Source organism: Streptococcus sp. HMSC065H07, from assembly GCF_001837325.1.
GTDB lineage: Bacteria > Bacillota > Bacilli > Lactobacillales > Streptococcaceae > Streptococcus > Streptococcus salivarius_H.
Genome location: NZ_KV832019.1, coordinates 69,340 through 127,010 on the forward strand (window position 1 = coordinate 69,340; position 57,671 = coordinate 127,010).

Genomic DNA, 57,671 nt, shown 5'->3' on the forward strand with positions numbered 1-57,671 from the left:
CGACGAAGACAGCTCTTTTAGGAAGGATTTTTCTTTCTTAGGAGCACTTTTTCTCCTTTTGATCTTAATCGGTGTTGGAGATTTTTTCAATAAGCGAAGGGCCGGCGTTTGTAATTGTCTTCTAGCATAGCCAATCGCGAGAAGCATAAAAAAGGTCGTTGGCAGGATCACCAAAGCAAGCAAGAGCTGCCAGTGAAAATGAATGGTAATTTCTGGAAGAATTCCCTTTTCATTTCGAAAGTCATAAAAATGACCCATCATAAGAAAAGAAGCGAAATATCCAAGAAGTGCTCCAACTCCAAAACTAAGTCCAAAAGCCCAAAATCGTTTCGCCAACTGGCCATTGCTATAGCCCAAAGCCTTTAAAATCCCTAATTGTTCCTTGTGGTCATCGACAAATTGTTTGATATAAAAACACATGAGAAGGATCGACGTCAAGGACAAGACAACCCCACTGACCATGGCCACCATCCAAGATAGCGAAACCTGGGCATCATAGTAGGTCTGAATCATCGGATTGATTTTAGAAATCTCCAACTGCTCGATATCAAGATAAAAATTCAAGAAAAGATTAGCCACAAAGACCGCACAAGCCCCAATGATACTGACGACAACTAATTTTCGAATATCTTTTACTGAAAACATGGCTTACCATCCAATCTCATAGGCAGTCTGAGGCTGATCATTGGTCACAACTTGGGTAATCTTGCCACTATTGACACGAATGATGGTTCTGGCCATATCCGCAATATTTTGGTTGTGCGTCACCATGATTAAGGTAAAGCCCAACTTTTCCTTTAATTTCCAGATATAGTCGAGAATCTTGCGCCCTGTTTCTTCATCCAGGGCCCCAGTCGGCTCATCTAAGAAAAGAATCTCTGGCTTTTTGGCTAAGGCCCGAGCAATGGAGACTCTCTGCTGTTCTCCACCAGACAATTCACTTGGATACTTGTCCAGCTTATCGCCAAGACCCAAATCCTCGATGATCTTCAAAAAATCATGATTGCTTGCCAGATCAGCTCCCATCTTAACATTCTGTCTGACCGTGAGATTCGGTAATAAATAATACTGCTGAAAAATAAAGGCAATCTTCTCACGTCTGAAAGCTGTCAATTGAGCATCCGTGAGTTGAGACAAATCCTGCCCTTGAATGAGGATATGCCCCTCGTCTACCTTTTCTAATCCTGATAATACGTTTAAGAGAGTGGACTTTCCTGATCCAGAAGGGCCTAGGATAACCACATCATCCTGGTCTTGAATCTGCAAATCAATCCCTTTTAAAACCTTTGTTTGGCCATAACTTTTGTGAACATTTTCTAGTTGAATCATTTCTTTCCTACCATTTCTTTGATGAGAGATTGACAAACTTCTGTCAATAAACCAATCACTTCTTCCATGCTGAACAGATAAATACCAGAAGCAACCATCGAGGCCATCCCGTGTGAGTAGATAAATAAATGCTGGTACAAGCGACTAGCCTCCTCTAACGTCAACGGATAGTCTGCGACAATCGAATCCAGAACCAATTGGTAACTATAATCCTTCATGGGAAGAAAATCTTGAAAACGACGAATCGGATCTTTGCTAGGATTTTGGAAAAGCAACTGAAAGAGTTGGGGCTCTTTTGAGGCGAACAGGATATAAGCAACCCCGACAGATCGAAAAGGCTTCTCATCTTCTAAAGCCTTTCGTATATATTCCACCACTACCATTTCCGCAGCAACAATAACCTCTGCTTGTAACTCAGCCATATTTGCAAATTGCCCAAAAATGACCCTTGGCGTGGCTCCCAGTTTCTCCGCTAATGCTCGAGCCGTCAAACTAGCCATGCCCTCTTCTCTCACCAATTGTAAAGCTGTCCCAATCATAGCTTCTTTACTAAATTTAACCTTTGGTGGCATAAGACTCCTTTCGCGCAATGATTGTTGCGCAACAGTTGTTTCCTAAAATAGTACCATAATAAAGAAAGACTTGTCAAGAAAAATCTATAAAGCATAAAACAAAAAAACCAGCCCACTAATACAAGTGAGAGCTGGTCTACTAACAACTATTCTAAGGCAAATCATTACCTGCAGCCAAGTAGATTTGGTACCATTCCTTGCGCGTTAGGGTAACGGTTACTGCTTTCCCCGCTTCAAGGACATGCTGGGGTTTGGTCGTTCCGATGACGGCCTGCATCTTACCTGGATAACGGAGGACCCAAGCTAGGGCAATGGCTGTCGGAGTGACTTGGTATTTCTTCGCCAAGTCATTGAGGACCTGATTGAGGGCTACAAACTCTTCCTTGCCGACAAAGTTCCCTTTGAAATAGCCATGCTGAAGGACAGACCAGGCTTGAATCACCGTATCGGTTAAGCGACAATACTCAAAGACACTGCCATCTCGCACGGCTGCTTTTGGCCCTTCCATGTTGACATGAAAACCAGCTTCAAAGCTCGGTGTAAAGGCGGCACTCAACTGCAACTGGTTGACCTTGAGGGGTTGTTTGACAGCTGTTTTGAGCAATTCCATCATCATAGGATTTTGATTGGACACCCCAAAATGACGGACCTTGCCAGCTTGCTCCAAGTAATCAAAAGCTGCTGCCACTTCTTCAGGCTCCATGAGGGCATCCGGTCGGTGAAGGAGGAGACTATCTAAGCGCTCGATCTGGAGGCGCTCGAGGATGCCATCGACAGAGTCCAAAATATAGTCCTTAGAAAAATCAAAATAAGTAAAACCATCTTTGCGAATCCCACACTTAGACTGGATCCACATCTGATTCCGAAGATCCGGACGGCGCTTGAGAACCTTCCCAAGCAAGACCTCACACTGGCCATCACCATAGATATCTGCCAGATCAAAGGTGTTGATCCCAATCGACAAGGCTGCCTCCACCAAGGCCTCCACCTCATCTTCACTCATCTGACTAATCCGCATCATCCCAAGGACAATGGTTGATAAACGCTCATTTTCAGCAAAATCAATATACTTCATCTCTGCCTCCTTTTCTGTATCTCTATTGTAGTGAAAAGGGTTTCAAATCGCAAATTTTAGCTTTCTTTTACAATTTATCTACGAACTGGTCTTAAAATCGAAAAATAACAAGATTTCTCAACCCTGCTAATTTTTTGTCTTATCATTATGATTTTGTTCAGTCAGTATGTAGCCTACTGGCAAGCTGACTGACTAAATTAAAGTGACTATTTGTCGCCAAAAACTTTGAAGCGACCTTCTGTTTGGATGTCTTTATCTCCTGCTGGTGCAACGATTTGACCAAATGGTGCTTGAGCACGGAGTTTCCAGTTAGCTGGAATGTCATATTTTTCAGCCAATTGAGCATCGACAAGTGGGTTGTAGTGTTGTACGTTCATGCCGATATTCTTCTCAGCCAAAGCCAACCACGTCGCATAAAGGGCGATTCCATGACCTTGCTCTGACCAAATTGGGAAGTTTTCAGCGTAAAGTGGGAATTGCTCTTGAAGGCCTTTCACTACATCTTGATCTTCGTAGAAGAGGATTGTTCCCTTAGCTTGAGCAAAACCTGCCAAACGTTCTTTTGTTGCCTCAAAAGCTTCTGCTGGCGTTACTTTTTCAAGCTCTGAATAAGCGATTTCATTCCAGAAAGCATCTGATTCTTCATCCAGCAAAATCACCACACGTGATGTTTGTGAGTTAAAGGCTGTCGGTGTGTTAAGAACAGCCCCTTGAATGGTTTCAATCAATTCTTGGTTAGAGAGCTCAAGGTCTTTTCCCAAAGCATAAATTGAACGACGTTTTGTTTGTAAGTCTGTAAAGTAGGTCATAGTTATTCCCTCTTTCTTTGTGATGAATGTTAATTGTTAAAATTGTTAAGCTTATTTGTAATAACTTTGATTACAATAACCATTACAGACCTTTCAAATGTAATGTCAATAGTTACGACTCGAAAATCACTAATTATTAATATTTTTTTCTTACCCGTGTCAAAATACCATCATTATCCTCGAAGATTAACGCATTAGAAGATAACCATTTGACCTCTGCTCCACGATTCTTAGCACGTTCTGCTATGGTAATCAAATCTTCTTTGTCTTCTACTTCAAGGACGTAGTAGGCAAGACCAATCATCCCTTTGTCACGTTTGGCTAAGTTTTTGCCACCTCATTCATTGACAGCCAAGTGGTGATGGTAATCACCTGAAGCAATCCAACTAGCACTTGAAATGGTAAACTTATCTGCCAGCTCCAAAACATCCTGATAGAAAGCCGTTGCTAGCTGACTATCTTTGACCGATAAATGAATATGCCCCATACGAGTATCCTTAGCTATCACAAAAGGCTCAACTTTGCGTCCCATCTCGTAAATTTCTTGAGCTGATAGTTCTTCTGTTACACCAACGATGCGACCATCCTCACGAATATCCCATTCAGCAACAGGCTTGTCTCTATAGAGCTCAATACCATTGCCTTCAAGGTCTTCCAAATAAAGGGCTTCACTATAACCGTGGTCAGCTGCACCGACAAATGGATAATCTAGCTCAGCAATATGTTTGAAAACATCTGCCAAATTTTCGCGAGATGGCAACAAAATTGCCATATGGTAGAGACCATAACTGGACTTGACCGCTTCCTCACGATTGGTTTCAATCAAGTGAACTAGCGGCTTGTTACCAGCACCCAAAACAACTTCTGTTGCAGTTTGAGATAGGATTTCAAGTCCTATAACCTGTGTATAAAAGGCTGTCTGACGTGCCAAGTCATTCACATTGAGTACCGCTTCTGCGAGGTAAATCTTACTATTGTAGTCGTATGTCATATGATTTTCTCCTGTATTGTAATCATTCCTATGACATCATTATACTTAGTTTTATTGCAATGTTAATTATTACAACCTAGAGTTAAAAAGAAACCGAAAAACTTTCGATTTCTTATAGTTTAAAATCTAAAAATCAAGCTCCAGCTTCTTTCCAGTTGGCCTTAGCATCCTTTAAAATACCAGCCAAAGTTTTCTTTTCGAGTTCTTTTTCCATTGCCATTTGAACGTCTTCTAGGCTCTGATCCAAAATCCCATGGATATTACGTCCTACTGGACACGCTGGATTAGGATTGTCATGAAAACTAAAGAGTTTGCCACTTGGACCGATGCTATCCACCGCACGATAAACCTGCAAAAGGTTAATCTCCTCTGGTGCCTTGGCTAATGTGGCTCCTCCACTTCCCCTTTGAACTGAAATCAAGTCTGCTTTCTTCAGTTGCGACAAGGTTTTGCGGATAATAACTGGATTAACCCCCACACTACCTGCCATTAAATCACTGGTTAGCTTAGTTTCATTTCCCTTATTTTGTGCTATAAGGGTCAAAATATGAACAGCAATGGTAAAGCGACTTGGTATTTGCATATCAGAACCTCTCATTCATCTTTTTCTTTTCAATCAATTATAACAAAACCAACGTTGTAAAACAAGGAGTTACAACAACTTAAAGAGTTAGTCTTACACAAAAAATAGAGCCATCGTAGACTCTATTCTTTTGTATTTGATAATAACTAACTAGACTAATAATACATAGTATTCTAGCCTATTGAGGTTCTAGATTGGTCTTTTGCTTCTTACGAACACCTTGTCCTTCGATATGTTGTTTGATTAGTTCCACTACTTCATCATTGGTTGGTAAATCCGAGTGTTGGGCATCTTCACCTGTAACAGTGATTTCAGTATAACTTTTTGCCTGATTCTGATAGATATATTTCCCAGCGGACACACTAGCATCGGGAACCAATTCGTCCGAATCATAGGTGATGGTTCCCGCTACCGAATAGACATGTAGAGTAGCCGGAATATTCTCCTTAGCAGCTATAAAGTCTGCTAGCATGACCGATTTATTTTTAATATTGGTTTCAGTGAAATTATAGGGCGTTCCGATAGTCATCAAAGAATTTATCTTGACATCGTAGTCGCTAAGATAATTTTCAATAAAAGCTGTATAAATCAAGCCACCATTTGAATGCCCCAACCCTTTAAAATTATTGAAATTGTATTTATTCTGCAAGGCTTCAAATGCCTGATTCATCATCTTGGTTTGTTTCTTGATATTGTTATAGCCATCTTTGTTATTCTCAAATCCAATAACAATGACTGGCTCGTTATCCTTATCCTTGATTTTACCCTCAAAGGTGATACGCCCATTGTTCCAAACCTTAACCTTGAGGAGGCTATGCTTAACACCAGGACGGTCTTGATTGAGCTTACGCACCAGGCCATCAAATCTATTTTCTGTAGCGGAGCTCCCTGGAATCATGATAATAGGAGACAATTTTGAATTATAGAAAGTCTCGATTTCCTTGACATTTTTCCTGGTCCAACTATAAGACGGAACTGCCAAACCAATGAGAAAGACAGCGACAAGGATAAAGACCAACTTCGTTTTTTTACTGAACTTCATTGCTCTCTCCTTCCTCTTTTAAACCGTGTTGCACCTTATTAGACAGATGAACAAAGGGAATAAAGATAGCAACATCAACCGCAAAACAGAGCAGGCTAACAGCAAGTGCCCGCAGACTACCACCAGTTCCAATAAAGGCGTAAAGAAGACTTGGTGTACCATCTGGAACTGGATAAACCGCAGCTGGCATAAGATGGATAGCCAAGGCCACCGCAGCAATGCCCATATTGATCATAGGTGCCAGTAGGAAAGGAAGCAGATAAACTAAATTAAGCAAGACTGGTATCCCCACCATAAATGGAGCCCCATTGTTAAAGAGACTAGGAAAGACACTTAGAAGACTCACCTTCTTATCCTTATAACTGGTTGATGCTAAAAGCAGAGCAACCAAGAGGGCTAGCCCTGAGCCAATGCCAGCAACCAAGCCATAACTATGATAAAGATTTGTTAGTGTGTAAAGGTGAGGAAGCCCAGTCGTCGTATGATGGGAAACAGCATAGGTCAAATTTTCCAAGGCAAAACTATCCTCGGCAATTGAATTTAGGGCAAAAGCCTGACTATTTCCAATCCAAGCAGAAAAAGTGTTCAAAAGTCCCATCATAAAGGTTGAGAACAGGTGATTATCAGTTACAGTAAAGGTAGAGGTAACCTGCCTAATCGTCAGAAAAACATTATCTTGCTCTCCAATCACAAAGAGAATGTTAAGTCCAATAGCTAAAATGAGTGACAAAAAAATGGGACGGACGGTCTTTGGTTGATAAATATAGTCTTTGTCCACAATCTGATCATCACTAGCTCTTGAAAAGCGAAAAATCTGGCCAACCAGATAGCCCACAAAGATAGCCAACATAATGTTGATTGAAGCCGGTAAATTGATGCGAGTCAAAACACCATCGTTTAGCGGTGACAGCAACAGCTCCTGCGATCCTATAATTAAGCTAACCAAAAGGGATGTCACACCAGCTGTACCAGTACTTCTACCATAGTGACCAGCTGTGTATTTTCCTGCAAAGTAGGTTGATAAGGGCCCGGCTAAGCCACCAAGAAAGTTGGAAAGATTAATGAGCACCTGCCCAGTTATCTTAAAGGCTGGTAACCAGTCAGAAACTGAAAACAATTGGTTAATATAACCAAGCTCCGAAAAGACAGATAGTGAAATCACCCGAATAATTCCTGAAAATAAGAAAAAAGGAAAGAGCGAAACCAAGGTTTTCTGCGTAATTTGGACGAAGCCTCGCTCACGAAACCAGAGAAACCTCTGGACCAAATAGTTTATCATAAAAGACTCCTAGTAAAAGGCAAAAATAAACTTTACATTCAATGTTATCTTTCATTATAGCACAAAGAGAGAGGCCTTACCTTAATCGTGGGTTAAAGCACACACTCTCAGAATTTAGTCACCATCATTTTCATGATTTCTTGAAAAATTTAAGAAATATTTGAGAATTTCTTGATGTTTATTTAATGACTTTATACTACAATAAAGATGAAAAGAAAGCGGTATCAAATAAGCGAAAGGAGGCTTATCATGAAAAAGGTACTTGAGGTCAGACATCTGACTAAACGTTACGGCCAACACCTAGCACTCGACAATGTAAACCTGACCTTAGAAAAGGGTGAGGTCTATGGCCTTATCGGAAGAAACGGGGCAGGTAAGACAACACTGATTAAAGTCATCACTAAACTCATCCGCCCTAGCCAAGGCAGTGTTTCCCTCTTCCACTCTACCTCCAAATCAGAGTGGACTCACGCACTGAAACGTGTTGGCTCTGTGATTGAAACACCAGTTGCCCTGAATCATCTCAATGCACGTCAAAACCTACGTTACTACTGCAAGATTCATCACGTTCCAAATCCTGACAAGGTCATTGATGAAATCCTTGATACAGTTGGACTTGGACACACTGGCAAGAAAAAATTTCGTAGTTTCTCACTGGGTATGAAGCAACGTCTAGGTATCGCTATTGCACTGATTGCAAAACCAGACCTACTTATTTTAGATGAACCGATTAATGGTCTCGACCCAGTTGCTATCAAAGAATTCCGCCAAATGATTAAAAAATTGAGCGAAGAGCAAGGTATGACAGTTCTCATCTCTAGCCATATCTTGTCTGAACTCTATCAAGTTTCAACCCGCTTTGGCATTATTGATCACGGTCACATCATCCGTGAAATCACTAAGGACGAATTCGAACATCTCAGCGAAGACTATATCGTTCTTAAAACTAACCAATTAGCCCTGGCTAGTCGCATTCTCCAAGACCAACTCCATCAACACTTCAAAGTGGTTAACAGCGACAATGAAATTCATATTTTTGACAAATCCCATGTTATAAAGGCAATTGTCAAAGAGCTGGTTAAACAAGAAGTTGACATCGATGAAATTTACTACAAACGTCAAGACTTAGAAAACTACTTCACACAACTAGTAGATTCAGAAAGGAGGTAGAGCCATGTTACACACTATTCACGCCGATTTCTATCGACTCTTCCGTTCTAAAGGATTTTGGATTTCTGAAATTATCCTAGCCCTAAACATTATTTCTGGTGTCCTATTGGGAGGCACAGGGCATGTAGGCGTAGAAACTGGGGCAAAACAAGCCGTTAAAAGCGCCTCTTCGTGGACTGGTGTCGGATCACTGATTAATTACTCTAGTAGTATCTCCATGACAGTCCTATTCACTTTAATTGTGGTCTCTATCATTTTGGGTGTTGATTTAGCACAAAAATTGTACAAGAATAATCTCACCTCTGGCATTTCACGGAGCGGGTTCTTCTTCGCCAAGGCAACCGTCATTGTAGCTATCACTTTAGGACAACTCCTCCTGTCTTACGGCCTTGCCTTTGTTCTAGGTACTCTTTGCCACGGTCTTGGAACTGTACCTGATCACTTTGTTAGAAACTTTGCCTTAACTTTCCTTCTCCAATTCTTGTGTAATCTAGCTTGGGTAAGTCTGACCACGGTTACCCTCTACCTCACACATTCTATCGTGACAACCTTTGTGACTTACACCCTTGGTTTAGTAGCTTTAACCGTACCAGCAGCAATCTTCCCTAAAGTAGAAATTTTGAAATACTTGTCACTCAACTTTAATTACGGCATGACTGCAGATAAAACTATCATTCAAAATACTGCAATCGTGGCAGTAGGATTTATCCTAGCATTTACAGCTTTGGGCTTGATTACCTTTGAAAAACAAGATTTATGATAACAAAAATAACATCGCGCGCGTGCACGATGTTATTTTGATTTCTTGTTATTATTCGTTAATTGTCACAAATGCTTTATTTGAATTTCCAAATCCAGCATCAACTTTTAATTTCAAATTAGTATCAGAGATTGTATCTGGATTCAAATCAAAAACAACATTACCAGTTACTTCATTTTCTGGATTAACACTAGTAAAGAAAAGATTTGCATCATCATTTGCATAGATTCCTGCTGTTGAATCAGTTTCATACTCTGTTTTATCTTTGACTAGCTTAAAGTCAGAATCAGAAACTGTAATAGCCTTAGTACCGTTATTTTTTACAGTTACGTTTAGAATAAGATATGAACCTTTTGCATTCATACCAAATTCGCCACCTACATTTTGTACGACTTCTTTAGAATGAATTGTGTATTCTACATCTGCAATTTTAAAAGTTTCTGACATCTTATAAGTAGGAATGTCCTTACTTTTTTTATTTTTCTTATTTTTAAATCCAAAAATAACATTGCTATATTGATAATCGTTATCGGTTTTTGCAGAAGCACTTGTTTGGTTCATTAGAGAAATAATAACTGCACCGACTAAAAATCCAGATAGAACGATAAATTCTAAAAATTTTACTTTTTTCATTAATAATTACCTCCGTATATTAATTATATCAGATAAATTAAAGATTTTATAGTAAAAATTAAATTATCTTTACATTGTAATTCTCTAATCGTTATTATTTTCTAAAAGTTACAAAAAAAGATTATAAAAACATAAAGTTTATGCTTTCATAACCTCACTGTTAAATAAAACCATTCATTCTCATAGGACAAATGCAACTCACCCGCTAAGACTTGGACTAAGTGTTCGGTAATATAAAGTCCAAGTCCAGAGGAATCCTCGGTGTCTGACAGGTTTTCAGAATAAAAGCGGGTCGTTAGTTGGTCCAGATACTGTATCGGCTGTTGGACCATATTACTAACTGACAAATAAATGCCATCGTCCTTTTTCTGCAATGTCAGTTGAGCTTGAGTCTTACCATGTTTTAGAACGTTACTGATAATATTCTGAAATAGACGTTCAAAAATATCAGCATCCATTTCGCATTGGATATCAGGGGTTACTTGAATATCTAGTGTAATCCCTGTCTCCTGAAACATGTCATAGTAAGGCAGGATAGACTTAACCACAAGTTGAGAAAAGTCCACATCTTGAAATTGTGGTTGGATGGCCCCCTCTGTTAATCGTCGATATTCCAACAAGGCTTCCAAACGCTTTGAAACAGTCAGTAGATTTTTAGAAATCTTCTCCATAGCCATGTCATCTTCACTACTACTTCGAAGACTTTGCTGAGCATAGCCGCTCGCTACTGTCAGTGGTGTTCGTATATCATGGGCAATATTACTGATAGCCATATCCATGGTTTTCTTTTCTTGGAGAGCGACAAGGTTAGTCTTTTCAATTTGGGCAAAAAGAGACTCAATCCGATTCGTTAGGATAACCAATGATTTTGGCTGGTTTTTCAGAGTAATTCGTCGATGGCTTTCTTCAACTAGCTTTTCTTCAATCTGCTTTGAGAGAGATTTTACAGCCAAATAGTAACGAACTAGACAGGTAGTCGCTCCCAGAAGAAGTCCTATCAATACAATAAGCAGTCCTTCCATCAGTCTTCTCCTTTAAGTCGCACACCTAAGCCCCAAATCGTTTCGATATACTCCGTACCCGCATCCACTTGGGCTAGTTTCTTCCGTAGATTACTCAACTGTGCATTCAATGTATTATCACCTGATAGATAAGGGGCTTCCCAAACCGTCTCATAGAGGTCTTCTTTAGTAAAAATTTTCTTTGGATTTTGTAGGAGTGTATGGAAGATTTGAAACTCTTTCTTACCCAAACGAATGACTTTTCCCTTGCAAGAGACTTCAAAACTGTCTGGGTTTATCGTGATGTTTTTGACTTGATAGATGTTATCAGTCCTACTACTCCCATGATTGTGTTCACGTAGTTGAACGGAGACACGCGCATAGACTTCTTCAAGATCAAAGGGCTTAACGATATAATCATTTGCACCATCAAGTAAGTACTGGCTAATCAAGTGCTTATCACCCAAGGCAGTCAACATAATGACAGGTATAGAGCTTCTTTGCCTAATAAACTTAAGCACCTCTTCGCCACCCTTACCTGGTAACATGATATCTAGGAGAACCAAATCAATCTCTTGATTTTGAAACAAAAGCTCTCCTTCGGTCCCAGAGTAGGCTTGGATAATTTCATGTTCATCAGAAAACAAGTTAAAAAGAATATTCTGGATATCCTCATTGTCTTCAATCTGTAAAATACGTGCCATGTCTTAATCCTCCAACGATACTGCCAATTGTATACGCTCACTTTTTCTTTCATCTTAACAAAAAGCCAAATTAATGACAAGGTGCATTACGACTTATTGATAGCAAAAAAGATAAAACAAAAACCATAAGTCTCCACTTCCGAGACCCATGGTCGATTATTTATTATGCAAAAGTTGCCACATCAGAGGCATCCAAACGAACAGACTCAAAGCCGTCTTCATTGGCTTTCCCGAGAGCAATAATTAAGATAGGTACATGACGGTCTTCATCAAGTCCAAATGCTTTGGCAAGGCCGTCTTTTTTATAGCCACCGATGGCGTTGGTATCATAGCCGTAAGAACGTGCAACCAACATCAACTGCATAGCAGCAAGGCTGGCATCGATGTGGACAATTTCATTCATCATTTCGCGAGGAGCATTTTCATACATTGGCACAATGCTTGACAGTTGTTTTTCTTTGACTTCTTCAGGCATTTTTCCTTGAGCAACAGCCTTACCGTAGATATCTTCAGCTCTTTCTTGGCTCTTCAAATCGGCAAAAATAAGAACCATGGCTGATGATGTTTTATTTTGCAAACCATTGTAGCTGACGAAAGGTGTCAATTTTTCCTTGCCCTCTTCGCTATCAACGACGACAAAACGCCAAGGTTGCATGTTAACTGATGATGGTGCTGTGACAGTTTTATCTAGGATTTCCAACAGTTCTTCTCGCGGAATCTTAACAGATGGATCAAAATTACGAATGGAACGACGGTTATAAACGATATCTGAAAAATCATTGCTTACTACAGGCATCTTATGTCTCCTTTTTTTGATTAAATGAAAATAATATAATCAAAATTATAACACAAGACAATTGTTATCAAAAATATTTGCTACAGACGACTAAAGATTAGTTTCCTTGAGCCCTAGCCGTTTCACTTCAGATGAATAGTAAACCATGATGGTAATAAGACTGAGTGTGATTACCCAAATTGACTTAAGGTGCACAAAATGCATCAGAACGGCTGAGACGATAGCACCAACGACAAAGCTCCCTACGATAAAGCTATAATTGACAGCCTGACGACGATATTCTCTCTGATCACCACTTCCCTGAATGGCATAATAGAGGGCCGTTAACATCCTTCGATAATTTCCTGAGGTCATAAATATCACGAAGGGATAATTCTCAATCTGACTGCCAGTAAAAGTCTTCATCATGATACCTGCAGAAAAAGCGATAATAGGGAGCTCAATCAAGGCATTTGAAGGTAGAAAAGGCAGGATAGCTGTCATCACACAAAGTGGAAGAAGACCATAAACACGCCAATAGGCACTCTTACGATGGTCTTTAAACCATATGCCAAAAAGAAAGCCTAAAGAAAAGAATAAGATTGAAAAGCAACGCAACAAGTTATAGTACATACTACTGTTTCGCCAGTCAGCGACCAACAAAAGGATATTCCCAGTCTGCGTAGCAACCAAGCTATGGTAGTACATATGACAAAAGACATCCAAGGCCCCTCCTGAAAAACTCAACAAATTAGCCATCAGACGTGTATTTTGAGGAAGAAGGTTCCGCGATTCCATAGCATAACTTCCCTTCTAATAGTAATTGATATGATAGCCTTATTATAGCAAATTCGGGCACACACAGTATAAAAAACAACCCTAACGAGTTGCTTCTATCCTATTAAAAATTAACGGAACCTAGGATATTCTATGTCTTGATACTAATAGATATCACGTCTATGACCGACTTCGAGAGCAAGTATGATTAGTTCATTGTCCTGAATATTGACAATAACACGATAGGCACCAATACGATAACGCCATTGTCCAGTGCGATTGGCAACTAAGGCCTTACCCTTGGCTCTTGGATTATCTGTGACACGATTGAGATAAGACTTAATTTGTTTTCTGACGAAAGGATCCAACTTTTTAAAATTTTTGGCAAATTTAGGGGTGGGTACTATCTTATAGGTCATCCCAATTTAGCACCTCCCCACCGTTTTCAAGATAGTCTTCATATTCTGCCAAAGCCAAATCGGCTACTCTAGCGTCGTATTCATCCTCAATAGCGTTTAAAGTCTTGGTACGAATTAATTCTGACAAGGATACGCCTTCGAATTTCGCAATTGCCTGCATGAACTTCTTATCTGCTTCTGAAACCTTCAATGTAATTGTTGTCATATCCTTAACCTCGTTCTCTTTTGTAACACCATTGTATTACCACTCCTCCTTTTTGTCAATTTTGATAATAGGTTCATACTTTTATTCGTAAAACAATAGAAAAAGCAACCCTAACGAGTTGCTTGCAGTCCTATTAAAAAATAACTGTGTCAGGGTTATCCTGAGTCTTGATGCCTTGAATCTTATCCAAGACTGCCATATCTTCTTCTGACAAATCAAAGTCAAAGATATCTAAGTTGGCTTCGATATTTTTTGGTGTCACTGACTTAGGTAGTGGCAAGAAACCTTTTTGAAGACTCCAACGTAGGGCAACTTGAGCAACAGATTTTCCGTTACGTTCAGCCACTGCTTCTACGTCTTCATTTCCAAAAATGCTACCAGTACCTAGTGGACTGTAGGCTTCAAGAAGAATGTCACGCTCTTGGCAATAGGCAACCAAATCTTCTTGGGCACAACCTGGAGCCAAAAGAATTTGATTGACATGTGGCACAATTTCAGCCGTTTCAAGGAGAGCATCAAGATGATGCTGCATAAAGTTAGACACACCGATAGCACGCACCTTACCATCTTTGTAGGCCTCTTCCATTGCCTTCCAAGCACCTGCATTTCCAACCTTCCAAGCATCATTCTCACGAAGAGCCTTTGGATTAGGCCAGTGGATGAGCAAAAGATCCAAATAATCCACACCTAGTCTTTCAAGAGACTCGTCGATAGAGGCCTTAGCCAAATCGTAATCGTGCTTGTCATTCCAGAGTTTAGTCGTTAGGAAAATATCCTCACGCGCCACATCACTATCTGCAATCGCCTTACCTACAGAAACCTCGTTACCGTAGATTTGCGCCGTATCAATATGTGTGTAACCCGCCTTAAGTGCGAAACTAACGCTGTTATAAGCTTCTTCCCCTTCTGGAATCTGCCAAGTCCCAAAACCAATTTTAGGAATCGTAACGCCATTTGAAAGTGTATATGTTTCCATCCTGTTCTCCTTTTCAAGTTGTAACAGAATTATCTTAAAGGATATAAGATAAAATTGCAAAGATTTGCTATGGCTTGTTTGATGAATAGTTCCTTACTTCTTTTTCCGCTTCTTTTTAAAGACAACACCATTTTCTTTAAGGATTTCCATGCTCACCTTTCCAACTCCTCTAATCGCTGCTACTTCCTCTTCCGTTTTCTTTTTAAAATCTTTAAATTCTATTAAGCTATGTTGACGAAGTATACGCTCCACACTTATTGAAAGTCCTTGGAGGGCTTTGCTTGGTTCTATACTTTTTTCCAATTCTCTAATTAGTTTGTGCAATTCTGGATTTTTCTTTTTCGCAACATGTCTTTGTGGACGTTTTGCACGATATTTTTCGATTAACCAAGTAAAATAATATTCTGACTGGGACAGATCAACGACTTGATTAAAAACCATTAAAAGACTTTGCATACTATTGGCTTCAAATAAGATAGGGTTGACTTTAAGCGTTTCGGCAACTAGACGCTCTTCATCACCTTGTTCAATCATTTTTAAATAATTTTCGAACTCTGGATTTTTTGCATAGAGAAGATCAAAATAGAAATCCGCATCCTCAATATGTCCCGTCATTAGAGAGACCGTCATCATTGGTACTATCATCAAATCTTCTTCGTGATATTCCATTTGCTCACATTCGAAAAAGTTTTTAGCCTTATCATAGTCCTCCAGATTACAATAGGTAGCCATCAATTCGTAACGGACTCCCATGTGATCTTGAACATCTATCTCTAGAATCTCTTCAAATTCCTTAATAGCAAATCGCTTCATACTGTTGCTTAAATAAAATTTAGCAAGATTATACTTCAAAGACAAATAAGGACGCTCGTCAAGATTAGCCCAGCCCATTTTTGGACCTTGATCCCACTTGGACCTTTGCTCTTTTTCTAAAGCAATTAGGCCTTTTAGATGTTCAAGTGGACTTTGAAAAGTTAAGAGCATCTGCTTAGTATCAAGATTTTCAGGATCTAGTTTTAAAGCTTCTGTCAAAAATTCCTGACTTCTCGAAGGATCGTCCTCATAATAATGATAAGCCTCTTCAATAAGTTTCCAGGCTCTCTCCTGCTTTGAATCAGGGGAAGTAATCTCATCAAAAAGCCCTTGGTTGTATTGTCTTGCAAAATCTTCAAGAGCCATGTCCACACTGAGATACTCTGTAATATGTTCTTCTAAGAATGCTTCTGATTTTTTTGTGAAGTCTTCAAAAGATGATGTCATCAATCTTCTCCAATCTATGTTTATTTCTCTAACTACTATTGTATACGTTTTCATAGAACATTACTATATTCTAAGTGAAATCAACAACCTCTTAAATTTTTATTGACAAAAATAGTCGCCAATCACAATACAGATAAGAATCCATAGAGTCTTATTTTGGGACATCTAAACTCAAAGTTGTACACTTATATTAGATAGAGTGCCATTGGACGATTAACATCAAGGCATAATCTTCAAGTTTCATTTAAAGCTACAAAAAATCATTAACTCCTTGGGAGTGGTTTAGTCCCTTCTCTATATCAATAACTTTAACTCACTTTTTCATAATTTTACTTGACCACTCCCATTTTTAAGGGAATTGAAAACTGAGTTATATTTTAAAAGGAAACAGAGGTCTGTTTCCTTTTTTCTTACTTCAAACCATGACAAAAGGAAACCCTTTCGAGTTTCCTTTATCAAATATATCGTTGGAGTCAAAGTCCAATAATACTTTAGTTGAGTGGTTCAATCATGAAGCTCAATTGATAGCTATCTGCTGAGCTAACCAAGAATTCGTCATGAACTGGAGCACCCCATGAGTCGTCACCACCGACACCCATTTGAGCAGCAAGAACTTTAATCCATGTAGCATCAGACTGTTGCAACTCATATTGATGACGAGCATTTTCAATTTGTTCAGTACTGTTACGCAAAGCACTGAATTCGAATGCCTTATTAAGTGCGGTGAATTTAAGACCATTATGGTTATCATCAGATACTGTAAATTCACGAGTACCATAGTGATTACCAGATTCTTGTGGCATTAGATATGGAGCAAATGTCTTTTCAACAGATGTTTCATATCGACCAAGATAGGCACCAGGAAGTTTATCAAGGTAGCTTTCTTCTGCACCGTATCCATAGTAGCTTAGGTTTGTAAATTGTGAACCGATAGCAAATTCTAGACCAAATTCAGGGAAGTTTGGCAAACCTGCTTTACCATCATAGTTTGCAGTAACAAAGATTCGACCCTTGTAATCAACTTGATAAGTTACCTTAACTTCGACATCAGAAAAACCAGGCAATTCATGAACATAAGTCACTTTAACAGAGTCATCTTCAATTTGAATTTGAGTATCTGTAACCTTACTATAGTTTCCAGCAACTTTCCAGCCTGCCATTTCGAATGGATATCCAGCACCACGATCGTTGTCAGTGTAAGCACGAGTAAAGTTAAGTTTAGGACCTTTCTCAATGAATTCAACACCATTATACTTAGCAGATACTAGCGTATTTTGTGCACGTGAAAGCAAGATAGAGAAGTTTTGTCCGTGGATTCCGATGTTGAAGTCGCCTTCAACAACATTCAAAGGTGCTTTAACTGGTGTTTCAGTGCTAATCTTTTCAGCAACATATTGACCACGAACAATTTCATGTCCTTTTGGAGCCCATTCAGTTGCTTCATTCTGAACACAAGCAACTTCGTAAATTCGTTCAGCATTTGAAGATCCAACAGCGAATTCTACTGGGAATGTTGCTTCTTCACCTGGTTTAACATCAAAGTGATATTCACTTTCGCTAACTTTTCTACCATCTTCGTAAACTCTAGCTAGGAAAGTATAAGCAGAAAGATCTTCAAAGACATTATCATTCTTGATAGTTACTGATTTTTCATCAACAGCAATCTTAATATTAGAGTAAAGATGTTTAACTGTTTGAAGTTTTGGAGTTAGGGTACGATCTGCGAAGACAATACCGTTTCCACAAAATTCGTAGTCAGAAGGTCTATCATGCCAGTCACCACCATATGATAGGAATTCGCTACCATTTGGAAGTGGTTTGTAAATAGCTTGGTCAATGAAGTCCCAAATAAATCCACCTTGGTATTCTGGATATTTCTCTAAATCAGTGTAGAGTTTCAATCCACCACCAGAGTTACCCATTGTGTGCATGTATTCACATGAAATATAAGGTTTTTGAGGATTGTTAGTGAGGTATTCTTCAATATCAGCTGGTTTCGCATACATACGACTTTCGATGTCTGTAATGTAATCAAATTCACGACACCATGTAACACCTTCATAGTGAACTGGACGAGTATTGTCAACACTACGGAAGTAATCAGCCATGTCAGCAATATCTTTACCAGCATATGATTCATTACCACAAGACCAAATGATAACACTAGCATGGTTCTTATCACGTTGGAACATGTTATTGGCACGATCCAAACAAGCAGGCAACCATTCTGGTTCACTAGCTGGGATATTCCATGAAGGTTCGCTTAGACCAAGTTTTTGCCATGTACCGTGTGTTTCAAGGTTGGCTTCATCGATAACATAAAGTCCATATTCATCACACAATTCATACCAACGTGTTTGGTTAGGATAGTGAGAAGTACGAACAGCATTGATGTTATGTTGTTTCATCACTTTGATATCCCAAAGCATATCTTCTTCAGTGATACAACGTCCTGTTCTAGCGTTAAATTCGTGTCTGTTAACCCCTTTAAAGACAATTCTCTTACCATTCAAAAGCATGAGTTTATCTTTAATTTCGAAGTGTCTAAATCCAACCTTAACTGGAACGACTTCAACAACTTGGCCATCATCCAAAACATGAAGGGTTAAATTGTAAAGTTTAGGACTTTCAGCACTCCAAGGTTTGATTTGCAAATCTTCAAGACTTACAGATAGTTCACCGTCAGCATTAACAGATGCATCACCTTCTGTAACGATGCCTTCATGATCTGAAAGAACATATTTAATCTTCTTATCTTCGTAATCACCAACAGTCTTCAAATCAATATCCAATTGACCTGCTTTTGTTTGGTAATCATAATCTCCCTTAACAAAGAGATCTTGAACGTGAACTTTTGGAATAGCATACAAGTAAACATCTCTGAAAATACCGTAAAGTCTCCAGAAGTCTTGGTCTTCCAACCAGCTTGCTGTAGAGTAACGATAAACAGCTACCGCCAACTTGTTATCACCTTCAACAAGGTAATCACTGATTTCAAATTCACTAGGTGTAAATGAATCTTCACTGTATCCTACGAAGTTACCATTGACCCATACAAAGATGGAAGTGGCAACCCCTTGGAATGAGATAAATACTTTTTTATTTTTTAATGCATCATTCAAGGTAAAATGTTTAACGTATGATGCAACAGCATTTGATTCTTGAGGAACTTGAGGTGGACGAAGGAATTCTTTACCATCCCAAGGATATTGGGTATTCACATATTGTGGAGAACCAAAACCTTGAAGCTCTAAATGACCTGGTACATTGATGAAATTCAAATCCGTTTCATCAAATTCTGTTTTATAAAAGTCTTTTAAAACCTGATTTGTATTCTGAGCATAGTGAATTTTCCATTTTCCATTAAGAGATTGTCTTAACTTCATCTCCCCTTCAGAAAATTCTGTAAGAGATTCAAAAAACTTATGATCTGAGTGAGCGTCAACAGTATTAACGCTAACAATCTTTGGATCGTTTAAGTAAGTTTGAATTTTTTCAGTCGTGTTCATAGATTATTCTCCTTTTTTGAAGGTAATAACTTCAGACAAAGCTTCTACCTTTTCTCCAACTTCTTGTTCAAGATGGAAAGCACTGAATTTTTCTGAATTAGTTACAGTGACAAGTACTGTGTCATCAAGACCATTTTTCTCAATAATTGGTGACCAGAACTCAAGAAGTTTTTGTCCAACTTCAACACGATCACCTTGTTCTACGTAACTAATGAACCCTTCACCTTTAAGTTTAACTGTTCCGATACCAACGTGGATAAGAACAATGACACCATCTTCACTTTCAATACCAACTGCATGGCGAGTAGGAAGAACTTGACGAATGGTACCACTAATTGGTGCAAAGACAGCTCCATCAGTAGGTTTAATGGCGAAACCTTTACCCATGCTACCTGAAGCAAAGTGTTCATCATTAACACTTGAGAGGTCAACCAAATGACCAGTTGTAGGGTTTACAAGAGATACGACGTTAGCTTTAACTTCATTTTCAGAAGTTGCTACGCTAAAGCGATGTTCCAATTCTTCAACAATTTCAGCGTGACGTGCTTCAGTCAAAGTGATTTTACGAGCAATAATGAAGGCTCCGATGAGCATTGCTGCTGCTGGGAAACCAAACATGCTAAGCTTAAAGATAGACTGTTGATGTGTTGTAATTGTTGATGCTGAGGCACCTGTTGTCATACCGGCAGCTACGGCAATTGTAGAAACAAGCCAGTTTGACATCGCACCACCAAGTTTATCAACAAGTGGACGAACTGACAAAGTAAGTGATTCATCACGGTGTCCCAATTTCCATTGACCATATTCTACTGAGTCAGAGATAATCATGAGGATAACAAGGAACACAAGAGGTTGTGGAATAAAGAAGAGTTCAGCAGCAGTCAAGATCATTGGAAGTGATGTTCCTGCAATACTAAAGATTCCGATACCACCGAGCATTACTGCAATACATCCATAGAACAAACGTTTACGGTTGAATTTACCAGCTAGGCTAGGGAAGAGTGAAACTGAAACCAAACCAACAACTGTATTCAATCCGTAAAGGATTGAGTATTTCCCTGGATCACCAAGGATAAATGTGAAGTAAAAAAGTTGAAGAGCATTAAGTGTATTAATACCAAGACCATAGAACCAATATCCGAGAGACAACCACATCAATTGGTCGTTTTTACCAAGAACTTTAAAGACTTGTTTAAGGCTAGTTTTTTCTTTGTTATCACGAAGTTTTGACTCAACTTCACGTGTACCAATACCAACAGCAATTGATGTAATCACACCAATGAGAGCAACGATAAATGCAAACCAGAACCATCCAGATTTATCTCCAGAACCACTACTGTTCGTCATAGAGAAGAACAAAACGATTGGCATGATGGCAACACCTACAATATTGGCACCAATCGTAGAACCAATACGGGCAAAAGTTGCCATTTTTTCACGTTCATGACTGTCAAGAGACAAGGCAGGAATCATTGACCAGAAACCGATATCTTTAATTGAGTAGAAGACATCCATTACAAGGTAGATAATTCCGAAAAGTACAAGGTACAAGAAAGGATTTGTTTTATTCAAACCACCTAAATCGGTGAAGAGAAGCAACAAGGCGATAGAACTGATGATACCACCACCAACTACCCATGGTTTGAATTTACCATACTTAGTATGAGTGTTATCAATCATGTTACCGATCAATGGATCGATAAATACTTCCAAGATACGCAAAATAGCGATGATGTTAGTAATTAATAGTACGTAGTGACTATTTTGCTTTGGATCACCTGTGTTAAACAAGTGAGTTGTCACAAACATGATAAAGTATGTTGACAACGTTGCATAGAAGACGTCGTTACCAAAAGCACCAGCTGAATAGGATAGACGAGACTTCATTTGACCTTTAGATTTTCCCATTACGAAAACCTCCTGTTAGTTGTTTTTTTGAATACGCTTACATTATATAAGCATTAGTTTAAATCGTCAATAGTTTTAGTGGTTTTTTACTAAACTTTTACTAAAACATGATTATTTTGATGAATTAAAATATTGGAAACCGATTTCATAACTTACACTATGACCCTCCTCCAAGATGATATCTCCAAAATCTGTATGATTAACGGCATCTGGGAGTGTTTGAGCTTCCATAGCTATAGCTTCTCGTCCTTTTGCAATTGTTCCTCGATCTCTCGCAAAGTAAATATTATCCTCTATAATATCCATAGTATAAATAACTAAACCATTTCTGTTAGAGAAGATTTCAATACCATCTCCGCTTTCTTTATCATGCAAAATAGCTACTTCTCTCACATGATCACAAGTTTCCCCTCCAACTACAAAGGCATCATCAAAACCATTATTTGCTTCAATTCGAGGTAGCAAGTCAGTTGTCTTTCTGAAATCATAATTCGTTCCATCTACATTAATTTTTTGTCCTGTTGGAATTAACTCAGAATCCAACTCTAAACGATAGTCTGAATAGATTTGTAACTCATGACTTGATAAATCCTGTTTGTCGCTAAGATTAAAGTAAACATGGTTTGTCGGATTAAAGACTGTTGACTCTGTAACATCGAAGGCTTCAAAGAGTATTGTTAAGCGGTTATTATTGTTAAGTCTATAACTAATAGAGACTGTAACATCACCAGGAAAGCCATCTACACTTGAATAAAGTCTTCTAATAAATTTTGTCTCAACATATTCATCATTCAGGTTTGTGACATAGTTCCAATTTTGAACCTGCATTCCTTTTGGACCGCCATGTAAACAGTTTTCTCCCTCATTCTTAGGAAGGCTATAAAGAACCATATTATGAGTATACGAAGCTTTCCCAATTCTTCCAGCAACCCTACCAATGGACTGGCAGGCACATAAATTATTCTTATAGTAATCCTCGTAATCACTGAAACCAAGTACTATATTTTTAAGAGCACCAGTTTCTGTTGGAACCAAAAACTCCTGAAGTGTAGCACCTGTTGTGAGTGTGGAAATGACAACACCATTATTATTTTCCATTGAAATTTTACTGACATCGCCTGAATCAACTTTTCCAATAATTTCGCAGTTTATTTTCATACTATTTCCTCAAAAAACAAAGAGTACAATAATTATATATACTCTTTGACCCTTTTTTTATTATTTTAATTATCCTCGATCATCGTACCCTTTTGGATGGCTAGAATGCCATGCCCAAGCACTTGCGATGATTTTTTCGATGTTATCAAATTGTGGTTTCCATCCAAGAACTGTACGTGCTTTTTCAGATGAAGCAATCAATGTATCAGGATCACCAGGACGACGATCAGCTTTCTCAGCTGGGATTTCTTTACCAGTTACCTTACGAGCGGCTTCAAGAATTTGAAGGTTTGAGAATCCCGTTGATGAACCTAAGTTAAAGGCTGTAGATTCATTACCTTTACGAAGATATTCAACAGCAAGGAGGTGAGCATCAGCCAAGTCAAATGGGTGAACATAGTCACGAACATTTGTACCATCAGGAGTGTTGTAGTCATCACCAAAAATCATGATTTTTTCACGAACACCTTGAGCTACTTGAAGGATAATTGGGAGAAGGTGAGTTTCTGGACCATGGTCTTCACCGATAGATCCATCAGGTTTTGCACCAGCAACGTTGAAGTAACGAAGTGGCACATATTTAATACCATAAGCTTTATCAGACCACTTCATGATAGTTTCCATCATCAACTTACTTTCACCATATGGGTTGATAGGATTTTGTGGTGTTGTTTCAAGAATTGGAATTTCTTCTGGGATACCGTAAGTTGCTGCTGTTGATGAGAAGACAATGTATTTAACACCGCATTCGTTCATAACTTCAAGCAATTTAACCATTCCAGCTGTATTGTTATCAAAATATTTGAGTGGTTTTTCCATTGATTCACCAACCAATGAATAGGCCGCAAAGTGAATGACGGCATCAACATCAGGGTTTTCTTTGAAGACCTTTCTCATAAAATCTTGATCAGAAAGATCGCCTTGATAGAAAATAGCATCTGGATGTACGGCAGCACGGTGACCGGTTACCAAACTATCTACTACTACTACTTTTTCTTGACCTTTTTCAACTAAGCGATCAACCATGTGAGAACCGATATAACCAGCTCCACCTAATACTAAAATTGCCATTTCTTATCTCCTTTCTTCAGAAAAAACAATTAATCAGCTAAATTTACAAAATCTACAAATGCTTTAAACTGATCCAAGCCTTCACTATTAGTCTTATAAACACCTGCATCTTCTAGTACACGAGCAAAGATATCTGCAACAGATTGTCGAACAACTTCTGTCACTTCCTCAGCTGTAACATTCGGATTTTGAGCTTTGAGTTCATCTGCCCATTCTTGGTGAATTGGAGCAACTTGGTTACCTTGACCTAATAGATAATCTTCAACATCTTTAAGTTCTGTTTTCAAACGAGGAGGAAGAATGGCCAATCCCATAACTTCAATCAAACCAATGTTTTCTTTTTTAATATGTTGAACATCTTTATGTGGGTGGTAGATACCGTCTGGATGTTCTTCAGAAGTTTGATTGTCACGAAGAACCAAATCCAATTCAAATTTGCCGTCTTTTCTACGAGCAATTGGGGTAATGGTGTGGTGAGGTTGTCCATCAGACTCAGCCAAGACACCAGCTTTTTCGTCTGAATAACCACGCCAACAATTTAAAATTTTGGTTGCAAGAGCAATAAGTCTTTCCTTGTCTTCACTTCTAAGACGAAGAACAGACATAGGCCAATTAACGATACCAGTCTCAACATCAGAGTATCCATCAAAGCTAACTTTTTCTTTAATGCCTGCTACTTCCATTGGGAAGGTGTGGCGACCACCTTGATAGTGTTCGTGTGTAAGAATTGAACCACCTACAATTGGAAGATCGGCATTTGAACCTGCAAAGTAACCAGGAAATGCTTCAACAATTGATAGGAGACGACCAAATGTCAATGGACTGATGTGCATTGGTTCGTGCTTACCATAAAAGAAGATAGAATGTTCATTAAAGTAAGCATATGGTGAATATTGGAAGCCCCAATCATTTCCTTCCATTTGGAAACGAATAACACGGTGATTACTACGAGCTGGGTGATTGATGCGACCAAGATAACCTTCATTTTCCATACAAAGTTGGCATTTTGGATAATCAGAAGCTACCGCATTTTTAGCTGCAGCGATGGCTTTTGGATCTTTTTCAGGTTTTGAAAGGTTAATCGTAATTTCCAAGTCACCGTATTTAGTAGGTGCTTTATAAGCAATATTTTGTGCAATGGCTTTGACTTTCACATAATCATTGCGTTTACTTTGTGCATAAAAGTCAGCAATTGCTTGCTCTGGGGCAGATTTATAAGTATCCCAGAAGTTACGATTGACAGCACTAGGGCTTGGTGTAATCAAGTCCATGAGTTGAGCTCCAATGATATCTTGCTCTTCATTAAGATCACCTACAGAACCAGCTTTAACACCTGCTTGAAGCAACTGGTCTTTAAGGTCAATCAATTCAGAGCTATCTGTTTCAACATCAGCAACTCCTTCTCCAACCAAAGCAAAAACTTTGTTTGTCAAATAGATACGGTCCAATTCCTCATAATCACTATTTTCAATAACCAGAGTTACAAAAGTGTTTACTAAATTTTCAGCCATAATCTCTACTTCTTTCTCATTAATCAAGTACTCGTGAACCGCCAGCTACTTCAGCAATATAGAAGCTTGGTGCATAACCAACGACTTCTTCATAACGTTGACCAACTGCTTTTTTGAAATCTTCAACTTTATCTTTGTTTACAAGTGCGATGGCACATCCACCAAAGCCCGCTCCTGTCATACGAGCTCCAAGAACACCTTCTTGTTCCCATGCTGTGTGTGCCAAAGTATCAAGTTCAAGACCTGTAACTTCGTAATCATGTTCCAATGACACGTGAGAAGCATTCATAAGACGACCAAAGCCTTCCAAATCTCCTGATTCAAGAGCTTTACGGGCTTGAAGTGTACGTTGATTTTCAAGAACTGCGTGACGGGCACGTTTGATACGGTTTTCGTCTTTAATCAAGTAGCTGTATGCATCGAATGTCCAGAGGTCCAATTCACCAAGTGTTTGGATATCAAGTTTTTCTTGGAGTTCAGATACTGCTGTTTCACATTCCGCACGACGTTCATTGTATTTAGAATCTGCCAATTCACGACGTTTGTTAGTGTTCATGATAACTACAACATTGTCTTTAAGGTCAAGCGGCACCAAGTCATACTCTAAAGTATTGGTATCCAAGTAAATCGCACGTTGTTCAGCTCCCATACCAATAGCGAATTGGTCCATGATACCAGAGTTAACGCCGATAAAGTCATTTTCCGTTTGCTTACCGATTTTAACCAAGTCAAGGCGTTCCAATTTAAGGTCATAAAGTTTTTCAGCAATAACACCAATCAACAATTCCAAAGATGATGATGATGACAAGCCTGATCCATTTGGAATGTTACCATAGATGTAAATATCCATACCTGAATCAATCGTATGACCAGCTTCTTGCAAGAAATGAAGAACACCTTTTGGATAGTTTGTCCAGTTGTGTTCTTTTTCAAAACGAAGATTTTCAAGTGGTACTTCGATGATTCCCTTATCTTCAAAGTTACCTGAGAAGAAACGCAAAACTTTGTCATCACGTTTACGGGCCGCTCCGTAAGTACCTAAGGTAATAGCTGCTGGGAACACATGTCCACCGTTGTAGTCAGTGTGTTCACCAATCAAATTAATACGACCTGGAGAAAAGAAAGTATGGTCTGCTTCTACACCAAAAACTTCTTTAAACTTTTCTCTTAACTGTGATGTCTTCATAGGATGTACCTCGCTTATTCTTTTTTACACTAACAGTGTAACCCCTTTCACAAGGAAAATCAATATTTTTACTGTTTTTTTAGTAAAAAAATAGGTAAAATTTTAGAATTTATGATATACTTTGGATGAAAGGAGAACAATATGGCTACATTAAAAGATATCGCAAAATTGGCTGATGTATCAATCGCAACTGTTTCACGTGTTCTCAACCAAGATGAAAACCTCTCCGTTACTGAAGAAACCAGGCACCGTATTTTAACTGCGGCAGATGAATTGGGATACACTAGACACCAAAAAAGCGGTAATTTTAAGAAAGAGAAACACCAGATTGCCATTATACAATGGGTCAGTGAAGAAGACGAATTAGATGACATCTACTATTATAATATTCGACTCGGCATTGAAAAAAGGGCTCAGGAACTCGACTACGAGATTCTACGATATTTTAACGATATCCCCTTTAACCTGGCTGAGGAAGTTATAGGTGTAATCTGTATCGGAAAATTCAGTAAATCTCAAATTTCTGATTTTGAAGCACTGGGGAAACCCATTGTATTTGTGGATAGCGATACCTTAACCCAGGGACACCCTTGTGTCACGACCGATTTTGAAAATGCTGTTCAGACTGCCCTCCAATATTTAAAAAAACAAGGGTGTCAATCAATCGGACTTTTAACAGGTGAGGAGAAGACAACCGACTTGCAAGAAATTATTCCTGATTCACGTCGGCGTGCCTATCGCAATTTTTGTATTGAAGAGGGAATTTACGACGCTAATCTCATTTTGACAGGAAACTTTAGTGCTCTATCTGGTTATGAACTTATCAAAGCTAAACTAGAGACAGAGGAGAAACTTCCAGATGCCTTTTTTGCCGCAAGTGATAGCTTAGCTATTGGAGCACTCAAAGCTTTTCAAGAAGCTGGCCTCATTGTTCCAGATCAGATTCAAATCATTTCTTTTAACGATACAATCATGGCAAGGCAGGTATTTCCACCCTTATCTTGTGTCACTGTCTACACCGAAGAAATGGGACGAACTGCCATGGATGTCCTCAATAAACAAGTCTTGGCTCCAAGAGAAATCCCGACACTTACTATGTTGGGCACTAAACTGACTCTGAGAGAAAGTACGAAATAATTTCTTACTATTGAATATCTTCTAAAATTGAAAACGCAAGAAGAGACTGGAATTCCTTCCAGTCTCTTCTATTGTTCTCTCTTAGAAAACAGCTTAAATATCAAATCTATAAAAATTCATCCCACCGTTATCAACAAGGCTGATTTATCAAAAAAACATTTTAGGTTTACAAACAATTTTTTGCACACCTTAGTTCAAATTAACATCCAGATAAACACCTATACCACTAGACACTTAATCTTCTTTGACAAAATAAAATTGTTTACTGAGGAAGTCTCCCTGTGGAAGAACGACTGTGATTCCAGCATACATCAGTTCAGCACCAGAGTATACTTGACCTGTTCCTTGTAAAATGTAGTTAGCATCTTGATCGAGATTTTTTAGTTTGAGAGTCGTTTCAACCGTCTCAACTGTTGAAAGAACTCGGACATAGGTTGCTAGAACCTTATTTTCATAGTTAAATTGAACTGCTGCTTCATTGCTTTCCGCTTCAGGATTAATGAGGCGGTATTGCTGACCAAATTGAACCACTGGACGAATGTCCTTATAATGAGTGATTTGTGCAGCAATGCCATCTTTTTCTTCCTGAGTCAAGCTCGTCAAATCAAGTTCGTAGCCTAAATTACCCATCATAGCTACATCTCCACGCGTTTCCAGAGGTGTCGTGCGTCCCATTTGGTGATTAGGAACAGCTGACACATGAGCTCCCATAGAAATAGTTGGGTAAAGATAGCTTGAACCATATTGAATTGGTAATCGTGCAATGGCATCAGTATTATCACTCGCCCAAACTTGCGGGAAGTAACGCATCATACCAAGGTCATTTCGACCCCCTCCACCAGAACATGATTCAAAGAGAATACTCTCATGTTTACTTGTCAGGAATTCTACCAAGTCATATAGTCCCAACATGTATTGATGACTCTGCATTTGGCTTTCAAGGTAGTTTGCACCATTTCCGATGTTAGTCATGTTACGGTTATAATCCCATTTAACATAATCAATAGCATTATCTGTAAGAATCTTATCCAAGACTTCTTTCAAGTAAGCCACCACATCTGGATTAGCTAAGTTCAACATAAGTTGGTTGCGTGAGTAAGTATGACCATAATTAGGCACCTGGATGGCCCAGTCTGGATGTTTACGATAAAGATCGCTATCCACCGAAATCATTTCAGGTTCAAACCAAAGACCAAACTTAAGCCCCTTGGCATGAACTTTTTCAATCAAGTCTTGGAGTGGTCCACCAAGTTTTTCTTCATTGACAAACCAATCTCCTAGAGCACGGTTGTCGTCGAAACGATTTCCAAACCAACCATCATCCAAGACAAAGAGTTCAACACCTACTTGTTTAGCATCTTCTGCTAACTCAAGAAGTTTTTCTTTCTCAAAATCAAAGTAGGTTGCCTCCCAGTTATTAAGAAGAATCGGACGTTCTTCATGGGCAAACTGCTTAGGAATGATGTAGTCTGTAACAAAGGCTTGACTTTCTTGACTAAGTCCAGTCAAACCTTTGTGGGAGTAAGTAATGAGAGCAACTGGTGTTTCAAAACTTTCGTTTGAAGCAAGTTCCCAGGCAAAGTTCTCATCCTCAATTCCGATAGCTACACGCACCTCATTGATTTGACTCTTTTGGACAAATGTTTGGAAATTACCGCTATACATGAGTTGGAAGCCCAAGGCTTCGCCTGCCCCCTCGCTGGCTTCGTGATCACAAAGAATAAGAGCTGGTGTCTGAGCATGACCTGAAGCACCACGGTTAGAAGCGACTTTAAAGATACCTTGTTCAACTCTTTGGCGACGAACCGTTTTCTCACGAGCGTAAGCGCCTTGGAGAGTGACCACATCATAGTCACGGGCAGGTACATCAGCCATAGTACTGAGTGCTCGATGGATTACCACGGCTTGTTCAGAACGGTTGATGACTTCGCTATAAGTTACAATTGTGTTGTTATCTTCAACTACTGTATAGTAGAGTTTCAATTCCAAGTTAGCGACTTTATCGACTAAGGTGAAAATCAGCGTTTCTGCTTTTTCCAAAGAATGGGGATATGGCAGTTTGCTTTCTAGTGACATTCCTTTGACCACTTCTGCTTTTAAAAATTCAAAACGTGTCACATCTGAGACCCCATGCTGGATTTTCAAAGACGGTTGACGAAAATCTCCCAAACCATGCAAGCCTACCACTTGACGTTGTGTATCATAACTATACGTTCTAACGTCTGGATTGAGCTGACCCGAGAATGCGTGATCACGTTCATGGACTGCATTTGATCCATGGTAGCGATTTACCTTTCGACCTAAGTGTCTTAGCAAAAGATCCCCGTCATGTTCTTCAATAATTAGCGACAAATCTTTGCTGGTGATGTAATAATAATTTTTGTTAACAACAATGCTCATAGTGTTCTCCTTATTTACAGGTTTAATTATAAACAATGTATGCGCTTTCTAAAATGGAATTTTGTCGCTGGAATATGGTAAAATGTTAGGTAAGGAGGATAAACAATGCTTATTTTTTCAGAACTTGAAACAGGGACCTTAGATTTACGTCTTGATTTTTACGGTTATGAGGATTGTTTACCAGACCAGTTCTTTGGTCCTGCCATTCGAGAAAACTACGTTCTTCATTACATCACTGAAGGCAAAGGCTACCTTGAATATAGGAAGCAAAAAATCCCCCTTCAAAAGGGAGACATTTTTTTACTCATACCAGGTGAAGTCACCTACTATTTTGCGGATAATCAGACTCCTTGGTCCTACTATTGGCTGGGGATTAGTGGTATCAAAGCTCAGGAGTACTTTAACCTCTCACAAATCCACGAAACAGCCTATCTTAAGTCGTCCCCTCACACCGAAGCATTAGGTAACTTCATAGGGACTATTGTCAAAGATGCTGAACGGCTAGATGAAAGTAAGGCATCTCAACTGCACGTTATCAGCCAACTCTTTGAGCTCATGCATCAGTTGAATGCACTCTCACCTAACCTTGATCAAGAAACCATCTCACCCAGTCAAAAACTCTATCGTGAAGCCAAACATCTAATCGATATTGGTTACAACTCTCAGAACATTAGTATCCAAGATATAGCTGATAAACTTGGTGTGCACCGCTCCTACTTATCCTCCATCTTCAAAGATTTTCATAAGATTTCCCCAAAAGAATACCTACTCGAAGTACGTATGAAACGTGCTAAGGAACTTTTGAAAACCACTGATCAACCTATAAAAATTATCGCCTATTCTGTAGGCTATCTGGACCCTCTGCATTTTTCAAAAGCCTTCAGACAGTATTATGATTGCTCGCCAAGTCAATATCGGACCTCGAAACAATAACGATTATCTTGATTGAGACAAGCTTTTATAAACTAGATTAATTATTACAACAACTAACAAATTAAGGTAAAACCAAAAGGCCTCAGTCCTGTACAGGACTAAGGCCTTTTCTTACTTTATTTGTCTAACTTTTTGAGATTAGCACACAGTATAAGTCAACAACTACTTTTTTATTGTTTAGTTCTAACTCAAATATTGTTCAATTAAAACAACTTTTTATTGATTTCTGAAACATTATTTTTACCAGCTCGACCATCACTTGGTGTCTTAGCCATAGTAATAGTATAACGATTATCATCAAAATATGTTAGTTTATAATGTTTTCCAACCTCTGTAACGGTGAATCCCAGTTGTTTCAATTCTTGCTTTGACTTTCCATTCAATCCGCTATAGTTTGTTAATAGTCGTTTAATCTTGTCTCTCTTATGATTGAGAATATTTTCACTATCATTCTGTTGTATAATATCTTGAATGATATGTTTCTTACGAGTTCCATCTTGGATATTCTGTAAGGAATCACTCAGAACTGACAAAACAAATTCCTTTTTCTCACCTTGAAAGAATTCCTTCTCAGATCCACTTGATATAAAACTACTATCACTATCTTGTTTATTATTGAAAAGATTTCTATAGTAGGTTAACTCTTGTTCCAGATCAGAAATACTACTACGTAAACGACCATTTTCTTCCGTTAACTCATCAAAATCATTACTAAAACTATCTAGGAGTTCTTCTGTCTCCTCTTTGGTTCTCTCAGCTTTCGTACGTTTAGATTTTTGACTTTCAAAACGATCTCGAAGTAAAGAAGTTAGTACACCATCCCATGTGTACAAAGGATCGATGCTCTGCTGGTTAGTGAAATTAACAACTGCCTTAACAATTCCTTGTCTAATTGTATCTGAATCAAATCCATTATGATAAAGAACGGTTCTATTATTCATCCTGTCGGATTGGAAATACAGACCAATAGATCCTCCTACCTCAATGACATCTTCATTAAGATCCTCGATAATATCATTTGATTCAACATCTTCTTGCACAAGAACATGTGCAACCCCCTTTAGATCATAGGCCAATTTGCTAACATCGACTGGAGTGTCATTTGAAAATGTCTTTGAAACATAAACAATAGGAAGATTGTAAGATCTAATATCATTTACAATTTCTAACAAAAGCTGATAGTTATTCTTACTTATAAAATGAGGGTTCATGGTCACTGGTAGATTACCATCAGCAAGGACATATCCCTTTTCAATCAATAGTCTGATAAAAAATGGAGTAGAAAATGAAGGAGCAATTCCAACAGCATCCTCAGTAAAACTTCGGTCCAACATGATTGACATTTTATACTCTTTAAAGTTCATGACGTAATCTGTGTTCCAAAGGATGCCATCATCCAATTTTTTTACATATCTAACAGCAATAATATCTTCGTTACGGTACTCCTTAAACTCAAGAGATACCTTTTCATTACCAAACTTTTGGTCATAAGAACCGTCCCAACTTAAATCAGGAATCACATTATCATCGTGTGGACTCTTTTGATTCCATTCAATGACTAAATTTAAGAAGTCATCTTTGGTTAATGACTTGTCAATGTTTAGGATTGTAGAGAAAAGTAGCATTTATTCTCCTTTCAAAATCTAATATCAAAGCATCTAAAACGGTAAATCATCATCTGAAATATCATCAAAAAAATCTGAAAATTCAATACCATCTGATGTTTTTTGTTCTTTTGGAAATTTTTTCTCATAGAATTCAATTAAAAATAGTCCAACAGTCGCACACGCATTAACTACAAAATAGGCATATAAAGGTTCTGAAATCAAATATTTTTCAGAATCCTGACCATGAAAAAGGGTATTATCACTTCTTAAATCTTCTATGGCTTTTGCAACTGTTATAAATGAAGATGAGATAGATTTCATTTGGGTTGGTAATTCAGGGCTATCTGGATTAAGTTGAAATACTTTTAGTATTTCCTGAACCACCTTCTTACTACTAGCACTAGAAGCATCAGATATATGAGCAAATCGGTTATCTGACAAAATTTCTTTAATAATACTTTCTAAAACAGAGTTTGCATTTCCAACCGCATCAGCTGGATTTTTCTCTATGCTCTGAAATGCTTGTTCAAAACTCGTTGAAGCGTTTTTATAGTTATCCTTGAGTTTATTACGAAATGTTGGAATTGATGGTATAAAATCAGGAGTTTCAATTCCTAAATCAATGGCCATTTTAATTAACAGTTCGGAATCAGTTTGAGCAATATTTCCTAAAGTATCAAGTAATTGGATATTATTATTCACGTAAACAATATCAAAATTCGCATTTCCAAAATCATCATATAAAGTTTGATTTAATTTCACATATTGCTCAACCTTTTTGTAACTACCATACTTTGACCAAATCGTTTTATCTAATTTCTCAATTAACTCCATACGATAAACGGCAGAAATATCCATCCTTACTCCATTTCTTTAACTTTCTCTTCGATGAAAGCAATTTCTTCATCACTCAACCCATACTTTTTATACAATTGCTGATCGATTTCTGCAATTGATTGTGACCAATCAATATCTGATTTTACTGTGAAGTCTTGCAAAGGAATAAACTTATATGTAGTCCTTGCAGCATCATGACTAGTTTTTGCAACTCCATGTAGTAATCTAGAAAATTTTGTTTTTAAATAATTTGATAGATTATTAGTACTGTTCTCATCTAATTTTAAGTCAGCTCCTATCACTAAATAAGTCTCTGTACAAATTGTACCTGGCTCTCCTACAATAGTATTAAAATTATCGTCATTTAATTCTGTTCCTATATTATTGGCTCGTGCGGTAAAGACTTTCCATTTGTCAATCCACTCCGTTTTAACTTTAACTTCCTCACGTTCAACATAACCTACTGTCCCTTTTCCAAAACATTTCACAGGTTTTTGAAGTTCAGAAGTATCATTATGGAACCTTTCATCTCTAATGAAAAATCCACGGAAGCCAAATGGTTTCAGTGGTGAGACAAAGTCAGAAATTCTTCCCTCATCCAACTTCCTAACCTGATTTATTTTTTCTATTATTTGAACCGAGGTATAATCCCTAATAAAAGTATCTGACTGTGCAAACTTTAATGAACGATAGACATCAGAAGTAACCTTATTATTTTTAAATGTTACAACTCTTGTCAAAGTATCCTTCGCATTATATGAGTTATCCCAGTTAACAACACAAACTCCACCACGAATATTTGTATTTGGGAAAACCTCATCAGGATTTGGAAAATCAAACAGTTCTCGAATATGAATATCGTTCAGCATTTTATCTCTAAATTTATCTAATCCTTTACCTCCACTATACCAGCGACTAGGCATTATAAGTGAAATATTATTTGGCTTTAACTTCTTTGCTAATTCAACAAAGTAATGATAAGTTGGAGTAGCACTAGCATTTGCCCCACCATCACTTTCCTGATATGGAGGGTTTCCAATCACAACATCAAATTTCACTTTTCCAAAGGCCTCCTCTACTTGTTTTTTACCTTCTTCTATACTTAATTTTAATGTATCTGAGAAGTTTTCGATATAGGCTACATTGGTCTTATATTTCTTATAGCCTGTTAAAGTTCTTTCTGTAATGGTCTTAGCCATTGGTGTTTTTGCAATGGCATAGATATTATTTTCTAAGATCCCACGATAGACACTTTCGGCATCAAATCGATTATCATCATTATTTTGTACATATTGATAATAGAGACTCATGGCAGCATGCAAAGGATAAAGCCCTGTCTTAGCATTGATATCAATAATCTTAGTTTCTGGATGATAGACACTATCAGTAACATCTGTGTCTATCCAATGAAGATTTGGGGTAGCACCATCTGTCATTGATTCAAAGTTATCATCATAGAAATTAAGTCCACCAATACCTTTTGCAATTTGCATATTGACCACGCGCCATGGTGTCAAAACAGTTTCTTTATCGGGATTCTTGAAGCTACCAAATAAGGTTGCAATCTCTTCGGCACGTTCAATAAAATCAAGACTATCAAAAGATTTAGCTCGTTGACGAATGATTCGACCTGCTTCAATAAAGACCTCTGCGTCATAATACTTGGTTATATCTTTGAACATGCCTTTTGTGAATCCAGCAGGCATAAATTCTTTCCAAGATTCGTCATCGACTTCCTTGATAAAGTCTTCAATAGTAATATCTTTACTTAAATCAACATCCATTCCATAGATCATCATCGGAATACGAATAGAAACTCCACGTAAGATAGAAATCATCGTTTTTTGTTGTTTGCGAGCCTCTTTGAGTTTCTCCATTGCCTCTTTTTCCTCTTGGCTACGCTCACGAGGTTTCTTTTTCTTAGCTTTTTCTGCCTGATCATATTCTTCATCAGTCAAACCACTATCGGTTATTGTTACTTTTGTAGGCGTTTTTTGTTTTTGCGTTTTACCAACGATAGCATTTAGTTTATTGAAACGTTCTGCATCATCAGAAGTTAGTGTTAAGAGATTATCATTGTAGAGACTGTCATCTTCAAAACCTGAACGTACTGCTTTTTCAGCATAAACCTTTTTGATTTGTGTCAACATACGGTCAACATTAAATGGTTCCATGCCATTATCACTTTTACCTAAAATAGGCATAAAGTTAAGCAAGTTTGCCATAGCCTGTTTTTGCTGATGAGTATTTTTCTTCCCAACACCAGAGTTTATTTGGGCTGTCTCAGCCATTACTGTTAAAGCACGATCTGGAGCAAAATCAAAGATATAACAACGTTTCTTCATCCCAAGTTTTTCATGAGAGAACGGCGTTTGTGCACGAAATGCAGCCTGCAGGTAATTCGTAGAACTGCTAGTATTTGAAAGGAACATCACCGCTGTCCATTCAGGAACATTGACTCCTGTTGTCAACCTACGGACTGTCAAGGTGATTGTTTTTGTTTGTGAAGGATCATCCGTAATCGCTTGACGCACCTTTGAAAGATCATCCCCTGAAGTATCTACGATATTATCACTCTTATCGTTTCGTACAACATTAATAATCTTATAGTCCATCCCAAACACTGGGTGTTCTTTTAATAGCTTCTCAAAAGCATTAGCTTCTTTAACACCCGGCATGAGCCAAAGAGTATGACGAAGTTCATCGCGATATTCTCTTGTTGAAAATGGATAATTAGTTTCACTGTCTGTGTTAGTGATATTATCCAAAAAACGTCGGACATCAGCTTTATAAACTAATTCACCCTCATCATCTACTCTGAAAAATTCACGGAAATTGAAGGCTTTATTTTCATCGGTAAATTTTTCCTTATGTTTCATCTCAAAGGTATACATTAGTACCTCTGGAAGTTGCTCATAAGGGTTAGGATGCTCAGGATTTTCCAAATCCCATTTCAGTTTAGCCTGTTGTTCCATGACATAGTCCCAAGTATAGACTTGTTCAGGGGCGAACTGGTCAAGAAGATTAAATGGTGTACCAGATAATTCTAGAATCTTAGTATGACCTTCTTTTACCAAAGATTTCATGACAGTATCACTAAGTTCAGTCTGTGTTCCCTCATGTGCTTCATCGATGATGATTAAATCCCAGTCTACATCCGAAAATAGGGGGAGATTAGTTTGAGCGCCATTATAACGTAAATACTGAATAGATGCGAAATAAATGAATGGATTATCACCAGATTTTAGGGTAGTTAGTTTCTCTCCCTTATCAACCGATCCATACAAATAACCCGCTTCTGCCATTTCCATCTTTTTGTAGTCCTCAAACCATGAATCACGGACTACTGGTCTATGTGTCATGATTAGAACACGTTGAAAACCTTCTTGTTTAATAAGCTCCAATGAGGTTAAGGTTTTACCAAAACGCATTTTGGCATTCCAAAGCATACGGTCTTTTTTCTTATAAGTCTTTTGTGTTTGTTTAACTGCAGCATCCTGTTCAGGACGAAGTGTAATTTTAACTTTTTCGGCTTTGTATGCAGCTTGAGTTTCACTGATAAATGACCGTCCATCTTTGACAGCCTTAATAGCTTCCTTAGCTGTCTCTAAATCAGTTTCAAACCACTCATTTCCTTCTAAGTGCTCTGGATGACCAATACCTGAACGTCTCAAGACTTCATGAACGTCATGATCATGAAACCACGATTTTGTTGATTTTTTATATGCTAGTTCAACCCATCCGAGCTCAAAAGGAAGGCCAGAAGTTGTCATATATTGTTTAATACGCTTAGGAGCAACACTACGTAAGAAATCACTATTAGCTGTCCAGTCTGCTTCAATATCGTCTGAGGCTACTGTACCTTCTCCGATTTTTTGAGCCCCTTCAAAAGCAGCAAATTTCCCACTTTCATTATTCACAGTCTGTACATAGATAAACTTACGTTCTGCCGTTGTATAACGCTCTTGAGCTTTAGGTTCTAAGAAATTTTCATACAAAGAGACCTTAATACGATCATCAACATACTCAGTAACAAACCAAACTAAAATCATATAAACTTGTTTCAATGATTTTAATGCATTCTCCTGTGTCGCATCTTTAGGATTTAGTTTATGAGCTGAGCTATTTCCATGCCCTTTAATCTCAAAAAATGCATCTACAATAGCCTTGTTATTAATATGATATTTGATGATTTGTAATTTATCATGAAAAGTAGAATGTGACGGTAACTCAATGAAAGCACGATCAGCAAATAAAACTGCTGTATTTTCTGCAACTTTTCGAACTTTAGTCAACACACCCTCATAGTCCTTTTGAGTGTAGTTGTTTTCCGCCATATTAGCAGTTGAAAAAAGTTCAGCTGTATCTAAGTCTACTTTTAAAAAATCAAAATTTGATGCCATAATTCTTTATTCTCCTAATGTAAACACCTTTTGAATAGCTACTTGCTCAGTTTTACCATTCTTCAAATCTTCATCGAAATCTTCAAAGAGGCTTAATTGTCCCTCAACAACCCTTTCCTCACCATCAATATTTTCACCAAAAAGTTCGGCAAAAGCAAATCGCTTTTCTTCAACAAGACTAGGGTGTCCTTTCACTCGCTTCCACTCACTAAACATGATAAGTTCATTTGAATCAGGGTGACGCTTTGTCAGAGTATTTCCTCTTACAATATTCTTCTTGATTAGATAATGAGCAGATTTATAGATATCAATCTTACTACTCAATCTCTCGCCAAAAGAATCTTCATACCAATCCAAATAATACAAAAACATTCGAGAACGAGCTACTTCAAGGTTATCTTCTAGAAACTCGATACCATATATTGAAGATAAGGCAAATAGGGACTTTGTTTTCCAATTCCTCTTATCATAATTTTTAGTCACAGCTGAAAGTTTTCTCTCTAAAATAGCTTCCAGAAAGTTTCCGTCCCCAGCTGAAGGTTCTAAGAAGGTTTTATAGATATCTTCAGTTGCTTCCTTAATTCCTGGGGTATCTAACATTTTTTGTACCATCCACGACGGTGTAAATACCTCTCCATGTTTCTGAACCCTATGTTTTGATTTAATTATTTTTTCATTCACTTAAAATCTCCCTTTAAAACGTTGCAATTACTATAATTATAGCATTTTCAGCAATTATTTGAAAACGGTAACTGCATTATTGCTAAACAGTAAAAATGGTCATCAACAGTTAGTTGACAACCATTTTTGAAACATAGAGTTTCATCGCTTATGTTGAACTTTTAGGATAAATCCAACCATCTTTTAATTCAAAAGATACTCCTCGACTGATACTATTTAGGCGAGATAGGAGAGACTCCTCTACATCATCACTTAATATCGGAAGTCCTCTTTTGGTAATTTGATCAGCCCTCAAATTTAAGCTATAAGGTAAAATCCTGTAACTAATAGTATTATCAAGATCTAGTTCGACCAAGAAATTTTCGTCAAAGACTTTATCAGAATAGAATCCGATGAACTCTCCATCTTTATTCTTAATGCGATTTGAATGTAAATCAGATGGCAAAGCATCAGGAGCATAGCCATAGGCCTGATACATCTCAGGTGGCACAATTGACTCCCCTGCTTCAAACTCCATCAATAAGCTACCAAGGTTATAAAAGATTGTTTTTCCTTTATAAGACTCAACTCCTCTTGTCATGTGAGCCCCATGACCAATGATAACATCTGCTCCGTTATCAATGGCCGTTCTAGAAAATTCTTCGACAAAGTCTGCTGCATAATCATGGTACCAATCCTCATTCTTGCCTTCATGCGTGTGAATACTAACAATGATGTAATCGGAACGTTTTTTAGCGTTCTTAATATGGCGGATAATATCAGCCTGATCATCTTCATTAGCCTTAGTGATGACTCTAAAATCAGGTCCTTTTTGAATTTGAATATTTTTTTCGAAAAGGGCACCAAATTTAAAACGTTCTGAGTTATCAGTATTAAAGGTTTCAATCACATTCCCATGATAGGTACTTTGTCTTGTCCCTAACTTTTCGTCAATAGCCACTAATTGTTGAAACTCCCTTTTAGGAAGCTGATAAATACTCTCAAACCTCAAGGCATTTACACCAGGTCGTGGGGATACGCCATTACCTCCTTCACTAGCGATGAAAACTTCAGATCGTGTGATATCAACTGTTATGAAAGCGACTCTTCCTTCTTTATGGTCATAGAAGACAGGCTTCCTAGCCTCGTATAGACTCTTACCTATTCCTAGGGGTTGAAGATTGTGATTTTTCACTTCTTCTAAAGTATCAACTAGGCCTTCAATTCCAAAATCTCCAGAATGGTTATTCGCAAAAGAAACATAGCGAATATTTAGGTCATCAAATTCTTCCAATATTTCTGGCCTTACGCTTGTCACATAACCTCGTCCTGCAGCTACAGAACGTGACTCTCTAGGCGTTGTAAACTCCGCATTGGTAAAGGAAATATCTGAATTGCTAAATAACGACACAATTTCTTCAGGTAAACGATGTTTTAGCCTTCTACTGGAAAATAAGGAATCACCAGTAGCAATCAATTTTATGGACATGTTGTACCCCCTTACTCTTCTGGCAAGTTATCTTCTCCGAAGAATTTCTCACTCAAAGATTTCCAATCACCTGACTTACGCAACTCTTTCAAACGCTTATTAATAAAGGCTTGAAGTTTTTTACCTTGGTCAGTTTTCTCAATCAAGTAATAGCTATTAACATCCAAATTGTTAGTCTCTTCAGAAGTTAATTGAACAATCTTTAAATCTTTAAATCCATTGTTCTTAATCAGTGTTTCTGCAGAAATTTTACTTACAATACGGGCGTCATAGGTTCCTTTTTCAATACCTTGTAATTGAGAAGTGATATCTTCTTTAGTATAAGAGATGTCAATTTGATCATCAGAATTCTTTTTGTTAAATTCTTCTAGAATTGTTGCACCATTGTTACCAACTTCTGTGACTGCTTTTTTTCCTACAATATCTTTTAAAGAGTTGATATCTGAGTCTTTACGAACGACAATAACATTTGGATTTTTTACAATAGGGTCAGAAAGCAAATACTTCTCTTTACGCTCTGCATTAGAACTAAAATTATTAGCACCAATTTGGAAGCGATTAGAGTCAATACCTGAGAGGACTCCAGTGAAATCAACAACCTGCCACTCTAACTCAAACTCTTTTGAATCTTTAAAGATAGCCTCTAGCAATTTTACATCATAACCAGTTAATTTATCACCATCTTTATAGGTGAAAGGATTAGACTGTGCGACTGTAGCAGCTACTACCTTGGTCTTTTTAGTCTCTGAGGATTGTTGTGACTTATGTCCTTCAATGCCTAATACCACAGCTAGGATAAGTACAATAACGGCAACAATACTGAGCACTTTTTTCTTCATAAGGGTTTCTCCTTTATAATCATTTTTACTATAAAGGATTTAAAACATTCTCACCAATCTATTATTTTTATGCTTAGCTATACATTTTATTTATGGAAAAAATATAGAAAAATGCAGTTACCACTTCTTCGTGATAACTGCATTTTATTCTTTCTATCTCACCTTGACACAAAGGGCATCCCAGGCTTGGAGTTTGCCTTGGTCTGTAATTGGCTCTAATTCGGTATTTGCAATGACAACTTCTGCTCTTTCGAAATCATAACAGAAGTCTTGTTCTTGGTCTGATAGGTTGACTACAACCAGATAACTGCTATCTTTGGTTTTCCGAATGTAAGCAAAGACTTTGTCAGTTGTCTCCAAGAGTTCAAAGTCAGCATCTACCAACCAATCTTGAGTCTTACGAAGCTCTACGAGCTTCTGATATGTATAGAAAATTGATTCTGGATTGGCAAGGGCTGATTCAACATTTATGTCCTTATAGTTTGGATTAACAGGTAACCAAGTCTTATCCGATATGCTAAATCCAGCATTTTTAGACGTATCCCATTGCATTGGTGTTCGAGCATTGTCACGACCCACCTGACGGATTTGGTCCATGATAACTTCTATCGATGCCCCTTTTTCGAGAGCTTCTTTGGCATAGTTGAGAGATTCAATGTCATTCAATTCTTCCAAAGTTCTAAAAGGATAATTGGTCATGCCGATTTCTTCACCTTGATAAATGTAAGGTGTTCCTCTCATCAGATGAAGGAGGATAGCCAAGGCCTTGGCTGACTTCTCACGATAGACACCAGTATCTCCCCACATTGAGAGAACACGAGGCAGATCATGATTATTCCAAAAAAGCGAGTTCCACCCTTGTCCCAACTCTAACTCGGTTTGCCATTTATTAAAAATAGCCTTAAGTGCTGTAACATCCAACTCCTTCTCATACTCCCATTTAGGGCTATCTGGCTTATGCTGAAGTCCAATATGTTCAAACTGGAAAACCATAGAAAGTTCTTGATTATCAGGATTTGAATACTGTTTAGCAATTTCAGGTGTTGCTCCCCAGGTTTCACCAACAGTTAGAAGGTCGTGCTTTCCAAAGCTTGCCTGGTTCATCTCCTTGATGTAATCGTGAAGTTTTGGACCGTTTGTATCAATCAGTTGATCTGGGATCTTACCAATCATATCAATCACATCCATACGGAAACCACCGATTCCCTTATCAATCCAGAAATTCATCATGTCATAAACTTTCTGGCGCAACTGTGGATTTTCCCAGTTGAGGTCTGGCTGTTTCCTACTAAAGAAATGCAGATAATATTGACCTGAGGTCTCATCATATTCCCAAGCAGATCCACTAAAGACAGATACTAACTCATTAGGTTTGTCTCGCCAGATGTAGAAATCTCGTTCAAGACTTTCTGGATTTTCACGCGCTTCAATAAACCAAGCATGCTCATCAGAAGTATGGTTCACCACCAGATCCATAATAATTTGAATATCACGCTTTTTGCCCTCCGCCAAAAGTTCATCCATGTCATTCATATCCCCAAAAATATCCGCAATAGCCTCATAGTTAGCAATATCATAACCATTGTCGTCCATTGGGCTATCATAAACAGGAGAAAGCCAAAGAGCTGTAATTCCTAGCTTTTGAAGATAGTCTAACTTACTTGTAATCCCCTTGAGGTCACCGATGCCATCACCGTTGGAATCCATGAACGACTTGGGGTAAATTTGATAAATTGTAGCCTTGTGCCACCAGTATTTTTGCATGATTCTACTCCTCGTTTTTATTATCATCGTGAGTCTGATAGTTCTATTTTACGTTTTTCTAGAAGTTATGCAAGCGTTTTCTTTTGTTGTTTAAAACATTTCAATGACCTATACTCCAGACTCCTTAAAATTTTGGTAATATTGAAAAATAATAGAGTTGAAATGTAAGGTTAGCCTTTGCTTATTTTAACAATACAAAAAAAAAAACGATGGTTAATACCTTAACCATCGCTTTTTACTTTTTGGGCAAGACCATAACAAAGCGCCTCCCCGTAGAACTTTCTTCAAATCTATAGCTAAGTTCCTCATGCTCTAAAAGGTATTTGACCACAAAAAGGCCTAATCCTCCTTCTTTCTTAGACTGAGCTTTAGTTGAAATATTTTCTTTAGATACACTCGTATTTTCAATGACAAAATCAGTTCCTTCATTTTCTAAACCTATTCGAATCACTCCACCCTTATCAGAATGCTTGACTGCATTACTGATAATATTTGAGAGAACCAATTTCAAAATAGGTAAATTCATGAAAATACTAGTTGCCGGAAGATAATTGTCAATTGATAGGGAGCGATTCTCAACCAACACTTGATTTTGAGTGAGTATGCGATTTACCACATCATCTAACTGAATCCACTCCTTATCACCACCTAATTCTTGAACAGAAGATAAAGACAGGATCTCTAGGACAATCTGGTTCATCTCATCGACGATGTCAAGAGAAACTAATAGGTAGCGGTCCCGATCCTTGTAGCGACCAATTTTATCTCGCATATTTTCTAGGATAATCTTCAAGCTGGCCAGAGGCGTCTTGAGCTCATGCGAGGCCCCCCGTAGGAATTCCACCTTCATCTGCTCCAACTTCAGATTTTCCTGTTTCTGCTGCTCTAGATTGTCGATCACCTCTAGGAGATGATGATAGAGGTCGTTGATCTGTTGCTTAAGGACACCGATCTCATCCTGCGAGTGAATAGGAAGACTGGCTGTCCGATCCAGCCGCTTCATCCGCTTGGTCATCTGCTTGATCTCAAGGATCGGAGCAGAAATCATGCGGGCATAGAGATAGGAGGCAATCAGCGATAGAACAAAGGAAGCAAGGAGACTATAGGGGAGAAAGCCCAGACTGATGTCCCGCGCTTCCTTTTGGGAATCGACGGTTGCTAAGAATTGCAAGGTCAAGTTCTTTCCCTCTTTTGTCTGGATCTTTCGCTCTTCAATGACCAGAGAATTATTCTGGCTGTCAGGGTTCACGAGCAGGTCATCCTTGACCTCTAGGGCATTCTGTTTTTCCTTGCCCTTGATCGAGACCTTGATATCATTGGTCTTGGAATAAAGGTCGATGACGGACTCAATGGTCCCTTCTTCCTGACCTTGGAAACTCTTGGCCAGGGCCTGTGATTTCTTCAAAATCGTCTGGCGCTGAGACTCGATATAGGACGAGGGGAAAATAAAGTAAACTGAAGCATGTAGAAGGATGACTAAGCTACTAAAAAGGGCAAAGGTGATCAGAAAGATCTTTGCAAAGATACTCCGTTTGGTCATGGTCTCTCCAATTTATAGCCGACATTGCGTACCGTAACGATACAGTCCAGCTCCAGTTTTTTTCGTAGTTCCTTGATATAGACATCGATCACCCGGTCAAAAGGAATCTCCTCCGTCTCCTTCCAGACGGCATCGAGGATCTGAGAGCGGGTCCGGGCCTTCCCCTCATGCTGGAGCAAGTATTCCAAGATTTCCAACTCCTTAGCGTTCATGGAAATAGCTTGCCCAGCTAGGCTGGCGGTATAACTCTCAAAATCCACCCGTGCCTCTTCATAGGTGAAAACCCGTGAAGGTTGGAGCTTTTTAAAAATAGCTTCGATACGGACCTTCAAGAGGGACAAGGAGAAGGGTTTTTCCAGATAGCCATCTGCCAACTCTCCAAAGGCTGTCAACTTATAGTCCTCGTCATGGAAGGCCGTCAGCATGAGGACAGGGACTGAGCTAGTCTTCCGAATAGTCTTGAGGACTTCCAAGCCATTGAGGATAGGAAGCTGGATGTCCAGCAAGACTAGATCCGGCGCTTCTCTTTGAAAGAGGTCCAGGGCCTCCTGCCCATCGCCTGCTTCAAAGACTTCATAGCCACATTCCATGAGATAGTCGCTCATCCCTTCTCGAATCAGGACTTCATCTTCTACGATTAGTATCTTCATACATTATCCTTTTCATCTATATATAGTCGCTTTATATAGTCGCTTTCTTTCATTATACCGTTTTTTATAGGTGCAGCAAACTTATCATTCAACATCAACTAAGAGATCTTTGGGTTTCTTGTGAAGAAGCCAGCGAGAAGAAATCAAGGATACCAAGCTTAAGATAAAGCCACCGACTAGAATAACTACTAAAAGTTGCTTAGGTTGGACTGTCATATGAATCAGAGTCAGAGTCTTGCTGAAGCTCTCTGCCTCAGCCCCTCCACCGAGATTTGCAGCTAGAGATTCTTTTGTCATTTGCTTATTGATACCTTCCGTAACATTGGAAAGGACTGTTTTACCAACTTTTTCGGCAAAGAAACTCGCTAAACCATATGATAAAAGAAAGGCTGGTAAGGCAATCATCAGTAATTCCATTAAAAATTGACCCGCAACCTGTGTCTTTTTAAGTCCCAAGGCCAAAAAGATACCAACTTCTCTACGACGAGCATTTAACCATAAAATCAACAGAAGGGTTAGCAATAAACTTGTAAAAATGAGACTTCCAATAAACATCCAATTTGCCACACGATACATCCCAAGAATAGATTCCTGTAAAGCAGGGTAGTTTGATGAGCTCTTAACTAGATCGTAGAGGGTCCAGTTAATGTCCAACTTTTGAATCTTTGCTATCAAGGAATCAATATTTTGATCACCTTTAGCAAAGAAAGTGGCATCCTCATAAGTAGCAGTTTCTACGGTATTTCCATAGAGTTTTGCTGCTGTGTCTAGATCAGTGATGAGGGTGTTTTCATACAACTCCTGAGCATAGGTAACGGCTGCTTGATTTTGACCAGAAAATAAACCTTTGATAGTCACTTCCACTGTTTCATCAGCCCTTTTTTCGTTATCTGCATCATAAAGATTAGATTTAAGCTTTACTTTATCTCCTACATTAAGACCATTCTTTTTAGCTAAACTTTCGTGCATCAAGATTTGATTATGGTCCTTATCGGTTAGATGTTCTCCTTTAACTAGTTTATAAGCACCTGAAACAAATTTATCTTCTTTTGATGAGTCATTGACTCCTGTCAACATCAAGGTAGACTTAAAATTTTTAGCACGTTCTGGCGACTGATTTTGCAGCGTTTGCTCTGTTTCAATAATCTCATAATCTAGTAAATCACCAATACCATTGATCCGTTTAATCGTCGAAACAATTCCTTTAGTCTCACTAATCTTTTTAATATCTTCTCCCTTAAGATTTCCAGCCCCTCGAGGAGTTCCAGGATTCGTGTTACGATTAATCTGCATTGAAAAACTATTGGTAATTGCCCCTAGACTCTTGGATGCAGCTTCTTGGGTTGCACTTCGCATAGCAAGTCCTAACAAACTAAGAGTACTCATCAAAAGAATAATAGTTAACAGTAATAGTGACTTTGACCATTTTCGTGTAATATATGCAAAAGCGTTTCGAAACATAAGAGTCCTTTCTTTATTTTTTCTTTTCTATGAGTTGTTTCTTCTTCAACTCTAAAACCACATCAGATGCCTGAGCAACTTCCTTACTGTGCGTGACAACAATAACACATTTTTGGCGATCTAAGGCCATTCTTTTAAGGATAGCAATAATATCCTTGGCAGTTTCCTCGTCTAGATTTCCTGTTGGTTCATCTGCTAAGATAATCGGAGCCTCTGAAACCAAAGCCCGCGCAATAGCTACACGTTGTTGTTGCCCACCTGAAAGTTGCAGGACATTTCGATTAATTTGCTTTTCATCTAGTCCCAATTCAGAAAGTATCTTCTTATCGGCATTTTTATTAACAAGTCGTACATTTTCTAAAGGTGTAAGATAATCAATGAGATTGTAATTTTGAAAAACAAGCGCAACATGGTGTCTACGGTGATAACTGGAGCCTTTTTTCTTGATATTTTCTCCGTTAAACAAGACCTGCCCCTTCTTGGGATAATCAAGACCTGCCAAAAGGGAAAGTAAGGTCGATTTTCCCGCTCCAGATTGCCCAATAATACTATAAAATTTACCTTTCTCGAAACGATAATTCACCTTCGAGAGGATAGCTTCACTTTTACTTTGATAACTATACGTAACATCTTTGAGTTCTAACATAGTGTTCCTTTCTCCTTAACTCATATTAGATAAGATTTCTTTTGGTGTTTTGCGCCAAATGAGACCTGTTGTCACACCGAGCGATGATATTACCAAGACTAGAAGACAGAGATAAGATAGCCCTAAAGGTAGTCCCTGAGGAATTTGATCTAATAACTGAAGAGCCTGCTGCTGTCCTTGCTGTCCTAAAAATTCTTGCAAAAACAGTCGACTTAGTAGCCGTCCAATAGCAAGGGCCGGTAGCAAAGACATAAGCGACACCAACAATATCTCCACAAGAAATTGAACAAAAATGCGTCCCTTGCTCTTCCCAATTGCTAAAAGAATACCTATCTCATGATTTCGCTCACGCGTCCATAGTGCCATTAAAAACGAGAGGATACCTACTCCTGTAACAATTAAACTAATCAACATCGTTCTGACGATTCCTTGTAGCGCTTGAGACGATTCCTTCAAGGAGTCAAAAGCTTTTCGGTCCTCGTCCAAACGTAGACGATACCAATCGATATCTAATTGTTTCACTTGTTTAATGACTTGGTCGATTCTATCTGGATTCTTAATACCAAAGGATAATTTTGTCACTAACTTATCAGTCAAATTAAGCAGTTGGCTAGCGTCCTCATAATGGAGGAAGACTTGATTTTCACTTAAATCTGAGGACATTCCAGTAAATGTCTCCTCCTTCTTGCCAGAAAAAATACCAACAATATCAAAGGTCATTTCCTTAGCTCCACTTTCAGTCATCTGAAAATTGGACAAGGTCAGCTTGTCTCCGACGCTTAGCTTATTTTTCCTAGCAAGCAATTCATGAATCATAATTTGCCCTTTAGCAGATAAGTGCTTCCCTTTAAGGAGTTGAAAAGCACCACTCCGAAAATCAACACTTTGGCCTGTTTCCTTAGTGAAAGTCGCTCCCAAGGCTTGATTAGCCTCATTATCAAGGTCATCACGTTCCACCGTTTGTTTTCCTGTAACGATCTTCTTATCGATTAGTCGTACTGGGCTTATATATTCAGGTATCGTTGTCATCACATCAGATAGATGACTAATCTTTTCCCCCTCTTTCCAGGAAAATGCACTGCCTCTTTCTTTACTTACCAGAGCAAAACTTGCCCCACTTGACTTCCTGATTTGTGCTTTCATTCCTCCACCAACTTGCATAAGAGAGAAACAAAAATACAAGCAAGATAATATCAAAAACAAAATGAGAAAAAGGATAATATTCCGCGTTTTTTTGCGAAAAATATAAGCAACTGCCTGTTGTAAGAGAACCATCTTCCACCTCCATTTAAGACATTAGCCCTCAGCTACACCAAAGATAGGTGAGGACGCTTTCATTTTCTTATCCTAATTATAGACGACAAATGTGAAACCTTTATGAAATTAAATATTCTAATCATGATTGACTTTAAACTCTTTTTCTCCAACAAATCGACTTTCGCTAATAGCATTTACCTCAGGCATTTGATATAATTTTCCTCAGAGGTATTTTTATTTATGAAGAAACAAGCTTTTAGTTCTGAACAGTATTTGAATCTGCAACGCGACCATATTTTGGAGCGTATTAACCAGTTTGACGGGAAACTCTACTTGGAGTTTGGTGGTAAAATGTTGGAGGATTTCCACGCTGCTCGTGTCCTTCCTGGTTATGAGCCTGACAATAAAATCAAGCTCCTTCAAGAGCTTAAAGATCAGGTTGAAGTGGTTATCGCCATCAATGCTAGCAATATCGAGCACTCTAAGGCTCGTGGTGACCTTGGCATTTCCTACGACCAAGAGGTCCTTCGTCTGATTGATAAATTCAACGAGCTCAATATCTATGTGGGTTCTGTTGTTATTACGCAGTATTCAGGTCAACCTGCGGCTGATGCCTTCCGTAACCAACTGGAAAAAAATGGCATCACGTCTTACATCCATTACCCTATCAAGGGCTATCCAACGGATATGAACCATATCATTTCTCCTGAAGGTATGGGAAAAAATGACTATATCAAGACTAGCCGTAACCTTATCGTCGTTACTGCTCCTGGTCCTGGTTCTGGTAAATTGGCGACATGTATGTCTAACATGTACCACGACCAAATCAATGGCATCAAATCAGGTTATGCAAAATTTGAAACCTTCCCAGTTTGGAATTTGCCACTTCATCACCCAGTCAACTTGGCCTATGAAGCTGCCACTGCCGACCTTGATGATGTCAATATGATTGACCCATTCCACTTGGAAACTTATGGCAAAACTACGGTAAACTACAACCGTGACATCGAGATTTTCCCAGTCCTCAAACGTATGCTTGAGCGCATCCTTGGTGAGTCACCTTACGCTTCACCTACGGATATGGGTGTTAACATGGTTGGTTTTGCCATTACGGATGATGAGGCAGCCAAAGAAGCATCTAAACAAGAGATTATCCGTCGCTACTATCAAACCGTACTTGATTTCAAAAATGAACGTGTTCCTGAGACTGCTGTCAAGAAGATTGAGTTGCTCATGAACGATCTTGGTATCACCCCTGAAGATCGCCAAGTCGTCGTTGCAGCACGCACTAAGGCTGAAGAAACAGGTGGTTCTGCTCTTGCCCTCGAATTGCCAAATGGTCAAATCGTCACTGGTAAGAATTCAGAACTCTTTGGTCCAACTGCAGCTGCTTTGATTAATGCTATCAAGACTTCTGCAGGTATTGATAAGGAAACTAAACTTATCGAGCCTGAAGTGGTTAAACCTATCCAAGGTCTAAAAATTAACCATCTGGGTAGCCGTAATCCTCGTCTCCACTCCAACGAAATCCTTATCGCCTTGGCCATTACAGCTGCCAACAATGCGGATGCGGCGCGTGCTATGGAGGAACTTGGTAACCTCAAAGGTTCTGAAGCTCACTCAACAATCATTCTTACCGATGAAGACAAAAATGTTCTTCGTAAGCTCGGTATCAATGTGACTTTCGATCCTTACTATCAATACGACAAATTGTATCGTAAATAATGCATGACTAGAAACATAAAAGACCTCAGTTTTAGCAACTGAGGTCTTTTAGAATGTAATTTTAGCTGGAGAAAGAAAAAAGGGAAACTCTATCGAGTTCCCTTTTTGATAACCCACTCTTTCGTCTCGACCCATTCCCAATGAAAAGGGAGTGGCCTAGCATTATTATGAAAAAGTGAGTTAAAGGTATCAAACAGAGGGCTAAGCCACTCCCGATTCTAATCAGCCTACGATTTCTAACTTGAGAAAAGGTAAGCTAAAAAGCAAAATTATAGTAGATAGGACTGCCACAAGTGGGAGGTAACGACCTCCAACAAGATAGAGTAACAATGGCGCTATCGCTATGAAACGATTTAGAAAATTGCTAGTAACACGAACGGTTTGTCCGTCCTCGACAGTAATGGTGTTAGACTTGTAACCCAACTTTCCGACACTCAAACGAGCTTTCGACGATGGTAGGGAAACGCTCACGTCTTCCACTCCAGAAACTGTCCCCACAAGACTACTGTCTACGCGAATAGGACTCTTTCTAGCTACCTTGCTCGCTTCGATTGTAATACTAGCCACTAGCCATCTCCTTTTCCTATCTTTCTACTTATAGTATACACTTTTTGAAACGCTTACACAAGTGAAATGACTGTTAAATCAGGATTTCTTGAAAATGGTTTATGTTTTCAAAAGTTCTTAAACTGCTTTGAGGAACTTTGAAATTATTGGATTTTAAATAGTAAAAAGGGCTTAGTCCTATCTAATACAGAACTGAACCCTTTCCTATAAGAATTTGTCTATCCTGTTTGGATAAGTGCCAGAGGGGGATAATATTCCTATACGGGAATAGTGGCACTTCCCCTACAAAAGACCAAATTCACTTAGGCTAATCCATGAACATAAGCATCTACAGCAACGATGGCTTGCGCAATATCAGAAGCTTTCACTTCAAATGGCATTTGATGAATAGTCTCTCCTTCGATTGTTGCTTGTTGACCAACCTTGAGAAGATCTTCGTAACTTGCATTTTCAAGATGCATTTCTTTAAGAGTGGTTGGCATGCCAATTTGTTGATAGAAACGAATGTATTTATCCAAAACTTCTTTTGGACGATTTTCTAGGAACAATTGTACAAGAGTTCCGTAAGCTACTTTTTCACCATGAGTCAAATGGTGAATATCGCCAGTGAGGGCTGTGAAACCATTATGGATGGCGTGAGCCGCAGCCAAGCCACCACTTTCAAATCCGATACCACTGAGAAGGGTATTGGCTTCAATGATGTTTTCAAGGGCTGGCGTTACCACTTTTGCTTCACAGGCAGCCATGGCTTGTAGACCATCTGCAAAAAGGATTTCTTCACAGCGTTCAGCAATGGCAACACCAGCAAGTGTTTGGTGTTTGCCTAGCATGGTTTTACCATTTGCTTGCATAACTGCTCGAGCTTCTACCCAAGTTGCTAAGCCATCTGCGATACCAGAAGCAAGCAAGCGTTTTGGCGCTTGAGAGATAACCTTACTATCAACCAAAACTAATTCTGGGTTCTTAGAATAGAAGATGTAGCGTTCAAAGGCACCTTCGTCCGTATAGATAACAGACAAGGCTGAAACCGGAGCATCTGTAGATGCAATGGTAGGAGCAATCACTACTGGTGATTTAAGAAGATCTGCGATGGCTTTAGCACTATCAATAGTCTTACCACCACCTAAACCAATGACTAAATTACAGCCCTTTTCTTTGGCCAAACTTACCACACGATTAATTTCATTATCTGAAGCTTCACCATTAAAGAAGACTGGAACAACTTTAAGTCCATTTTGAACGAGGTATTCTTCGAAACGTTGACCCACAATGTCATAAACTACTGAATCACACAATAGTACAGGATGACTTCCTAGTTCCAAAATGGTTTTTGCATTTTCAAATAAGGCATTTTCACCTTGAATGTAACGTGACGGACTTGCAAAATTTCTCATAGTCTTTCTCCTTTGACATAAATGTATTTATATAGAATCAATTAAACGACCTTACTTCTATGGAATATAGAGCTAAAAACTCACTTTAATTGACAGCATATCTATTTGGAGTCAGTACATAAGTCTAATTTTTTACTCTGTTTTCAAAACTCCTACTCTTCTTCTGGGTAGGTCAAACCCCAGTCTTTACGGAGTTGTGTCATAAGTTCCATGACATCTCGGCTGTAATTGAGGTAGGTATAATCATTCTCTCCTGCAACGGCTGCTTCCATATCCAGAACCTCATACTGGAGGGCTTTAGCGGTTTCTCCTGCTTCGATGATTTCTTGTGAGCCATCTTCCGTATAGGTGATGACCGCTTTTTGCCCACGTGGGTATTCATAAAGTTCGATATAGCCCTTGTCATAAGCGATGGTGCCACGTTTTGGTTGTTTAGCATGAAGACTAAGCGTTACAGTGGCCATTTCCCCTTCTACATTGGTAAGGAGAATACCTGCTTGTTCATCAACACCAGTTGGAGCTAATTTAACCTGTGAAACCATCTCTGTCGGTTGCGACGTCATGAACCAACGTACAAAGGAGAGGGCATAGACACCGATATCAAGTAAAGCTCCACCAGCCAAGTTACGATTGAAAAAGCGGTTGGTCATGTCATATTCTTTATAAGAACCGAAGTTCATCTGGATAACCTTGAGAGGTCCCAGCTTACCACTTTCCACAATTTCAGAGAGTTTTCGATAAATAGGCATATGGAAAATGGTCATGGCTTCTGCCAGTTTGACATGATTTTCTTCGGCGAGTTGAATAGCTTCTGCCAATTCCTCACTGTTTAGAGTGATAGATTTTTCACAGAGGACGTGTTTACCTGCTGCGAGTGCCTTGCGAAGAAAATTGATATGCGTATTGTGAGGCGTTGAAATGTAGATAATATCCACTTCAGGATCTTTAAACACTTCATCAATCTCTTGATAAACCTTTTCAATGCCGTATTTTTCAGCGAAGGCAACACCCTTATCATAGGTACGATTTGCAACGGAATAGAGTTTACCACCTAGAGCCTCTAAAGCCTGTGCCAACTCATTGGCAATAACACCCGTTCCAAGACTAGCCCATTTATACTTAATTTGATTTGTCATAGTTTTTCTTTATTCTATTTTTGAATGGTTAATTCATTTATCTGTGATAAGATTTCAACTTCACTCGCTCCTGCCTGAAGCAAGGCTGATGCCGCATAGGCCCCCTCAATGAGAGGTACCTGCTGAATAAGGATTTCCTTGTCTGAAAATTCTTCAACCATCTCCAAATTCATGCGAGCACTGCCCAGATCATAAAAAGCCAAGAGACGTTTAGCAGGTTGACTATCCACTGCTACTTGAACATGGTCAAAACTAGATCCCAGTCCACCATCTTCAAGACCGCCTGTGGCCGTTAAAGGAATATCTGGTGCAACTTCACGAATCAGACTCACCAAACCTTTAGCGATATCAGCAGAGTGGGATACAATCACAATTCCAAGTTCTGGCATGTCCTATTCCTCCGCTTCTAGTAGGGCTTTGAAGAGTAAGCCAGATGAATACGAGCCTGGATCAATGTGACCAATTGAACGCTCACCAACATAAGAGGCACGCCCCTTGGTAGCTACAACTTCCTTGGTTGAAAGAACAGCTTGGTCAATGACATCATTGGTTAGTTGACCTTGTTTGACAGCTTCAACAACCGGATGCCAAACATCCACCATGGTCTTTTCACCGGCTTCTGCATGGCCACGTTTTTTAATCATCTCGAGACCTGCCTCAAGCACTCCTGCCAAATCCTGTCCAGCTTGTTCAGCCTTCATCATGCCCATAAAGGCAGACCCATAGAGCGGACCTGAGGCACCACCAACCTTGCTAATCAAGGCCATTGAGACTGCCTTAAACACTTCTGCTGCACTTTGTGGTTCCGTGCTCTTAATAGCCTCAATGGCTGCCGCCATACCACGCGCCAAGTTAGCACCATGATCACCATCTCCAATAGGACCGTCTAATTCAGACAAGTGGTCTTTTTCTGCTTCAACTTTTTGGTTAAAGCCTTGCATCCATTTTACTGCAACTGTTTTATCCATAATATACCTAATTTCTAGTTCTCACGTCAGACTACCAAGCAATAGTCTTAACTGGACTCTCCAAAGCCTCAAGCCAAGCCTCATCTTCAATCTTCATCAGAGTCAATGAGAGGCCTGCCATATCAATAGATGTCATGTAATTACCTAATTTTTTATATGCCACATCTAGTCCGGCATCTCCAAGAATGCTTGCTACATCATTAGCAAAGACATACTGCTCCATGAGAGGTGTCGCACCCATACCATTGATGAGAAGGGCATAGCGTTCGCCTGACTTAGCCTCAAAGGCTTCAAGGAGCTTCCCTGTCAATTCTTCAGCTAACTGTCGAGAAGGTTGCATAGACTCCTTGCGATAGCCTGGTTCACCATGGATACCAATACCGTACTCTATTTCATCCTCTGCTAGGACAAAACCAGGCTTGCCGACCTCAGGAACTGTCGCACCGCTAAGGGCCAAACCAATAGTGTGGATATTAGGAACAATCTTGTCAGCCAAGTCTTTGATTTCAGCCAGAGACTTACCTTCGCGAGCCGCATGACCTAGGATCTTATGCACGAAAATGGTACCTGCAACCCCACGACGACCTTGAGTATAGAGGCTATTTTCCACAGCAATATCGTCGTCCACAACGACACTGGCAACCTCGATACCTTCCATTTCAGCCAATTCTTGAGCCATCTCAAAATTCATGATGTCCCCAGAATAATTTTTAACAACCATGAAGACACCAGCCCCTTGATCTGCTTCCTTGATAGCTTCCAAAATTTGATCAGGCGTTGGTGACGTAAATACTGCACCTGCGATGGCTGCTGAAAGCATACCATCACCTACAAAACCAGCGTGAGCTGGCTCATGACCACTTCCGCCACCAGAAATGAGACCAACTTGACCAGCAGCCTGCTCATTTCTTACAATGATGTCAAAGCCGTCAACACGATGCACCAAATCACTGTGAACATAAGCCAAACCATCTAGCATCTCTGTCACAACATTTTCAGGTTTATTGATAATTTTTTTCATGGAACTGCCTCCTTTTCAAAGGTATCATCTATTTGCACTTACATTTGTTCCCTTCTTTAATTGCTAAGACCCCTATAAATAAAGGACTTAAACGCTTTTTGAGAAAGGTAGCGTAAAAATATGTAAACGCATACATTTTATAATTTAATTGTAGCATTTGCCTCTACCAATAGCAAGGCAAAAGTCAAGCCCCCCCATTTTCCTGCCCCCTATCATTAAGTAGAAGAAAAATCTCATAGAAAGTCCTATTTTAGTCGTCAAAGCTATTGAAAAACCACCATTCAAGCCTTATAATGGAATGACGAATTAAGCGCTAAGGAGGTTCAAATGACCATCGATTTTCCAAGAGAGACAGAAATAGAAACCAAAAATGAAATGGATGCCGTCCTTCAGGCAGGCCGTGTCCTTATGGAGAGCGGTGCTGAGATTTACCGTATCGAGGACACCATGGGACACATGGCCAAGTCTCTTGGTATCAGAGACTTCTCCACTTATGTGGTCAATCGAGGAGTCATGATTTCTGGACTCAACCGCTCAGGTCTTAAAGAGTCTCGTGTCCTAGCTACCTCAGTCCCGTCTATCCATCTAGGTAAACTAGAGGAAGTAAACCGCCTGTCTCGAGAACTGGCAGAACAGCCAAATCAGCCTGTATCTAGCATTTTCCAAAAGCTGAAAACCATTGAGCAGAAGACTTTCTATCGTCCTTTAGAGGATATTATAGCCTGTGTCATTGGTGCAGGGAGCTTCTCACTAGCCCTTGGAAGTAGCTGGATTGATGGAACTGCTGCGGCTATATCGGGAGTTTTTGTAGGGATTGGCATGCAACTCTTTTCCCGTTTTATTCATACCAGTTTCTTGCAGATTATCCTTTCTAGTGCCATTGCCGCTTTATCAGCTAACATTCTCTATTATTTGGGTATCGGGCAACATCGTAGCGTGATTATTCTGGGCACCTTGATGATTTTGATTCCTGGGGCTTACTTTGTAAATGCCATTCGAGAATTCACCCAGAACAACTACTATAGCGGTCTGGCCCTGATGTTGTCAGGGGTCTCCACTTGTCTATCTATCTCTGTCGGTGTTCTTGCCATGATTTCCATCCTCCCCTTTGCGGAACAGTTATCAGGCATATTCTCAACACCGTCAACCTCATGGCTGGGGGTCTTGATTCAGACCTTCATGGCAGGACTAGGGACAGCAGCCTTCTCCGTGCTTTACCGAGTGCCTAAGAAATACTTCTTGGACCTCGGAACCCTAGGAGCGGGCTCATGGCTCCTCTACCTCTTGATTTGGAACAATACCCATCACGAGGTCTTAGCCATCCTCTTCCCTGCCCTATTAGTCACTATCACCTCACGCTTTTTGGCTCACTACCGTAGATGTCCAGCTACAGTCTTCCTAGCCTCAAGCATGTTCCCACTCATCCCAGGGATGAGCTTCTACCGTGCGGTCTACTTCCTCTTAATCGGAAATGCAGACCTAGGCCTCAGCTTCCTACGAGCTTGTTTCCTGGCCTCCTTTACCATCGCCATCGCCGTCAGTTTGACACAACAAATCCCTAGCCGCTATTTTGTACTAGGGAAGAAGAAATAAATTGTTGAAAGCCATTGGTTTTGTATACCAGTGGCTTTTTTGGTGGCGTTCTAAAATCAGTGGATAGCATATTATGAATATCAAAAATACCCTACTCAAGGATCTATCCGCTGCTAACTTAAAGCAAATACATCATTAACTCTCTTTAATGAAAGTTTATCATTCATATACTATCAGTTTTGTTTAGAAAAGAGTTGGAAAGAGATTTCTATAAAAGACGAAACCGTTTACATAATTCTTTGATTTTATTAGAATTCGGTGATAAACTTAATATGTAAGCAAGAATTCTGTAATACTACTTTAACTCCACTCATAAGTTAACTTTATCCTTACTACTATTGTTTAATTTAATGAAAGGACCATTATCATGGAAAAGAAAGTATATTTTATACTTCACAAAGTAAAAAAGCAATGGGTAACCATTGCAGTAACCGGTCTAGCTCTAGGGCTTAGTTTTGCAAGCTTGGGCTATGTGAACGCAGCTGAACAGACTCCCCCCATCTCAGAACTAACTGTTGAAAGCAACATCCAAGAAAGCGCAATTGATGTCATAAGCTCGTCAACTAATGAAGTCATTACTAAACCAGAAGAAAACAAATCTTTCGACGCCCCCAATACAAGAGAAAACATCACTGAAACTACTTCTACTGAATCTGATCTAAGTACCACTGAAGCAACTGTTACAGAAACAAGTACTTCTGAAATTAACTCTCAACAAGCTCTTCGTTCGGAAGTCTCTACTGTTACTGGCAGTGAAGTAGTAAGCTCTGGAACACCAGATTCTGAAACAAATACTGCTCATAAAGTAGAAGAAAGTCCCGTGATATCTGGAGGTCATTACACTAGTGATAGTCAGGGCAATTGGTACTACATTAAGGACGAGAAAGCACTTACTGGTATGCAAAATATTGATAATGTTACGGTCTACTTTGATGCCGATG

General features: G+C 39.0%; 49 protein-coding genes and 1 pseudogene (2 of these 50 only partly in view). 7 read left to right on the top strand and 43 right to left on the bottom strand.

What is annotated here, in order from left to right:
• The 9 genes and pseudogenes from HMPREF2637_RS02475 to HMPREF2637_RS02515 form a co-directional block, all read right to left on the bottom strand.
• Nucleotides 1–645 carry the 5' portion of an FtsX-like permease family protein gene (locus tag HMPREF2637_RS02475; protein WP_070838962.1) on the bottom strand. 501 nt of this gene lie to the left of the window's left edge, so 645 of the gene's 1,146 nt are visible here — the first part of the coding sequence; it begins with the start codon at nt 643–645; the stop codon falls past the left edge of the window.
• A 3-nt stretch (nt 646–648) separates the two neighbouring features.
• On the bottom strand, nt 649–1,329 hold the full coding sequence (locus tag HMPREF2637_RS02480) for an ABC transporter ATP-binding protein (protein WP_037597976.1): 681 nt from the start codon (nt 1,327–1,329) through the stop codon (nt 649–651).
• Nucleotides 1,326–1,901 carry a TetR/AcrR family transcriptional regulator gene (locus HMPREF2637_RS02485; protein ID WP_070838964.1) on the bottom strand — a complete coding sequence of 192 codons (576 nt, stop codon included), beginning with the start codon at nt 1,899–1,901 and terminating at the stop codon, nt 1,326–1,328. Before HMPREF2637_RS02485 ends, HMPREF2637_RS02480 begins: the two co-directional genes overlap by 4 nt.
• Nucleotides 1,902–2,052: 151 nt before the next feature.
• A complete protein-coding gene (locus HMPREF2637_RS02490) occupies nt 2,053–2,976 on the bottom strand; it encodes an aldo/keto reductase (protein WP_070438117.1) in 924 nt (307 codons plus the stop codon).
• 206 nt (nt 2,977–3,182) lie between these two features.
• Entirely contained in the window at nt 3,183–3,785 is a 603-nt protein-coding gene (locus HMPREF2637_RS02495; protein ID WP_070838966.1) for a nitroreductase family protein, read from the bottom strand.
• A 136-nt stretch (nt 3,786–3,921) separates the two neighbouring features.
• Nucleotides 3,922–4,776, bottom strand: a pseudogene (locus HMPREF2637_RS02500) (VOC family protein).
• Between the two features lie 133 nt (nt 4,777–4,909).
• Entirely contained in the window at nt 4,910–5,359 is a 450-nt protein-coding gene (locus HMPREF2637_RS02505; protein WP_049553619.1) for an Rrf2 family transcriptional regulator, read from the bottom strand.
• A gap of 178 nt (nt 5,360–5,537) precedes the next feature.
• The gene (locus HMPREF2637_RS02510; RefSeq protein ID WP_070438109.1) at nt 5,538–6,401 is read right to left on the bottom strand and encodes an alpha/beta hydrolase; all 864 of its coding nucleotides are present in this window, start codon (nt 6,399–6,401) and stop codon (nt 5,538–5,540) included.
• Entirely contained in the window at nt 6,388–7,680 is a 1,293-nt protein-coding gene (locus HMPREF2637_RS02515; protein WP_070838968.1) for a PTS sugar transporter subunit IIC, read from the bottom strand. The genes HMPREF2637_RS02510 and HMPREF2637_RS02515 overlap by 14 nt, the downstream gene beginning before the upstream one ends.
• 249 nt (nt 7,681–7,929) lie before the next feature.
• Here HMPREF2637_RS02515 and HMPREF2637_RS02520 point away from each other — a divergent pair, with 249 nt between their 5' ends.
• Together HMPREF2637_RS02520 and HMPREF2637_RS02525 are read left to right on the top strand one after the other, a co-directional pair.
• Complete coding sequence (locus tag HMPREF2637_RS02520; RefSeq protein WP_021151675.1) at nt 7,930–8,850, top strand: ABC transporter ATP-binding protein; 921 nt, start codon at nt 7,930–7,932, stop codon at nt 8,848–8,850.
• Between the two features lie 4 nt (nt 8,851–8,854).
• On the top strand, nt 8,855–9,610 hold the full coding sequence (locus tag HMPREF2637_RS02525) for an ABC transporter permease (RefSeq protein WP_064525289.1): 756 nt from the start codon (nt 8,855–8,857) through the stop codon (nt 9,608–9,610).
• Nucleotides 9,611–9,661: 51 nt separating this feature from the next.
• Here the strand turns inward: HMPREF2637_RS02525 and HMPREF2637_RS02530 are convergent, their stop codons facing one another.
• From HMPREF2637_RS02530 to HMPREF2637_RS02600, 15 genes are all read right to left on the bottom strand, one after another.
• Nucleotides 9,662–10,243, bottom strand: coding sequence for a DUF4352 domain-containing protein (locus tag HMPREF2637_RS02530; RefSeq protein WP_064525292.1), 582 nt, complete (start codon nt 10,241–10,243; stop codon nt 9,662–9,664).
• A 146-nt stretch (nt 10,244–10,389) separates the two neighbouring features.
• Nucleotides 10,390–11,265 (bottom strand): sensor histidine kinase, encoded by an 876-nt coding sequence (locus tag HMPREF2637_RS02535; RefSeq protein ID WP_064525294.1) that lies wholly within the window; start codon nt 11,263–11,265, stop codon nt 10,390–10,392.
• Nucleotides 11,265–11,948 (bottom strand): response regulator transcription factor, encoded by a 684-nt coding sequence (locus HMPREF2637_RS02540; protein WP_064525296.1) that lies wholly within the window; start codon nt 11,946–11,948, stop codon nt 11,265–11,267. Before HMPREF2637_RS02540 ends, HMPREF2637_RS02535 begins: the two co-directional genes overlap by 1 nt.
• Nucleotides 11,949–12,111: 163 nt before the next feature.
• The gene (locus HMPREF2637_RS02545) at nt 12,112–12,744 is read right to left on the bottom strand and encodes a nitroreductase family protein (protein WP_064525299.1); all 633 of its coding nucleotides are present in this window, start codon (nt 12,742–12,744) and stop codon (nt 12,112–12,114) included.
• A gap of 90 nt (nt 12,745–12,834) precedes the next feature.
• Nucleotides 12,835–13,521, bottom strand: coding sequence for a YoaK family protein (locus tag HMPREF2637_RS02550; RefSeq protein WP_064525302.1), 687 nt, complete (start codon nt 13,519–13,521; stop codon nt 12,835–12,837).
• Between the two features lie 143 nt (nt 13,522–13,664).
• Nucleotides 13,665–13,919 (bottom strand): type II toxin-antitoxin system RelE family toxin, encoded by a 255-nt coding sequence (locus tag HMPREF2637_RS02555; RefSeq protein WP_060973029.1) that lies wholly within the window; start codon nt 13,917–13,919, stop codon nt 13,665–13,667.
• Nucleotides 13,909–14,124, bottom strand: coding sequence for a type II toxin-antitoxin system RelB family antitoxin (gene relB, locus HMPREF2637_RS02560; RefSeq protein ID WP_064525304.1), 216 nt, complete (start codon nt 14,122–14,124; stop codon nt 13,909–13,911). The genes HMPREF2637_RS02555 and relB overlap by 11 nt, the downstream gene beginning before the upstream one ends.
• Before the next feature lie 133 nt (nt 14,125–14,257).
• A complete protein-coding gene (locus tag HMPREF2637_RS02565) occupies nt 14,258–15,100 on the bottom strand; it encodes an aldo/keto reductase (protein ID WP_064525307.1) in 843 nt (280 codons plus the stop codon).
• Between the two features lie 93 nt (nt 15,101–15,193).
• Nucleotides 15,194–16,360, bottom strand: coding sequence for a tetratricopeptide repeat protein (locus tag HMPREF2637_RS02570; protein WP_253183510.1), 1,167 nt, complete (start codon nt 16,358–16,360; stop codon nt 15,194–15,196).
• 491 nt (nt 16,361–16,851) lie between these two features.
• Nucleotides 16,852–19,869: a beta-galactosidase, LacZ type gene (locus HMPREF2637_RS02575; RefSeq protein WP_064525311.1), complete on the bottom strand. Its 3,018-nt coding sequence runs from the start codon at nt 19,867–19,869 to the stop codon at nt 16,852–16,854.
• Nucleotides 19,870–19,872: 3 nt separating this feature from the next.
• Nucleotides 19,873–21,777, bottom strand: a complete 1,905-nt coding sequence (locus tag HMPREF2637_RS02580; protein ID WP_014632923.1) for a sugar MFS transporter — start codon at nt 21,775–21,777, stop codon at nt 19,873–19,875.
• Nucleotides 21,778–21,888: 111 nt separating this feature from the next.
• Nucleotides 21,889–22,935, bottom strand: coding sequence for an aldose epimerase family protein (locus tag HMPREF2637_RS02585; RefSeq protein ID WP_064525313.1), 1,047 nt, complete (start codon nt 22,933–22,935; stop codon nt 21,889–21,891).
• 69 nt (nt 22,936–23,004) lie between these two features.
• Nucleotides 23,005–24,006: a UDP-glucose 4-epimerase GalE gene (galE, locus tag HMPREF2637_RS02590; RefSeq protein WP_002888050.1), complete on the bottom strand. Its 1,002-nt coding sequence runs from the start codon at nt 24,004–24,006 to the stop codon at nt 23,005–23,007.
• A 29-nt stretch (nt 24,007–24,035) separates the two neighbouring features.
• On the bottom strand, nt 24,036–25,517 hold the full coding sequence (gene galT, locus HMPREF2637_RS02595) for a UDP-glucose--hexose-1-phosphate uridylyltransferase (RefSeq protein WP_042771791.1): 1,482 nt from the start codon (nt 25,515–25,517) through the stop codon (nt 24,036–24,038).
• 19 nt (nt 25,518–25,536) lie between these two features.
• Nucleotides 25,537–26,703, bottom strand: coding sequence for a galactokinase (locus HMPREF2637_RS02600; RefSeq protein WP_070838970.1), 1,167 nt, complete (start codon nt 26,701–26,703; stop codon nt 25,537–25,539).
• Between the two features lie 141 nt (nt 26,704–26,844).
• Between HMPREF2637_RS02600 and HMPREF2637_RS02605 the strand changes: the two genes are divergently transcribed.
• Nucleotides 26,845–27,840, top strand: coding sequence for a LacI family DNA-binding transcriptional regulator (locus tag HMPREF2637_RS02605; RefSeq protein WP_070838972.1), 996 nt, complete (start codon nt 26,845–26,847; stop codon nt 27,838–27,840).
• Nucleotides 27,841–28,074: 234 nt separating this feature from the next.
• Here HMPREF2637_RS02605 and HMPREF2637_RS02610 read toward each other — a convergent pair whose 3' ends face one another.
• Entirely contained in the window at nt 28,075–30,240 is a 2,166-nt protein-coding gene (locus HMPREF2637_RS02610; protein WP_070838974.1) for an alpha-galactosidase, read from the bottom strand.
• A 105-nt stretch (nt 30,241–30,345) separates the two neighbouring features.
• On the opposite strand from HMPREF2637_RS02610, the gene HMPREF2637_RS02615 reads away from it, so the two are divergent.
• Entirely contained in the window at nt 30,346–31,173 is an 828-nt protein-coding gene (locus HMPREF2637_RS02615; RefSeq protein WP_070838975.1) for an AraC family transcriptional regulator, read from the top strand.
• A 203-nt stretch (nt 31,174–31,376) separates the two neighbouring features.
• Here the strand turns inward: HMPREF2637_RS02615 and HMPREF2637_RS11455 are convergent, their stop codons facing one another.
• The 12 genes from HMPREF2637_RS11455 to HMPREF2637_RS02675 all read right to left on the bottom strand — a co-directional run bounded on the left by HMPREF2637_RS11455 (nt 31,377) and on the right by HMPREF2637_RS02675 (nt 48,344).
• Nucleotides 31,377–32,798: a bZIP transcription factor gene (locus HMPREF2637_RS11455; protein WP_070838977.1), complete on the bottom strand. Its 1,422-nt coding sequence runs from the start codon at nt 32,796–32,798 to the stop codon at nt 31,377–31,379.
• Between the two features lie 33 nt (nt 32,799–32,831).
• Nucleotides 32,832–33,638: an abortive infection family protein gene (locus HMPREF2637_RS02625; RefSeq protein ID WP_070838979.1), complete on the bottom strand. Its 807-nt coding sequence runs from the start codon at nt 33,636–33,638 to the stop codon at nt 32,832–32,834.
• Between the two features lie 2 nt (nt 33,639–33,640).
• Nucleotides 33,641–38,020 (bottom strand): Eco57I restriction-modification methylase domain-containing protein, encoded by a 4,380-nt coding sequence (locus HMPREF2637_RS02630; RefSeq protein WP_070838981.1) that lies wholly within the window; start codon nt 38,018–38,020, stop codon nt 33,641–33,643.
• A 6-nt stretch (nt 38,021–38,026) separates the two neighbouring features.
• Nucleotides 38,027–38,701 (bottom strand): DNA methyltransferase family protein, encoded by a 675-nt coding sequence (locus HMPREF2637_RS02635; protein ID WP_070838983.1) that lies wholly within the window; start codon nt 38,699–38,701, stop codon nt 38,027–38,029.
• Between the two features lie 148 nt (nt 38,702–38,849).
• The gene (locus HMPREF2637_RS02640) at nt 38,850–40,169 is read right to left on the bottom strand and encodes a CapA family protein (protein WP_070838985.1); all 1,320 of its coding nucleotides are present in this window, start codon (nt 40,167–40,169) and stop codon (nt 38,850–38,852) included.
• Nucleotides 40,170–40,180: 11 nt separating this feature from the next.
• On the bottom strand, nt 40,181–41,008 hold the full coding sequence (locus HMPREF2637_RS02645; RefSeq protein WP_070838987.1) for a transporter substrate-binding domain-containing protein: 828 nt from the start codon (nt 41,006–41,008) through the stop codon (nt 40,181–40,183).
• Nucleotides 41,009–41,161: 153 nt separating this feature from the next.
• Complete coding sequence (dexB, locus tag HMPREF2637_RS02650) at nt 41,162–42,772, bottom strand: glucan 1,6-alpha-glucosidase DexB (protein WP_070838988.1); 1,611 nt, start codon at nt 42,770–42,772, stop codon at nt 41,162–41,164.
• 235 nt (nt 42,773–43,007) lie between these two features.
• On the bottom strand, nt 43,008–44,312 hold the full coding sequence (locus HMPREF2637_RS02655) for a sensor histidine kinase (protein ID WP_070838990.1): 1,305 nt from the start codon (nt 44,310–44,312) through the stop codon (nt 43,008–43,010).
• Complete coding sequence (locus HMPREF2637_RS02660; protein ID WP_070838992.1) at nt 44,309–44,962, bottom strand: response regulator transcription factor; 654 nt, start codon at nt 44,960–44,962, stop codon at nt 44,309–44,311. Before HMPREF2637_RS02660 ends, HMPREF2637_RS02655 begins: the two co-directional genes overlap by 4 nt.
• An 84-nt stretch (nt 44,963–45,046) precedes the next feature.
• Entirely contained in the window at nt 45,047–46,423 is a 1,377-nt protein-coding gene (locus HMPREF2637_RS02665) for an ABC transporter permease (protein ID WP_070838994.1), read from the bottom strand.
• Nucleotides 46,424–46,436: 13 nt separating this feature from the next.
• Nucleotides 46,437–47,069, bottom strand: a complete 633-nt coding sequence (locus tag HMPREF2637_RS02670; protein ID WP_070838996.1) for an ABC transporter ATP-binding protein — start codon at nt 47,067–47,069, stop codon at nt 46,437–46,439.
• Nucleotides 47,070–47,084: 15 nt separating this feature from the next.
• Entirely contained in the window at nt 47,085–48,344 is a 1,260-nt protein-coding gene (locus HMPREF2637_RS02675) for an ABC transporter permease (protein ID WP_070838998.1), read from the bottom strand.
• Nucleotides 48,345–48,566: 222 nt separating this feature from the next.
• On the opposite strand from HMPREF2637_RS02675, the gene HMPREF2637_RS02680 reads away from it, so the two are divergent.
• A complete protein-coding gene (locus HMPREF2637_RS02680; RefSeq protein WP_070839000.1) occupies nt 48,567–50,051 on the top strand; it encodes a DUF1846 domain-containing protein in 1,485 nt (494 codons plus the stop codon).
• Between the two features lie 222 nt (nt 50,052–50,273).
• Here HMPREF2637_RS02680 and HMPREF2637_RS02685 read toward each other — a convergent pair whose 3' ends face one another.
• From HMPREF2637_RS02685 to dhaK, 6 genes are all read right to left on the bottom strand, one after another.
• Entirely contained in the window at nt 50,274–50,618 is a 345-nt protein-coding gene (locus HMPREF2637_RS02685) for a hypothetical protein (RefSeq protein ID WP_002885337.1), read from the bottom strand.
• 302 nt (nt 50,619–50,920) lie between these two features.
• Nucleotides 50,921–52,012 carry a glycerol dehydrogenase gene (locus HMPREF2637_RS02690; RefSeq protein ID WP_048675284.1) on the bottom strand — a complete coding sequence of 364 codons (1,092 nt, stop codon included), beginning with the start codon at nt 52,010–52,012 and terminating at the stop codon, nt 50,921–50,923.
• 152 nt (nt 52,013–52,164) lie between these two features.
• Entirely contained in the window at nt 52,165–53,148 is a 984-nt protein-coding gene (locus HMPREF2637_RS02695) for a Gfo/Idh/MocA family protein (RefSeq protein WP_064525419.1), read from the bottom strand.
• A gap of 14 nt (nt 53,149–53,162) precedes the next feature.
• Complete coding sequence (dhaM, locus tag HMPREF2637_RS02700; protein WP_014634742.1) at nt 53,163–53,537, bottom strand: dihydroxyacetone kinase phosphoryl donor subunit DhaM; 375 nt, start codon at nt 53,535–53,537, stop codon at nt 53,163–53,165.
• A 3-nt stretch (nt 53,538–53,540) separates the two neighbouring features.
• Nucleotides 53,541–54,116, bottom strand: a complete 576-nt coding sequence (gene dhaL / locus HMPREF2637_RS02705) for a dihydroxyacetone kinase subunit DhaL (RefSeq protein WP_064525416.1) — start codon at nt 54,114–54,116, stop codon at nt 53,541–53,543.
• A 31-nt stretch (nt 54,117–54,147) separates the two neighbouring features.
• The gene (gene dhaK / locus HMPREF2637_RS02710) at nt 54,148–55,137 is read right to left on the bottom strand and encodes a dihydroxyacetone kinase subunit DhaK (RefSeq protein WP_002891299.1); all 990 of its coding nucleotides are present in this window, start codon (nt 55,135–55,137) and stop codon (nt 54,148–54,150) included.
• Nucleotides 55,138–55,464: 327 nt separating this feature from the next.
• On the opposite strand from dhaK, the gene HMPREF2637_RS02715 reads away from it, so the two are divergent.
• Nucleotides 55,465–56,730: a threonine/serine exporter family protein gene (locus HMPREF2637_RS02715; RefSeq protein ID WP_002891300.1), complete on the top strand. Its 1,266-nt coding sequence runs from the start codon at nt 55,465–55,467 to the stop codon at nt 56,728–56,730.
• Between the two features lie 367 nt (nt 56,731–57,097).
• Nucleotides 57,098–57,671, top strand: partial view of a glucosyl transferase gene (locus HMPREF2637_RS02720; RefSeq protein ID WP_064525413.1) — the start only. 2,933 nt of this gene lie beyond the right edge of the window; only the first 574 of its 3,507 coding nucleotides appear in the window; the start codon lies at nt 57,098–57,100; its stop codon lies beyond the right edge, outside the window.

What these genes read in the sequence shown, in the direction of transcription:
- HMPREF2637_RS02480 (WP_037597976.1), bottom strand. Translation starts at nt 1,329, where the DNA reads ATGATTCAACTAGAAAATGTTCACAAAAGTTATGGCCAAACAAAGGTT.
- HMPREF2637_RS02485 (WP_070838964.1), bottom strand. Translation starts at nt 1,901, where the DNA reads ATGCCACCAAAGGTTAAATTTAGTAAAGAAGCTATGATTGGGACAGCT.
- HMPREF2637_RS02490 (WP_070438117.1), bottom strand. Translation starts at nt 2,976, where the DNA reads ATGAAGTATATTGATTTTGCTGAAAATGAGCGTTTATCAACCATTGTC.
- HMPREF2637_RS02495 (WP_070838966.1), bottom strand. Translation starts at nt 3,785, where the DNA reads ATGACCTACTTTACAGACTTACAAACAAAACGTCGTTCAATTTATGCT.
- HMPREF2637_RS02505 (WP_049553619.1), bottom strand. Translation starts at nt 5,359, where the DNA reads ATGCAAATACCAAGTCGCTTTACCATTGCTGTTCATATTTTGACCCTT.
- HMPREF2637_RS02510 (WP_070438109.1), bottom strand. Translation starts at nt 6,401, where the DNA reads ATGAAGTTCAGTAAAAAAACGAAGTTGGTCTTTATCCTTGTCGCTGTC.
- HMPREF2637_RS02515 (WP_070838968.1), bottom strand. Translation starts at nt 7,680, where the DNA reads ATGATAAACTATTTGGTCCAGAGGTTTCTCTGGTTTCGTGAGCGAGGC.
- HMPREF2637_RS02520 (WP_021151675.1), top strand. Translation starts at nt 7,930, where the DNA reads ATGAAAAAGGTACTTGAGGTCAGACATCTGACTAAACGTTACGGCCAA.
- HMPREF2637_RS02525 (WP_064525289.1), top strand. Translation starts at nt 8,855, where the DNA reads ATGTTACACACTATTCACGCCGATTTCTATCGACTCTTCCGTTCTAAA.
- HMPREF2637_RS02530 (WP_064525292.1), bottom strand. Translation starts at nt 10,243, where the DNA reads ATGAAAAAAGTAAAATTTTTAGAATTTATCGTTCTATCTGGATTTTTA.
- HMPREF2637_RS02535 (WP_064525294.1), bottom strand. Translation starts at nt 11,265, where the DNA reads ATGGAAGGACTGCTTATTGTATTGATAGGACTTCTTCTGGGAGCGACT.
- HMPREF2637_RS02540 (WP_064525296.1), bottom strand. Translation starts at nt 11,948, where the DNA reads ATGGCACGTATTTTACAGATTGAAGACAATGAGGATATCCAGAATATT.
- HMPREF2637_RS02545 (WP_064525299.1), bottom strand. Translation starts at nt 12,744, where the DNA reads ATGCCTGTAGTAAGCAATGATTTTTCAGATATCGTTTATAACCGTCGT.
- HMPREF2637_RS02550 (WP_064525302.1), bottom strand. Translation starts at nt 13,521, where the DNA reads ATGGAATCGCGGAACCTTCTTCCTCAAAATACACGTCTGATGGCTAAT.
- HMPREF2637_RS02555 (WP_060973029.1), bottom strand. Translation starts at nt 13,919, where the DNA reads ATGACCTATAAGATAGTACCCACCCCTAAATTTGCCAAAAATTTTAAA.
- relB (WP_064525304.1), bottom strand. Translation starts at nt 14,124, where the DNA reads ATGACAACAATTACATTGAAGGTTTCAGAAGCAGATAAGAAGTTCATG.
- HMPREF2637_RS02565 (WP_064525307.1), bottom strand. Translation starts at nt 15,100, where the DNA reads ATGGAAACATATACACTTTCAAATGGCGTTACGATTCCTAAAATTGGT.
- HMPREF2637_RS02570 (WP_253183510.1), bottom strand. Translation starts at nt 16,360, where the DNA reads ATGACATCATCTTTTGAAGACTTCACAAAAAAATCAGAAGCATTCTTA.
- HMPREF2637_RS02575 (WP_064525311.1), bottom strand. Translation starts at nt 19,869, where the DNA reads ATGAACACGACTGAAAAAATTCAAACTTACTTAAACGATCCAAAGATT.
- HMPREF2637_RS02580 (WP_014632923.1), bottom strand. Translation starts at nt 21,777, where the DNA reads ATGGGAAAATCTAAAGGTCAAATGAAGTCTCGTCTATCCTATTCAGCT.
- HMPREF2637_RS02585 (WP_064525313.1), bottom strand. Translation starts at nt 22,935, where the DNA reads ATGAAAATAAACTGCGAAATTATTGGAAAAGTTGATTCAGGCGATGTC.
- galE (WP_002888050.1), bottom strand. Translation starts at nt 24,006, where the DNA reads ATGGCAATTTTAGTATTAGGTGGAGCTGGTTATATCGGTTCTCACATG.
- galT (WP_042771791.1), bottom strand. Translation starts at nt 25,517, where the DNA reads ATGGCTGAAAATTTAGTAAACACTTTTGTAACTCTGGTTATTGAAAAT.
- HMPREF2637_RS02600 (WP_070838970.1), bottom strand. Translation starts at nt 26,703, where the DNA reads ATGAAGACATCACAGTTAAGAGAAAAGTTTAAAGAAGTTTTTGGTGTA.
- HMPREF2637_RS02605 (WP_070838972.1), top strand. Translation starts at nt 26,845, where the DNA reads ATGGCTACATTAAAAGATATCGCAAAATTGGCTGATGTATCAATCGCA.
- HMPREF2637_RS02610 (WP_070838974.1), bottom strand. Translation starts at nt 30,240, where the DNA reads ATGAGCATTGTTGTTAACAAAAATTATTATTACATCACCAGCAAAGAT.
- HMPREF2637_RS02615 (WP_070838975.1), top strand. Translation starts at nt 30,346, where the DNA reads ATGCTTATTTTTTCAGAACTTGAAACAGGGACCTTAGATTTACGTCTT.
- HMPREF2637_RS11455 (WP_070838977.1), bottom strand. Translation starts at nt 32,798, where the DNA reads ATGCTACTTTTCTCTACAATCCTAAACATTGACAAGTCATTAACCAAA.
- HMPREF2637_RS02625 (WP_070838979.1), bottom strand. Translation starts at nt 33,638, where the DNA reads ATGGATATTTCTGCCGTTTATCGTATGGAGTTAATTGAGAAATTAGAT.
- HMPREF2637_RS02630 (WP_070838981.1), bottom strand. Translation starts at nt 38,020, where the DNA reads ATGGCATCAAATTTTGATTTTTTAAAAGTAGACTTAGATACAGCTGAA.
- HMPREF2637_RS02640 (WP_070838985.1), bottom strand. Translation starts at nt 40,169, where the DNA reads ATGTCCATAAAATTGATTGCTACTGGTGATTCCTTATTTTCCAGTAGA.
- HMPREF2637_RS02645 (WP_070838987.1), bottom strand. Translation starts at nt 41,008, where the DNA reads ATGAAGAAAAAAGTGCTCAGTATTGTTGCCGTTATTGTACTTATCCTA.
- dexB (WP_070838988.1), bottom strand. Translation starts at nt 42,772, where the DNA reads ATGCAAAAATACTGGTGGCACAAGGCTACAATTTATCAAATTTACCCC.
- HMPREF2637_RS02655 (WP_070838990.1), bottom strand. Translation starts at nt 44,312, where the DNA reads ATGACCAAACGGAGTATCTTTGCAAAGATCTTTCTGATCACCTTTGCC.
- HMPREF2637_RS02660 (WP_070838992.1), bottom strand. Translation starts at nt 44,962, where the DNA reads ATGAAGATACTAATCGTAGAAGATGAAGTCCTGATTCGAGAAGGGATG.
- HMPREF2637_RS02665 (WP_070838994.1), bottom strand. Translation starts at nt 46,423, where the DNA reads ATGTTTCGAAACGCTTTTGCATATATTACACGAAAATGGTCAAAGTCA.
- HMPREF2637_RS02670 (WP_070838996.1), bottom strand. Translation starts at nt 47,069, where the DNA reads ATGTTAGAACTCAAAGATGTTACGTATAGTTATCAAAGTAAAAGTGAA.
- HMPREF2637_RS02675 (WP_070838998.1), bottom strand. Translation starts at nt 48,344, where the DNA reads ATGGTTCTCTTACAACAGGCAGTTGCTTATATTTTTCGCAAAAAAACG.
- HMPREF2637_RS02680 (WP_070839000.1), top strand. Translation starts at nt 48,567, where the DNA reads ATGAAGAAACAAGCTTTTAGTTCTGAACAGTATTTGAATCTGCAACGC.
- HMPREF2637_RS02690 (WP_048675284.1), bottom strand. Translation starts at nt 52,012, where the DNA reads ATGAGAAATTTTGCAAGTCCGTCACGTTACATTCAAGGTGAAAATGCC.
- HMPREF2637_RS02695 (WP_064525419.1), bottom strand. Translation starts at nt 53,148, where the DNA reads ATGACAAATCAAATTAAGTATAAATGGGCTAGTCTTGGAACGGGTGTT.
- dhaM (WP_014634742.1), bottom strand. Translation starts at nt 53,537, where the DNA reads ATGCCAGAACTTGGAATTGTGATTGTATCCCACTCTGCTGATATCGCT.
- dhaL (WP_064525416.1), bottom strand. Translation starts at nt 54,116, where the DNA reads ATGGATAAAACAGTTGCAGTAAAATGGATGCAAGGCTTTAACCAAAAA.
- dhaK (WP_002891299.1), bottom strand. Translation starts at nt 55,137, where the DNA reads ATGAAAAAAATTATCAATAAACCTGAAAATGTTGTGACAGAGATGCTA.
- HMPREF2637_RS02715 (WP_002891300.1), top strand. Translation starts at nt 55,465, where the DNA reads ATGACCATCGATTTTCCAAGAGAGACAGAAATAGAAACCAAAAATGAA.